The 56533-nt window shown below is 72.8% G+C and carries 48 protein-coding genes (2 of these 48 cut by a window edge); 24 read left to right on the top strand and 24 right to left on the bottom strand.

Annotated features, from left to right (window positions below; genetic code table 11):
* Nucleotides 1–805, bottom strand: the 5' portion of a protein-coding gene (locus IE311_RS21440; RefSeq protein WP_189833380.1) for a GNAT family N-acetyltransferase. It extends 137 nt beyond the left edge of the window; the window shows 805 of its 942 coding nt (coding positions 1–805); it begins with the start codon at nucleotides 803–805; the stop codon falls past the left edge of the window.
* 92 nt (nucleotides 806–897) lie between these two features.
* On the bottom strand, nucleotides 898–1947 hold the full coding sequence (locus tag IE311_RS21435; RefSeq protein ID WP_189833379.1) for an ABC-2 transporter permease: 1050 nt from the start codon (nucleotides 1945–1947) through the stop codon (nucleotides 898–900).
* Nucleotides 1948–2117: 170 nt separating this feature from the next.
* On the opposite strand from IE311_RS21435, the gene IE311_RS21430 reads away from it, so the two are divergent.
* From IE311_RS21430 to IE311_RS21420, 3 genes are all read left to right on the top strand, one after another.
* Complete coding sequence (locus IE311_RS21430) at nucleotides 2118–5660, top strand: DNA polymerase III subunit alpha (protein WP_189833378.1); 3543 nt, start codon at nucleotides 2118–2120, stop codon at nucleotides 5658–5660.
* The gene (locus IE311_RS21425) at nucleotides 5657–6703 is read left to right on the top strand and encodes a DNA polymerase Y family protein (RefSeq protein WP_229902060.1); all 1047 of its coding nucleotides are present in this window, start codon (nucleotides 5657–5659) and stop codon (nucleotides 6701–6703) included. Before IE311_RS21430 ends, IE311_RS21425 begins: the two co-directional genes overlap by 4 nt.
* Before the next feature lie 180 nt (nucleotides 6704–6883).
* Complete coding sequence (locus IE311_RS21420) at nucleotides 6884–7753, top strand: esterase/lipase family protein (RefSeq protein WP_189833377.1); 870 nt, start codon at nucleotides 6884–6886, stop codon at nucleotides 7751–7753.
* Between the two features lie 14 nt (nucleotides 7754–7767).
* On the opposite strand, the gene IE311_RS21415 is transcribed toward IE311_RS21420, so the two are convergent.
* Together IE311_RS21415 and IE311_RS21410 are read right to left on the bottom strand one after the other, a co-directional pair.
* On the bottom strand, nucleotides 7768–8784 hold the full coding sequence (locus IE311_RS21415) for a lytic polysaccharide monooxygenase (RefSeq protein WP_189833376.1): 1017 nt from the start codon (nucleotides 8782–8784) through the stop codon (nucleotides 7768–7770).
* A gap of 245 nt (nucleotides 8785–9029) precedes the next feature.
* Nucleotides 9030–9698, bottom strand: coding sequence for a response regulator (locus tag IE311_RS21410; RefSeq protein ID WP_189833375.1), 669 nt, complete (start codon nucleotides 9696–9698; stop codon nucleotides 9030–9032).
* Between the two features lie 135 nt (nucleotides 9699–9833).
* Between IE311_RS21410 and IE311_RS21405 the strand changes: the two genes are divergently transcribed.
* From IE311_RS21405 to IE311_RS21385, 5 genes are all read left to right on the top strand, one after another.
* Nucleotides 9834–10817, top strand: coding sequence for a Bug family tripartite tricarboxylate transporter substrate binding protein (locus tag IE311_RS21405; protein ID WP_189833374.1), 984 nt, complete (start codon nucleotides 9834–9836; stop codon nucleotides 10815–10817).
* Entirely contained in the window at nucleotides 10814–11344 is a 531-nt protein-coding gene (locus IE311_RS21400; RefSeq protein ID WP_189833373.1) for a tripartite tricarboxylate transporter TctB family protein, read from the top strand. Before IE311_RS21405 ends, IE311_RS21400 begins: the two co-directional genes overlap by 4 nt.
* 3 nt (nucleotides 11345–11347) lie before the next feature.
* Complete coding sequence (locus IE311_RS21395; protein WP_189833372.1) at nucleotides 11348–12844, top strand: tripartite tricarboxylate transporter permease; 1497 nt, start codon at nucleotides 11348–11350, stop codon at nucleotides 12842–12844.
* Nucleotides 12841–13302 (top strand): GNAT family N-acetyltransferase, encoded by a 462-nt coding sequence (locus IE311_RS21390; protein ID WP_189833371.1) that lies wholly within the window; start codon nucleotides 12841–12843, stop codon nucleotides 13300–13302. Before IE311_RS21395 ends, IE311_RS21390 begins: the two co-directional genes overlap by 4 nt.
* A 76-nt stretch (nucleotides 13303–13378) precedes the next feature.
* A complete protein-coding gene (locus IE311_RS21385) occupies nucleotides 13379–13789 on the top strand; it encodes a DUF6299 family protein (RefSeq protein ID WP_189833370.1) in 411 nt (136 codons plus the stop codon).
* A gap of 115 nt (nucleotides 13790–13904) precedes the next feature.
* Here the strand turns inward: IE311_RS21385 and IE311_RS21380 are convergent, their stop codons facing one another.
* Together IE311_RS21380 and IE311_RS21375 are read right to left on the bottom strand one after the other, a co-directional pair.
* A complete protein-coding gene (locus tag IE311_RS21380) occupies nucleotides 13905–14384 on the bottom strand; it encodes a DUF402 domain-containing protein (RefSeq protein ID WP_189833369.1) in 480 nt (159 codons plus the stop codon).
* Entirely contained in the window at nucleotides 14365–15288 is a 924-nt protein-coding gene (locus tag IE311_RS21375; RefSeq protein WP_189833368.1) for a GNAT family N-acetyltransferase, read from the bottom strand. The genes IE311_RS21380 and IE311_RS21375 overlap by 20 nt, the downstream gene beginning before the upstream one ends.
* A gap of 74 nt (nucleotides 15289–15362) precedes the next feature.
* On the opposite strand from IE311_RS21375, the gene IE311_RS21370 reads away from it, so the two are divergent.
* Entirely contained in the window at nucleotides 15363–15737 is a 375-nt protein-coding gene (locus IE311_RS21370) for a GntR family transcriptional regulator (RefSeq protein WP_189833367.1), read from the top strand.
* Nucleotides 15738–15837: 100 nt separating this feature from the next.
* On the opposite strand, the gene IE311_RS21365 is transcribed toward IE311_RS21370, so the two are convergent.
* The 4 genes from IE311_RS21365 to IE311_RS21350 all read right to left on the bottom strand — a co-directional run bounded on the left by IE311_RS21365 (nucleotide 15838) and on the right by IE311_RS21350 (nucleotide 19715).
* On the bottom strand, nucleotides 15838–16956 hold the full coding sequence (locus IE311_RS21365; protein ID WP_189833366.1) for a DUF5925 domain-containing protein: 1119 nt from the start codon (nucleotides 16954–16956) through the stop codon (nucleotides 15838–15840).
* Nucleotides 16957–17041: 85 nt separating this feature from the next.
* The gene (locus tag IE311_RS21360) at nucleotides 17042–17836 is read right to left on the bottom strand and encodes a polysaccharide deacetylase family protein (RefSeq protein WP_189833365.1); all 795 of its coding nucleotides are present in this window, start codon (nucleotides 17834–17836) and stop codon (nucleotides 17042–17044) included.
* The gene (locus tag IE311_RS21355) at nucleotides 17833–18888 is read right to left on the bottom strand and encodes a glycosyltransferase family 2 protein (protein WP_189833364.1); all 1056 of its coding nucleotides are present in this window, start codon (nucleotides 18886–18888) and stop codon (nucleotides 17833–17835) included. The genes IE311_RS21360 and IE311_RS21355 overlap by 4 nt, the downstream gene beginning before the upstream one ends.
* Nucleotides 18885–19715 (bottom strand): glycosyltransferase family 2 protein, encoded by an 831-nt coding sequence (locus IE311_RS21350; RefSeq protein WP_189833363.1) that lies wholly within the window; start codon nucleotides 19713–19715, stop codon nucleotides 18885–18887. Before IE311_RS21350 ends, IE311_RS21355 begins: the two co-directional genes overlap by 4 nt.
* 636 nt (nucleotides 19716–20351) lie before the next feature.
* On the opposite strand from IE311_RS21350, the gene IE311_RS21345 reads away from it, so the two are divergent.
* Nucleotides 20352–21158, top strand: a complete 807-nt coding sequence (locus IE311_RS21345; protein WP_189833362.1) for an SGNH/GDSL hydrolase family protein — start codon at nucleotides 20352–20354, stop codon at nucleotides 21156–21158.
* Here the strand turns inward: IE311_RS21345 and IE311_RS21340 are convergent.
* Nucleotides 21142–22197, bottom strand: coding sequence for a protein kinase domain-containing protein (locus IE311_RS21340; RefSeq protein WP_189833361.1), 1056 nt, complete (start codon nucleotides 22195–22197; stop codon nucleotides 21142–21144). The two genes, IE311_RS21345 and IE311_RS21340, sit on opposite strands and share 17 nt — an antisense overlap.
* Before the next feature lie 312 nt (nucleotides 22198–22509).
* On the opposite strand from IE311_RS21340, the gene IE311_RS21335 reads away from it, so the two are divergent.
* Nucleotides 22510–22782 (top strand): hypothetical protein, encoded by a 273-nt coding sequence (locus tag IE311_RS21335; protein ID WP_189833360.1) that lies wholly within the window; start codon nucleotides 22510–22512, stop codon nucleotides 22780–22782.
* Between the two features lie 144 nt (nucleotides 22783–22926).
* On the opposite strand, the gene IE311_RS21330 is transcribed toward IE311_RS21335, so the two are convergent.
* The 3 genes from IE311_RS21330 to IE311_RS21320 form a co-directional block, all read right to left on the bottom strand.
* Nucleotides 22927–24123, bottom strand: a complete 1197-nt coding sequence (locus tag IE311_RS21330; RefSeq protein WP_189833359.1) for a CaiB/BaiF CoA transferase family protein — start codon at nucleotides 24121–24123, stop codon at nucleotides 22927–22929.
* Between the two features lie 95 nt (nucleotides 24124–24218).
* Nucleotides 24219–25037: an ABC transporter permease gene (locus IE311_RS21325; RefSeq protein ID WP_189833358.1), complete on the bottom strand. Its 819-nt coding sequence runs from the start codon at nucleotides 25035–25037 to the stop codon at nucleotides 24219–24221.
* Nucleotides 25034–25972: an ATP-binding cassette domain-containing protein gene (locus tag IE311_RS21320; RefSeq protein ID WP_189833357.1), complete on the bottom strand. Its 939-nt coding sequence runs from the start codon at nucleotides 25970–25972 to the stop codon at nucleotides 25034–25036. The genes IE311_RS21325 and IE311_RS21320 overlap by 4 nt, the downstream gene beginning before the upstream one ends.
* Before the next feature lie 63 nt (nucleotides 25973–26035).
* Between IE311_RS21320 and IE311_RS21315 the strand changes: the two genes are divergently transcribed.
* Nucleotides 26036–26773 carry a TetR/AcrR family transcriptional regulator gene (locus IE311_RS21315; RefSeq protein ID WP_189833356.1) on the top strand — a complete coding sequence of 246 codons (738 nt, stop codon included), beginning with the start codon at nucleotides 26036–26038 and terminating at the stop codon, nucleotides 26771–26773.
* On the opposite strand, the gene IE311_RS21310 is transcribed toward IE311_RS21315, so the two are convergent.
* The 3 genes from IE311_RS21310 to hmgA form a co-directional block, all read right to left on the bottom strand.
* Nucleotides 26760–27995, bottom strand: a complete 1236-nt coding sequence (locus tag IE311_RS21310) for a type ISP restriction/modification enzyme (protein WP_189833355.1) — start codon at nucleotides 27993–27995, stop codon at nucleotides 26760–26762. The two genes, IE311_RS21315 and IE311_RS21310, sit on opposite strands and share 14 nt — an antisense overlap.
* Nucleotides 27996–28152: 157 nt before the next feature.
* A complete protein-coding gene (locus tag IE311_RS21305) occupies nucleotides 28153–28902 on the bottom strand; it encodes a GntR family transcriptional regulator (protein ID WP_189833354.1) in 750 nt (249 codons plus the stop codon).
* Nucleotides 28903–28943: 41 nt separating this feature from the next.
* Nucleotides 28944–30266 carry a homogentisate 1,2-dioxygenase gene (gene hmgA, locus IE311_RS21300; RefSeq protein WP_189833353.1) on the bottom strand — a complete coding sequence of 441 codons (1323 nt, stop codon included), beginning with the start codon at nucleotides 30264–30266 and terminating at the stop codon, nucleotides 28944–28946.
* Between the two features lie 175 nt (nucleotides 30267–30441).
* Between hmgA and IE311_RS21295 the strand changes: the two genes are divergently transcribed.
* From IE311_RS21295 to IE311_RS21240, 12 genes are all read left to right on the top strand, one after another.
* The gene (locus tag IE311_RS21295; RefSeq protein ID WP_189833352.1) at nucleotides 30442–32664 is read left to right on the top strand and encodes a right-handed parallel beta-helix repeat-containing protein; all 2223 of its coding nucleotides are present in this window, start codon (nucleotides 30442–30444) and stop codon (nucleotides 32662–32664) included.
* Between the two features lie 161 nt (nucleotides 32665–32825).
* Nucleotides 32826–33656, top strand: a complete 831-nt coding sequence (locus IE311_RS21290) for a cupredoxin domain-containing protein (protein ID WP_229902059.1) — start codon at nucleotides 32826–32828, stop codon at nucleotides 33654–33656.
* On the top strand, nucleotides 33653–34957 hold the full coding sequence (locus IE311_RS21285; protein WP_189833351.1) for a hypothetical protein: 1305 nt from the start codon (nucleotides 33653–33655) through the stop codon (nucleotides 34955–34957). Before IE311_RS21290 ends, IE311_RS21285 begins: the two co-directional genes overlap by 4 nt.
* 343 nt (nucleotides 34958–35300) lie before the next feature.
* Complete coding sequence (locus IE311_RS21280) at nucleotides 35301–40211, top strand: RICIN domain-containing protein (protein WP_189833350.1); 4911 nt, start codon at nucleotides 35301–35303, stop codon at nucleotides 40209–40211.
* A gap of 134 nt (nucleotides 40212–40345) precedes the next feature.
* Nucleotides 40346–41668 (top strand): hypothetical protein, encoded by a 1323-nt coding sequence (locus tag IE311_RS21275; protein ID WP_189833349.1) that lies wholly within the window; start codon nucleotides 40346–40348, stop codon nucleotides 41666–41668.
* Nucleotides 41669–41730: 62 nt separating this feature from the next.
* The gene (locus IE311_RS21270) at nucleotides 41731–42372 is read left to right on the top strand and encodes a TetR/AcrR family transcriptional regulator (protein WP_189833348.1); all 642 of its coding nucleotides are present in this window, start codon (nucleotides 41731–41733) and stop codon (nucleotides 42370–42372) included.
* A 113-nt stretch (nucleotides 42373–42485) separates the two neighbouring features.
* Nucleotides 42486–44684 (top strand): molybdopterin-dependent oxidoreductase, encoded by a 2199-nt coding sequence (locus tag IE311_RS21265; protein ID WP_189833347.1) that lies wholly within the window; start codon nucleotides 42486–42488, stop codon nucleotides 44682–44684.
* Nucleotides 44685–44873: 189 nt separating this feature from the next.
* Nucleotides 44874–46349, top strand: coding sequence for a CitMHS family transporter (locus IE311_RS21260; protein WP_189833346.1), 1476 nt, complete (start codon nucleotides 44874–44876; stop codon nucleotides 46347–46349).
* 141 nt (nucleotides 46350–46490) lie between these two features.
* Nucleotides 46491–47318, top strand: a complete 828-nt coding sequence (locus IE311_RS21255; RefSeq protein ID WP_189833450.1) for a hypothetical protein — start codon at nucleotides 46491–46493, stop codon at nucleotides 47316–47318.
* Nucleotides 47305–48129, top strand: coding sequence for a class F sortase (locus IE311_RS21250; protein ID WP_189833345.1), 825 nt, complete (start codon nucleotides 47305–47307; stop codon nucleotides 48127–48129). The genes IE311_RS21255 and IE311_RS21250 overlap by 14 nt, the downstream gene beginning before the upstream one ends.
* A gap of 342 nt (nucleotides 48130–48471) precedes the next feature.
* On the top strand, nucleotides 48472–49863 hold the full coding sequence (locus tag IE311_RS21245; protein WP_189833344.1) for an aldehyde dehydrogenase family protein: 1392 nt from the start codon (nucleotides 48472–48474) through the stop codon (nucleotides 49861–49863).
* Nucleotides 49864–49898: 35 nt separating this feature from the next.
* Nucleotides 49899–50981 (top strand): Zn-dependent alcohol dehydrogenase, encoded by a 1083-nt coding sequence (locus IE311_RS21240; protein ID WP_189833343.1) that lies wholly within the window; start codon nucleotides 49899–49901, stop codon nucleotides 50979–50981.
* A 70-nt stretch (nucleotides 50982–51051) separates the two neighbouring features.
* Here IE311_RS21240 and IE311_RS21235 read toward each other — a convergent pair whose 3' ends face one another.
* The 7 genes in view from IE311_RS21235 to IE311_RS21205 are tightly spaced (at most 25 nt apart) and all read right to left on the bottom strand, a layout consistent with a single transcriptional unit that may run on beyond the window.
* Entirely contained in the window at nucleotides 51052–51990 is a 939-nt protein-coding gene (locus IE311_RS21235; protein ID WP_189833342.1) for a PDR/VanB family oxidoreductase, read from the bottom strand.
* 2 nt (nucleotides 51991–51992) lie between these two features.
* Nucleotides 51993–53444, bottom strand: coding sequence for a purine-cytosine permease family protein (locus IE311_RS21230; protein ID WP_229902058.1), 1452 nt, complete (start codon nucleotides 53442–53444; stop codon nucleotides 51993–51995).
* Nucleotides 53441–53815: a Rieske (2Fe-2S) protein gene (locus IE311_RS21225; protein WP_189833341.1), complete on the bottom strand. Its 375-nt coding sequence runs from the start codon at nucleotides 53813–53815 to the stop codon at nucleotides 53441–53443. Before IE311_RS21225 ends, IE311_RS21230 begins: the two co-directional genes overlap by 4 nt.
* Nucleotides 53812–54663, bottom strand: coding sequence for an iron-containing redox enzyme family protein (locus IE311_RS21220; RefSeq protein WP_189833340.1), 852 nt, complete (start codon nucleotides 54661–54663; stop codon nucleotides 53812–53814). The genes IE311_RS21225 and IE311_RS21220 overlap by 4 nt, the downstream gene beginning before the upstream one ends.
* Entirely contained in the window at nucleotides 54660–55466 is an 807-nt protein-coding gene (locus tag IE311_RS21215; RefSeq protein WP_189833339.1) for a dihydrodipicolinate synthase family protein, read from the bottom strand. The genes IE311_RS21220 and IE311_RS21215 overlap by 4 nt, the downstream gene beginning before the upstream one ends.
* Nucleotides 55467–55491: 25 nt before the next feature.
* Nucleotides 55492–56043: a DUF6190 family protein gene (locus IE311_RS21210; RefSeq protein ID WP_189833338.1), complete on the bottom strand. Its 552-nt coding sequence runs from the start codon at nucleotides 56041–56043 to the stop codon at nucleotides 55492–55494.
* Nucleotides 56033–56533, bottom strand: the 3' end of a protein-coding gene (locus IE311_RS21205) for an aminotransferase class I/II-fold pyridoxal phosphate-dependent enzyme (RefSeq protein ID WP_189833337.1). Its footprint extends 678 nt past the window's final position; only the last 501 of its 1179 coding nucleotides appear in the window; its start codon lies beyond the right edge, outside the window; the stop codon is at nucleotides 56033–56035. Before IE311_RS21205 ends, IE311_RS21210 begins: the two co-directional genes overlap by 11 nt.

Here is a 56533-nt window from a genome sequence, read left to right as displayed (position 1 = left end):
TCCCCCGGACCACGACCGAGGTGGCGTACCCCTTGCCGCGGTGGGCGGGCGCGACGCCGACGAAACCGATCACCGGAACACTGGGGTTCTCGGCGGGCAGGCTGATCACGGCGACGGTGCCGTCCGCGTCGAAACCGAGCTCCCACCACTCGGGCTCGTGCTTCAGCTCGGCCGTCTCCTCGAAGAGCAGCTCGGCCGCGCGCCGCGCGCCGTGCTGCCGTACGTCGGCCGCGAGCCGGGCGTCGGCGGTGTCCGCGAGCAGCTCGGCGAGGACCGCGACGAAGGGCTCCGGACCGAGCTCGGCGAGCGAGCGGAAGGTCAGACGGGGGTCGTCGGCGGGCAGTCCGTCCGGTGTGCCGGGGGTCCGGAGGCTGAACCGGCGGCCGTCGCGGATCACCTCGTACCCCGATCCGCGCAGCAGCTCGCCCCGGCGCTCCGGGTTCCGCTGGAACTGCGGGGCCTGGGCGGGGGAGTCGACGACGTGCTCCAGCTCCGTCGCGCCCAGCTCCCGGGCCGTGGCGGCCGCCGCGTCGAGCAGCGCCGCCCCGGTCTCCGGGGAGTCCTCCGGTGCCTCGAACAGCACGAGGGCCAGTGGGACCTCGTGCCCCGGCATCGTCCACAGCACCACGCTGCCGGTGAGGCGCCCGTCGCCGTCCTCAGCGACCAGGCACCACTCGGGCCGGGTGCACCGGTTGTCGAGGAGCTGGGCGAGGTACGCGCGGGTGGCGGCGTTGCGCTCCGGGTCGTCGGGGTGTTCGACCAGGGCGGGGAGTTCGTCGGGACGGGCGGGGCGGACGAATGTCACGGAGAGCCTTGTCGCTCGGGGGCAGTGTGGTGGTGCCCCGCGAATGTAACGGTCCGTCGGCGGGTGGGCCAGGGCTTTTGGATCTTCGCTGCTCAGCGGAGGGGAGCGCCGCCCGGGGTGCCGAGTTCCTCGGCGATCGGCTCCGTCCCGGGCTTGCGCTTCAGCGAGGACATCACCAGGGTCACCACCGTGCCGACGACCGCCCAGGCCGAGAGGACCAGCATCGAGCCCGTCATGTCGTTGCCCTTGAAGTAGGCGATCGAGCGCGCCGCCCAGGTGCCCGCGCCGGGTGGCAGGGCGGGGCCGATCGCGTTCCAGAACGGGGGCAGCATCGGCAGCGGGAAGGCTCCGCCCGCGCTGGGGTTGCCCGCGATCACGATGAGCAGGATCGCCAGGCCGATGCCGACGATCCCGAAGACCGCCTGCAGGGCGAGGGTGGCGGCGCCGACGGCGAAGACGACCAGGGTGCCCAGGCCCCACAGGGCGGCGACGCTGCCGGGCAGGGCGCCCAGGATCGGGCCGACGATGACCGCGCCGCCGAGTCCGCCGAGGACCGAGTAGAGGGCGAGGACCCCGAGGCGGATGATCGCGCGCTGCGGGTTCGCGGGCCGGGAGCCCGCGCTGATCGCCAGGATCGCGGCGCAGATGTAGCCGCCGACGCACCAGCCGACGACGAGGTAGAAGGCCGAGAGCCCGTCGAAGTCCTCCGGTGACGCGGGTGCCACGTCGACCGTCCGGACGGTGCGCTGCTGGGTGGCCTCCACCCGGGTGAGGATCGTCTCCAGGGCCGAGGAGAGCACGGTGCCGCCGCCGGAGGCGACGAGCAGGGTGTCGGTGCGGCCGGTGGGGTCGACGATCAGTGCGCCGTCGATGTCCCGGTTCAGGATCTGGTCCCGTGCCGTGGCCTCGTCGGGGACCGTACGGGGGTCGAGCGGGTCACCGGGGAGCCGGTCCAGCTGCTCGACGAGCGAGGCGGAGACCCTCGGGGGCGCGACGACGCCGAAGGGGACGTCGCGGGGCTCGGGGTGGTGCAGGGCTCCGACGTACGAGGTGATGAAGAGGAGCTGGAGGGCGAGGACGCCGAGGACGAGGAGGGCGGCTCGGGGGGTGACGGCGCTTTTCAGTTCGTCGACGAGGCTCATGCCCTCACGCTCCGGGGAGGGGGGTGTTTCCGCAGGTGGGGTGCGCCCGAATGGCTGAGGGAGGGTCGACCCGTTCGGCTTATCGTACGGACGTTCGAAATGGGTTAGGGTGAAGAGCGAGGGGGTGGGAACATGTGTACGAATTCGATGCGGGAGCCGGGAGGTGCGCCATGCCGGGATTCACGCATCTGCACACCGCGTCGGGATACTCCCTGCGCTACGGCGCCTCCCACCCCGAACGATTGGCCGCGCGTGCCGCCGAGCGCGGCATGGACGCGCTCGCCCTGACCGACCGCGACACCCTCGCGGGCACCATCCGCTTCGCGAAGGCCTGCGCGAAGGCCGGGGTCCGGCCCCTGTTCGGCGTGGACCTCGCGTACGAGGCGACGACACCGGGGCCGGGGCGGGAGCCGGGACCGGGCTCGGGACGAGGGCAGGGGCGCGGGCCGGGGCCCGAGGGTACGCGGGACGTCCGGCGCGTGCCCGTCCGCGGCGGCGCCTTCGTCGACGAGTCCGCGCCCCGCGCCCTCTTCCTCGCCCGCTCCCGCACCGGCTGGGCCTCGCTCTGCGCGATGGTCACCGCCGCCCACGCCGGAGGCGGGGAGTACCCCCTGCTGCCCTGGTCCGCGCTGCGCGACGACGACGTCTTCGTCCTGCTCGGCCCCGCGTCCGACGTCGGCCGGGCCCTCGCCGCCGGCCGCCCCGACCGGGCCGTGCGGCTGCTCGCCCCCTGGCGCGAGCGGTACGGCGACGCGCTGAGCCTGACGGCCGTCGACCACGGCCGCTCCGGCACCGGGCCCGGCTCCCTGCGGCTCGCCGCCCGTACCGTCGGCTTCGCCGCCGAGCAGGGCGTCCGGCCCGTCATCGGCAACGCCGTCCGCTACGCCGACCCCGGCCAGGGCCCGGTGGCCGACGTCCTCGACTCCGCCCGCCGCCTGGTCCCCGTCGACCCCCGCAAGGAACTCGACAGCGGCGAGGCCTGGCTCAAGGGCGCCGACGCCATGCTGGCCGCCGCCGAGCGGATCGTCGAGGCCGCCGGCTTCCGCCGGGACACCGCCCACCGGCTCCTGGACCGGACCGGAGCGGTCGCCGCCGCCTGCCTGGTCGACCCCGAGGACGACCTCGGCATCGGCTCCGCGCACTTCCCCGAACCGCACCTCGTCGGCGCCGGGCACCGCACCGCCCAGCGCGTCCTCGCCTCCCGGGCCGCCGCGGGGATGGTCCTGAAGGGGTACGAGAAACGGGGCGCCTACTGGGACCGGATGCACCGCGAGCTGGACATCATCGCCCACCACCACTTCGCCACCTACTTCCTGACGGTCGCCCGGGTCGTCGACGACGTACGGGAGATGGGGATCCGGGTCGCCGCCCGCGGCTCCGGCGCCGGCTCCCTCGTCAACCACCTCCTCGGCATCGCCCACGCCGACCCGGTCGAGCACGGCCTGCTGATGGAGCGCTTCCTCTCCAAGCGCCGCACCGCCCTGCCCGACATCGACATCGACGTGGAGTCCGCCCGCCGCCTGGAGGTCTACCGGGCGATCATCGACCGCTTCGGCACCGCGCGCGTCGCCACCGTCTCCATGCCCGAGACCTACCGGGTCCGCCACGCGGTACGGGACGTGGGCGCGGCCCTCTCCATGGACCCCGCCGAGATCGACCGGATCGCCAAGGCCTTCCCGCACATCCGCGCCCGGGACGCCCTCGCCGCGCTCGACGAACTGCCCGAGCTGCGCGAACTCGCGGGGGAGCGGCAGAAGTTCGGAAGGCTCTGGGAGCTGGTCGAGGCGCTCGACGCGTTGCCGCGCGGCACCGCCATGCATCCCTGCGGGGTCCTGCTCTCGGACGCCTCGCTGCTCGCCCGCACTCCCGTGGTGCCCACCAGCGGAGAGGGGTTCCCCATGTCCCAGTTCGACAAGGAGGACGTGGAGGACCTCGGGCTGCTCAAGCTCGACGTCCTCGGGGTGCGGATGCAGTCCGCGATGGCCCACGCCGTCGCGGAGGTCGGACGGGTCACCGGCACCCGCCCGGACATCGACGCGATCCCGGAGGGCGACCCCGAGACGTACCGGCTCATCCGCTCCACCGAGACCCTCGGCTGCTTCCAGATCGAGTCGCCGGGGCAGCGCGACCTGGTCGGCCGACTCCAGCCCGCGACCTTCCACGACCTGGTCGTCGACATCTCGCTCTTCCGCCCGGGCCCGGTCGCCGCCGACATGGTCCGCCCCTTCATCGAGGCCCGGCACGGCCGCGCCCCCGTCCGCTACCCGCACCCCGACCTGGAGGAGGCGCTGAAGGAGACGTACGGCGTGGTCGTCTTCCACGAGCAGATCATCGAGATCGTACGGATCATGACCGGCTGCGGCCGTGACGAGGCCGACCAGGTGCGGCGTGGCCTCTCGGACCCCGAGGCGCAGGGCAGGATCGCGCTCCGGTTCGCCCGGCAGGCCTCGGCGCGCGGTTACGGGGACGAGGTCGTCGCCCGTGCCTGGGAGATCGTGGCGGCCTTCGGCTCGTACGGCTTCTGCAAGGCGCACGCGGTGGCCTTCGCCGTGCCGACGTACCAGTCGGCCTGGCTCAAGGCGCACCATCCGGCGGCCTTCTACGCCGGGCTGCTCACCCACGACCCCGGCATGTACCCCAAGCGGCTGCTGCTCGCGGACGCGCGGCGGCGCGGGGTGCCGGTGCTGCCGCTGGATGTGAACCGGTCGGCGGTCGCCCACCGTATCGAACTGGTGTCCGAATCAGTGGAGTCCGTGGCGCGCTGGGGGCTCCGGCTGGGACTCACCGACGTCCACGGCATCAGTGAGGCCGAGAGCGCCCGGATCGAGGCCGGACAGCCGTACACCTCCCTCCTCGACTTCTGGGAGCGGGCCCGCCCCCGCACCCCCGTCGCCGAACGCCTCGCCCAGGTCGGCGCGTTGGACGCCTTCGGCGCCAACCGCCGCGACCTCCTCCTCCACCTCACCGAACTCCGGCGCATCCAGCGGGGAGCCGCCTCCCACGGCGGCCAACTCCCGCTCGCCCAGGGCGGGAAGACCGCCCCCGTCGGCCTGCCCGACCTCGACGAGACGGAACGCCTCAGCGCCGAACTCGGCATCCTCGGCATGGACGCCTCCCGGCACCTCATGGGCGACCACCACGCCTTCCTCCGCGAACTCGGCGTCGTCTCCGCCCAGCGCCTCCGCGACACCCCGCACGGCCGGACCGTCCTCGTCGCGGGCGCCAAGGCCGCCACCCAGACCCCGCCGATCCGCTCCGGCAAACGGGTCATCTTCACCACCCTCGACGACGGCACCGGACTGGTCGATCTCGCCTTCTTCGACGACGCCCACGAGCGCTGCGCCCACACCGTCTTCCACTCCTGGCTGCTCCTGGTCCGGGGCGTGGTGCAACGGCGCGGCCCCCGCAGCGTCAGCGTGGTCGGCGCCGCCGCCTGGAACCTCGCCGAACTCGTCGAGCTGCGGGCGTCCGGAGGGCTGGACGCGGTGGGGGAGCGCCTCGCCGAACCCGCCCCGTCGTCCGACGGCGACGGCGACTCCGCGCCCACCGCGGGCGACGGCGACTCCGCGACCCCGGCCGGCGGCGACTCCGGCCGCCGCATCACCCTGTCCACCGGTTACGAGATGAACCCCTGGGCCGACCTCAAGCCGGCCGGCGAAGGGATCCCGAGCGGAAGGAAGCTGTGGCACAGCAGTCCGGGGAGCGCGGGATGATCCTCTGCGCACGGTTCCGGCTGGAGCCGATGTACGAAGCCCTGCTTCCCCAACTGGTCGACCTGCTAGGCGAGTTCACCCCCGTCGTCGAGGCGGCCCCGCCCGGCGAACTGCTCGCCGACGTGCGCGGCGCGCTGCGCTACTTCGACCGGAGCCCAGCCGAGCTCGCCTCGGTGATCCGGGTCAGGGCGCTCGCCCTGTACGGCGTCGACTGCGTCATCGGCGCCGGACCCAACCCGATGCTGGCCCGGATGGCGGCCGGCGGGGCGAGGCCCGGCGTCACCCTGGTCGTCGACGACCCCGCGGCCTTCCTGCGCGACCGGCCGGTCGTCACGCTCGACGGCGTCGGCCGCGCCACCGCCCGTACCCTCTGCGGCTACGGACTCGACTCCGTCGGCCGTGTCGCGGACGCGCCGCTCGCCGTGCTCCAGCGGCTCGTCGGCGCGAAGACCGGACGTGAGCTGTGGGAACGGGCCCGAGGCATCGACCGCACCCCCGTCGTCCCGCACGCGGCCTCCCGGTCGGTCGCGGCCGAGCGCGCCTTCCCGCGCGACGAGACCGACCGGACGGAACAGCGCCGGGCCCTCCTCTCGCTCGCCGAGGAGCTGGGCGCCCGGCTGCGGACGGAGGGGCAGGTGTGCCGGGGGCTCGCCGTCACCGTGCGGTACGCGGACCGGACCACGACCACCCGGAGCCGCACCCTGCCCGAACCCACCGCCCACTCGGCGGCGCTCACCACCCTCGCGTACACCGTCCACGACTCCTTCGGCCTCCAGCGGGCCCGGGTGCGGGGCATCGCCCTGCGCGCCGAGGGCCTCACGGGCGCGGAGGGGGCCGTATACCAGCTTTCCCTGGATCCGGCGGACGAGAAGGCCCGGCGGATCGAGGCGGTGGCCGACAAGGCGCGGGCGAAATTCGGCCCGAGGGCGGTCCTGCCGGGGTCGCTGGCGGCGTCGGCGCAAGGGGCGGGGGCGACGGCGGGTCCGGCGGCGGGGGTGCGGGCCGGGCGTTCGGGCGGAAAGCCCGGTTCGATCGCGGCGTAATCACCCGCGATCGGCACGATCATGACGACACATCACTTTTTACCGACGCGTAACTTCCCAGCCAAGGCTACCGGTGCGTAGCTTGGCTGAAGCGCATCCCCACCGCGCATCCCCACTTGTGGTCCGGACCGCAGGGCACAGCACCCCCACCATCCCCTTGAGCCGCAAGGAGATCGCCCGATGCTGTCCTGGAAGCATGCCGTCAGAGCGCTGTCGGTCCTGCTGCTGACCGCCGCCGCCACACTCGCCCCGACCACCGCCGCCTCGGCCCAGGCCGAGACCGTCACCGCAAGCCGGGGCTGGAACGACTTCTCCTGCAAGCCCTCCGCCGCGCACCCGCGGCCCGTCGTCCTCGTCCACGGGACCCTCGGGAACTCCGTCGACAACTGGCTCGTCCTCGCGCCGTACCTGGTCAACCGTGGCTACTGCGTCTTCTCGCTCGACTACGGCCAGCTGCCGAACGTGCCGTTCTTCCACGGACTCGGGCCGATCGCCGCGTCCGCCGGACAGCTCGACACGTACGTCGACCGGGTACTCGCCGCCACCGGCGCCCCCGAGGTGGACATCGTCGGACACTCGCAGGGCGGCATGATGCCCCGCTGGTACCTCAAGTTCCTCGGCGGGGCCGAGAAGGTGAACGCGCTCGTCGGCATCGCCCCCGACAACCACGGCACCACCCTGCTCGGCCTCACCAAGCTCCTGCCGTACTTCCCCGGCGCGGAGGACCTGATCAAGGCCAACACCCCGGGCCTCGCCGACCAGATCGCCGGCTCGCCGTTCATCACCAAGCTCAACGAGGGCGGCGACACCGTGCCCGGTGTCCGCTACCACGTCATCGCGACCCAGTACGACGAGGTCGTCACCCCGTACCGCTCGCAGTTCCTGACCGGCCCGAACGTCACCAACGTCCTCATCCAGGACAAGTGCGCGCTCGACCTCTCCGAGCACGTGGCGATCGGCACGGTGGACCGGGTCACCTTCCACGAGGTGGCCAACGCCCTCGACCCGGCCCGCGCGACCCCGACCACCTGTCTCTCGGTGATCGGCTAGCCCCTCCGGTCCCGCTAGACCCGGCTGCGCCGGCGCCGGGCCGAACCGAAGAGCACGGCCGCACCGAGCGCGAGCACGGCGGCGCCACCGACCGCGAGATACGGGGTCGTGGCGTCGCCACCGGTCTCGGCGAGCACCTCACCGGAGTCCGCGACGGCGGGAGCCGGCGCGTTCGGCGCGGCGGAGGACGCCTCGCCCGCCCCGGTCCCGGCCGACGGACCGGACGAAGCCTGCTCCGGCCGACCGCTCGGCTCGGGGGCGGCGGCCGTCTGCTCCGCTCCCGTGGTGTGGTCGCCGTCCCCGTGCCCGCCGTGCTCCACCGTGGACTCGTCCTGACCGTCCTCGATCTGCTCGTCGCTCGGCGCGGAGGCGGTCGGAGCCGGGGCCGTACCGCCGCCGCTGTCCTTTCCGAAGACCACGTCCGAGCAGGTGTAGAAGGCCTCGGGGGAGTCGGAGCGCTGCCAGACCGAGTAGATCAGGTGTCGGCCGGACTTCTTCGGCACCGTGCCCTGGAAGACGTAGTCACCGCTCTCCATCCGGGGGTCGGTCACCGTCGCGAACGGCTTCGCCTCCAGGTCCGACCACTTCAGCGGCTTCGACGGGTCGTACCCGTCCTTCGTCACGTACAGCGCGAACGAGCCCCGGTGCGGCGCGGTCCCCTTGTATCGGAAGGTGTGCGCCCCCGAGGACATCGGGCTCGCCGGCCAGTCGGCCCGCGCCAGATCGAGCCCCCGGTACTTGTCGTTCCCCGCGCTGCACAGCTTGCCGTCCGGGATCAGCTCACGGTGCTTCCCGGCGGCGTTGGCGATGTTCACCGCGTTCCAGTCGTAGAACGCCTGCGTCCCACTGGCCGCCACAGCCGCCTTGCACGCCGCCGACTTCGGCGACTCGGGCCCCTCCGCGTAACAGGCCGAGACCCGGCTCACCGGATCGGTCATCGACCCGTGCGCGAACGCGGGCGCCGAGGCGAGCCCGGAGAGGGCCAGAACCGCGGTGGCGGTGGCGACGGCGGCGGTACGGCGAGAAGTCATGGGGGGACAGCTCCTTCACGAGGGTGAGGTGGGGGTTGCCCAGCAAACTAGCCGCCGAGATCCACGAAAAAGCCGGTGGAGAGGGGGAGACGACGATCCTTAGGACCGCTTTAAGGCGCAGGAAAGCATGACCTCAGGGAGCACCCGCCCGGGAGCCGTCCGGCGATCGCCCCCGCTCCCCGACGTCCGCTCGGCACCGCCACCCGCACGGGGCAGCGGCGGGGCCGACGCCCCGGGCCGGGGCCTCAGCCCAGCCGTCGGTACCGCCGCTCCGGCCGCCCCGTCCCCCCGTACCGCAGCGTGATCTCCGCGCGGCCCGTCTCCGCGAAGTACTCCAGGTAGCGGCGGGCGCTCACCCGGGACAGCGAGCCGGCCTCGGCGCACTCCGTGGCCGAGAGGCCCTCCGGGTGGGCGCGGAGGACGGAGTCGACCAGGTCGGCCGTGTGGGCGGCGAGGCCCTTGGGGAGTTCCCGGGAGCCGCGGGGGCGGGTGCCGAAGATCTGGTCGACGTCCTCCTGGCGGGCCTCGTCCAGCTCGTCGAGGCGGCTGCGCAGCGAGGCCACGTGGCGGAGCTGTTCGTGCAGTGCCGCCTGGCTGAACGGTTTGATCAGATAGTGCAGCGCTCCCGCCCGCAGCGCCTCGCGGATCGTGCCCACGTCCCGCGCCGCCGTGATGAAGAGCGCGTCCATGCCCAGGCCCGCCGCGCGCAGCTCCCGCAGCACCTGGATGCCGTCCATGTCCGGCAGGAAGACGTCGAGCAGCACCAGGTCGGGCCGGAGCCGCTCGGCCGCCCGCAGCGCCTCGGCGCCGTTGTGCGCGACCCCGGACACCGTGAAGCCCGCCACCGCCGACACATAGCGGCAGTGCAGCTTGGCGACCATGAAGTCGTCGTCCACCACCAGCACGTTCGTCACGCCGACCCACGCTAGGTCCCGACCACAACGACCACAACGTCCGTTGGTTGCGGAAGAGAGACAGCTTCTTAACGCGCGGGCAACATGTGGGCCACCTCACATCCCCTTGTCCCTTCTGCCTGAGAGGCGGCACACGTGCGGTTGCGCACTCCCTTCGCCCTCCTCGGGGCCGCTCTGCTCGTCCTGGTGGGTCCCCCGCTGCTCAGTCCCGGCAGCGGCTCCGACACCGGCACGCAGATACCCGGCCTGCGTTTCATGGTCCCCAACACCCCCGGCGGCGGATACGACATCACCGCCCGCACCGCCGCCAAGAACGCCGAGGAGGCGGGTCTCACCGGCGACATCGAGGTCTTCAACCTGCCCGGCGCCGGCGGCACCGTCGGTCTCACCCGGCTCGTCGGCGAACGCGGCAACGGCCGTCTCGCCATGTCCATGGGCCTCGGCGTCGTCGGCGCCGTCCACACCAACGAGACCCCCAGAACCCTCGCCGACACCACCCCGATCGCCCGGCTCACCGAGGAGCAGGACATCGTCGTGGTCGGCAAGGACTCCCCGTACCGGACGATCGAGGAGCTGCTCACCGCCTGGAGGAAGAACCCCGGCAAGCTGCCCGTCGGCGGCGGCTCCTCGCCCGGCGGTCCCGACCACCTCGCCCCGATGCTGATGGCCCAGGCCGCCGGCATCGCACCCAAGGACGTCAACTACGTCCCCTTCGACGGCGGCGGCGAACTCCTCGCCTCCATCCTCGGCGACAAGGTCGCCTTCGGCGTCTCGGGTGTCGGCGAGTACCTCGACCAGATCAAGGCCGGCGAGCTGCGCCTGCTCGCCGTCACCGGACCGAAGCGCGTCCCCGGCCTCGACGCCCCCACTCTCCGCGAGGCAGGCCTCGACACTGAGTTCACCAACTGGCGCGGCATCGTCGCCCCGCCCGGTCTCTCCGACGCCGAGCGCGAGAAGCTCGTCGCCCTGGTGACCGAACTGCACGACTCCCCGCAGTGGCGCGAGTCGCTGAAGACCCATGGCTGGACCGACGCCTTCCTGCCCGGTGAGGAGTTCGGCTCCTTCCTCGCCGAACAGGACCGACGTGTCGCCTCCGTACTGAAGGAGCTCGGCCTGTGAGCGCCACATCCCCGGGCACCACGAAGAGGAACCTCGCCTCCTGGCTGCGCGAGCGGTCCGAACTCGGCGTCGGTGTGCTGCTGTTCGTCCTCGGTGTGCTCGTGCTCACCGACGCCCTCACCCTCGACGCCGACCTCGCGGGCCGCGGCCCCGTCGGTCCCGCCACCGTTCCCCTGGTCGTCGGCTGCGGACTGGTCGTCGTCGCCGTGCTCCTCTCCGTCGACGTCCTGCGCGGCGGCCGCGGCGAGGCCGAGGCCGGCGAGGACGTCGATCTGACCGAGCCGGCCGACTGGCGTACCGTGCTGCTCCTCGCCGGTGTCTTCCTCGGCTTCGCCGTCCTCATCGGCCCGGTCGGCTTCCCCGTCGCCGGAGCGCTTCTCTTCTGGGGCGCGGCCTACGCCCTCGGCAGCCGTCACCTCCACCGTGACCCGCTGATCGCGGCCGCCCTCTCGCTCCTCACCTACGTCGTCTTCGACATGCTGCTCGGCGTCCCGCTGCCCGGCGGTCCGCTGATGGGAGTGATCTGACCCATGGATTCCCTGAACTCCCTCATCGACGGCTTCGGGACCGCCCTCACCCCGATGAACCTGCTGTGGGCGGCCGTCGGGGTGCTCCTCGGCACCGCCATCGGCGTCCTGCCCGGTATCGGCCCCGCCATGGCCGTGGCCCTGCTGCTCCCGGTGACGTACGGCCTCGAACCGACCGGTGCGTTCATCATGTTCGCCGGCATCTACTACGGCGCGATGTTCGGCGGCTCCACCACCTCGATCCTCCTCAACACCCCCGGGGAGAGCGCCGCCGTCGTCGCCGCCATCGAGGGCAATCCGATGGCCAAGGCGGGCCGTGGGGCCCAGGCCCTCGCGGCGGCGGCCGTCGGTCACTTCGCCGGTGGCATGATCGGCACGATCCTGCTGGTGGTGCTCGCTCCGACGGTCGCCGCGCTCGCCGTCGACATCGGTGCCCCCGACTATCTCGCCCTGATGGTCCTCGCCTTCATCGCGGTGACCTCGGTCCTCGGCTCCTCCCGCATCCGGGGGCTCGCCTCGCTGCTCATCGGCCTCACGATCGGTCTGGTCGGCCTGGACCAGATGACCGGGCAGCAGCGCCTCACCTTCGGTTCGCTCCAGCTCGCCGACGGTGTCGACGTCGTCATCGTCGCGGTCGGCCTCTTCGCCATCGGGGAGGCCCTGTGGGTCGCGGCACATCTGCGCCGCACGGCGGGGAAGGCCATTCCGGTCGGGCGCCCCTGGCTGGGCAGGGACGATGTGAAGCGCACCTGGAAGTCCTGGCTGCGCGGTCCGTTCATCGGCTTCCCGTTCGGCGCGATCCCGGCCGGCGGCGCCGAGATCCCGACCTTCCTCTCGTACGTGACGGAGAAGCGTCTCTCGAAGCACAAGGAGGAGTTCGGCAAGGGCGCCATCGAAGGGGTGGCGGGGCCCGAGTCGGCGGCCTCGGCCTCGGCGGCCGGGACGCTCGTCGCCATGCTGACCCTGGGACTCCCGACGACGGCCGTCGCCGCCGTGATGCTGGCCGCGTTCCAGCAGTACGGCATCCAGCCCGGCCCGCTGTTGTTCGAGCGGGAGCCGGAGCTGGTGTGGGGGCTCATCGCCTCGCTGTTCGTCGGCATGGTGCTGCTGCTCGCGCTCAATCTGCCGCTCGCGCCCGTCTGGGCGAAGCTGCTGCGCATCCCGCGCCCGTACCTCTACGCCGGGATCCTCTTCTTCGCCGCCGTCGGCGCGTACGCGGTGGGCGGCGAGGCGCTCGACCTGGTCATCCTGCTGGTCATCGGTCTGATCGGGCTGGGCATGCGGCGGTACGGACTGCCGGTCCTGCCGGCCGTCATCGGGGTCATCCTCGGCCCGGCCGCCGAGCAGCAGCTGCGCCGCGCCCTGCAGATCAGCGACGGCTCGGTGACGGGCCTGGTGAACACCCCGTTCTCGATCACCGTGTACGCGGTCGTCGTGGTCCTGCTCGCCTGGCCGCTGCTGAGGAAGGTGATCGTCCGGCGTCGTAACGTGGCGGCATGACACAGGAGATCCGCCGTGCGACCGGCCTCGACGTCCCGAGGGTGAAGGCCGTGACCGACGCGGCCTACCACCACTACATCGAGCGCATCGGCCTCGTGCCGGCCCCGATGGAGGCGGACCACGCGGCGGACGTGGCCGCCGGGAGGGTGTTCGTCGCCGGCGACCCGGTGGTCGGCCTCGTGGTCCTCAGGACCGAGGCCGACCATCTCCACCTCGACAACATCGCCGTCCACCCGGCCGCCCAGGGCACAGGCCTGGGCGGCCGGCTGCTCGGATTCGTGGAGTCCCGGGCGCGCGAGCTCGGGCTCCCCGAGGTCAGGCTGCTGACCAACGCGATGATGTGGGAGAACCAGAAGATCTACGAGCGGCGAGGCTACGAGATCGTCGAGCGGCGGTTGGACGGACCGTATGACCGTATTCACTATCGAAAGGTCCTCAACTCGCCCCCGATAGGGTGAGTTTCGGCCATGGGGCGGCCGGATCCGATATGCCTGGCGGGCAGCACCATCCCCCCACCCCGAAAGGACCCCGCTCATGCGCGTCCGACTCGCCCTCGCCGCAGGCATCCTGCTGGCCGCCGCCGTCGCCCCCCTCGCCCACGCGGAAGGGACCGACGGCCTCTCCGTCTACGGATACGGCACCGTCACCGCCGACAGCACGGTCACCCTCTCCGGCACGTACCGCTGCCTCGACGACAGCGCGGGAGCCGTCTTCGTCAGCTCCACCCTTGTCCAGGGAGACCACTCCGCCGGCATCGGCGGCACCCGGGCCGTCTGCGACGGACACATCCACCAGTGGTTCAACACCGCCGTCGTGAAGGACCCCGCCTACCGCCCGGGCGCGGCCAGGGTGCAGGCCACCCTCATGCAGCTCACCCCCGGCGAGACGGGCCTGCCCGAGCCCGAGTTCCTCGCCGTAGAGGAATCGGACGTCGAACTGCGCTAGGTCCTGTCGTCACACTCCCGGCCGCCCCGCGGCGTCAGGGCCCAGGGAGCATCGGAGAGAGACGACCCGGGCGCGGAAGCCCGGTCGGGTCCCCACGGCCCGACGCCGCACCGCGTCAGCGCAGCAGCTCGATCAGGCCCGCACGGCCCAGGACCTCCAGCTCGTCGAGCGCGACCACGGCACTCGCCGCCGCCTCCGGATCGGAGGCGGCGAGCCCGCTCGCCGCGAACTCGTCCTCGTCGAGCCGCAGCACCTCGCTGCCGTCCGCCGACACCCACAGGTCCAGGTCCAGGTCCTCGATCACCACGCCGGAACCGTCGATCACGGCCGGCCGGGTGATGTCGCAGTACCAGCCCTTGAGGGCGCCCTCGGCGGACCACACCTCCTTGACCGTGAACCAGCGGTCGCTCCAGTAGTGCTCCACGAAGACGTCGCCCGGCTCGAACCGCACGAAGCCGAAGTCCCGTACCCCCTCGGCCGCCCACGGGGCACGCACCGAGAGCCGGGCGCCGTCCTCCGTGAGCACCTCCGCCGGGTAGCGGATCTTCGTCCGGCCCGCCTTCGTCAGCGTGACCTCAACCGATCGTCCGGACATGCCGTACCTCCCGCGCGCCGACCTCGTAACCGAACCACTTGTTGATGGCCAGCATCGGCTCGTTCCCGGTGTCGTTCCCGGTGAACGCCTCCGTGCAGCCCGCCGCCCGGGCCCGGTGCAGCGACGTGTTCTTGGCGAGCTTCGCGAGCCCGCGTCCCCGGAACGCCGGCGCGGTGCCGGTCATCCCCGAGTTGTACCGGCCCAGACCGTCCGTCTGCGCCGCGCTGAACGCCGCCGGCACGCCGTCCACCACCGCGACCGTCGTCAACGCCCGGTTGAAGAGCGGGTGCACCCAGGTGGTCGCCCGCCAGTGCGCGAAGTCGTCCAGCTCGGCCCCCACGTCACCCGGCTCGTCGGCCGTCGTCAGCGCGTCCAGCTCGAAGAGCGGCCGGGGATCGGCCGCGAAGTCCTCGGCCGTGAGCAGCTCGACACCGGCCGGCGGCGCCTGCAGCGGAGGCAGCTCGGCGGTGGTGAGGTCGAGCCGGAGGAAGTAGGCGGAACGGCTGGGGGAGTACCCCCGCCGCCCGGCCCAGGCGAGGTTCTCCGGCGCGTCCAGGGCCCAGCTGTACAGGGTGTGGGCCCCCCGCTCGGCCAGGTACTCCTCGGCGGCGCGCAGCAGCAGCGTCCCCGCACCGCGCCCGAGACGCGCCGGGTCCACATAGACGTTGGCGTAGCCGATCCCGGGCCTCGGCGCGTCGTGGGCGATGCCGACCTGGGCGGTCCCGATGATCTCGCCCGCCTCGGTCACGGCGACGAGCGGGCGGTAGTGGCTGTCGGGATGGGCACGGGCCCAGTCGAAGACGAGCTGCTCAGCGGTCGCGAGCATGTAGGGGAGGGCGGCCCGGCGCACCCGGGCGAAACCCTCGGCGTCCTCGGCCTGTACATCACGGACGATCACAGTCATGTGGCCGCACGCTACGGGCCGGAGGTGCACCGCCGCCTCCCATTTTCCGGTGCGGTGGGGGCAGAATCGGCGGGGTGACACTCACCATCGCCGTGGACCACGAATCCACCACCGCTCCGTACGAACAGCTGCGTGCCCAGATCTCGGAGCGGGCCCGGTCGGGCAGACTGCCGGTCGGATACAAGCTGCCGACGGTACGAGGGCTCGCGGAGCAGCTGGGCCTCGCCGCGAACACGGTCGCCAAGGCGTACAAGGCACTGGAGGCGGACGGGGTGATCGAGACGCGCGGGCGTCACGGCACCTTCGTCGCGGCCGCCGGGGACGCGGCCACCCGCCGGGCCGCCACCGCCGCCGCCCAGTACGCGGAGGAGGCCCGCCGGCTCGGCCTCAGCCGCGAGGCGGCGGAAGCGGCGCTGAACGAGGCCCTGCGCGCCGCCTACGACAGCTGACCCGGCCCGCGTACTCCCGGGCCGTCTCTCTCGGATCCTGCCGGGCGGCGCGGGCCGGGCAAGATCCGGAAGAGACGGCCCGGGGGCGTCCGGACACCTCCTAGAGGTACATGCCCGCCCCCGCCGTGCGGGGTTCGGGGAGTTCCGTGGGGGGCGCGCCGCGGCGCAGGGCGAACAGTTCCGCCAGTGTCGCGCCCTCGCGCGGCACGTCCTCCTCGCGCCCGAGCCACTCCACGGACTCGCTCCGGCTCAGCGGTCCCACCTCGATCCGGGCCAGGCAGCGGCCCGGCCGGACCACGGCCGGGTGGAGCCGCTCCAGGTCCTCGTTGGTGGTGACGCCGACCAGGACGTTCCGCCCCTGACCGAGCAGACCGTCCGTCAGATTGAGCAGCCGGGAGAGGGCCTGACCGGCCGTGTGCTTCGCCTCGCCCCGGATCAGCTCGTCGCAGTCCTCCAGGAGCAGCAACCGCCAGCGTCCCTTCGCCGTGCCCTCGTCCTCCCCGATGGCGATGTCCATCAGATAGCCGACGTCGTTGAAGAGCCGCTCAGGATCGAGCACGCAGTCCACCTGGCACCAGTCGCGCCAGGACCGCGCGAGGGTCCGCAGGGCCGAGGTCTTGCCCGTCCCCGGCGGGCCGTGCAGCAGCAGGAGCCGGCCGGAGATCGAGTCGGGCGTCACCTTCATCAGCCGGTCCATGGACTCGGCCACCGGCGCCGAGTAGTTGGGCCGCACCTCGTCCCAGGTCCCCGCGCTGATCTGCCGGGTCGTCCGGTGCGGGCCGCGCCGCGGGGACACGTACCAGAACCCCATCGTCACGTTCTCCGGCTGGGGCTCCGGCTCGTCCTTCGCCCCGTCGGTGGCCTCCTTCAGGACCCGCTCGGCGAGCTCCGCGTCGGCGGCCGTGACGGTGACGTCCGCGCCCCGGTTCCAGCGGGAGATCAGCAGCGTCCAGCCCTCGCCCTCGGCGAGCAGGGCGCTGCGGTCGTCGTCCTTCGCGGCCCGCAGCACCGTGGCCCCCGCCGGGAGCAGCGTCGCCTCGGGCCTGACCCGGTCCAGGGTGGTGCTGTGCGAGTGGGGCTGCTCCCCGGTCGCGAAGCGGCCGAGGAACAGCGCGTCCACGACATCCGCCGGTGAGTCGCTGTCGTCGAGGTTGAGCCGGATCGGAAGCGACCGCTGCGGCTCGGACGGTACCGATGAGGTGTCAGCCATGGCGCCCATGATCCGGCACCCGGCCATGGCGCGCACCGGGTTTTGAACGGCACGCCGCCGCGAACGGCCGTGCTCGGCGCCCGGACCAGGGCGCTCAGATCCAGTGGCCCCGCATCGCGCCCCGGGCGCGCCGCGCGAGCGCGTACCCCTTCGTCATGGCCCGGTCCGCCGCGAAGTTCCGTGCGATCGCCCGGCCCTCCACGAGCCGGGTGAACTCCTCGACGCCGGTGGAGCGGCGCACGGTGACCCGCTCCAGGGCGTACGGTCCCTGGCGGCGCCTGGCCAGCGCGTTCCCGACGGCGAGCGCCTGGGCGAAGCCGGCCTCCCGGACGGTGTCGCGGACCCGTCGGCTGGAGTACCCGTACGGGTAGGCGAAGGAGTCCGGCGCGGTCCCGAGCTCCTCGCCGACGATCTCCCGGCAGCGCAGCGTCTCGAACCGCAGCCGCCGTTCGTCGAGCTGGTCGAGCTGCGGGTGGGTGTGGCTGTGCCCGCCGATCTCCGTCCCCGCGTCGGCGAGTTCGCGCACCTGGGCCCAGTCGAGCATCGTGTCGAGGGCGCCGCCCGTCTCGTGCCTGCCGCGCAGCCAGCCGGTGGAGACGAAGACGGTGCTCGCGAAGGAGTGCTTGGCGAGCACCGGCAGCGCGTACCGGTGCACGCCCTCGTACCCGTCGTCGAAGGTGACGAGGAGCGGCCGGTCGGGCAGCGGACCGCCGGAGCGCCAGGCGGCGGCGAGTCCGGCGGTGGTCAGCGGGGTGAACCCCCGCTCGGCGACCACCTCCATCTGCGCGGCGAACGCCTCGGGGGTGACGGAGAGCCCCAGGGTCGCGGGGGCCGGGTCCGGGTCCACGGCGTGGTACATGAGGATGGGTACGGCGGTGGTCCCGGTCATGAGGCCGCCCCTTCGGGAGCGCCGGCGCCGGCCGGGGTCGTCTCTCCGGCCCCGTCCCGCTCGATCGGTCCCCAGGAGAACGTCGTCCCGTTCCGCCGGGCCCGCAGTTGGCCCAGGGCGTAGCCGCCGGCCGCGACCGTCACCCCGGTCACGATCGCCCCGGCCCGGCCCGCGCCGCCGGCGCGGCCGAGGACCGCGTCGCGCAGCCCGCGCAGGACACCGGTGGGCAGCACCCGGGTGGTGTAGCGCCGTTCGGACTCCAGGCCCTTCTGCGCACCGACGCTCCGCGCGACGAGGGCCTTGGAGAGCCCCTCGGCGTACACCCGGGTGCGGAAGTAGCCGAAGCGCTCGCGGACGGCGGGCACCTTGTGGTGGATGACGGCCCGGTCGTCGATGAGCAGGATCGCCTCGGGCAGCGCCTTGGAGAGACGGATGCAGAGCTCGGTCTCCTCGCCGCCGAGGGGCCGCCGGTCGCCGTCCCGGCCGATGCCGGTGGCGAAGCCGCCCGCGGCGTCGAAGGCCGTACGGCGGAAGGAGGCGTTGCCGCCGAGGACGTTGCGCACCGGGACGCGGCCCGGGGGCAGGCCCCGGTAGGTACAGCCGACGACCCAGTCGAACTCCTCGGGGAACCAGGCCGGGCGGTGGCCGGAGGCCCAGGCGGGCAGGGTCCGGCCGCCGACGGCCATGACGCGCGGGTCGTCGTAGGCGGCGGCGAAGTGGTGGAGCCAGTCCCGCTCGGCGACGGCGTCGTCGTCGAGGAAGGCCACGAACTCGCCGCGGGCGGCGGCGATTCCGGTGTTGCGGCCGGCGGAGAGGCCGCGGGGGCCCGCGTTGGCGAGCACCCGCACCTCCTCGTGGAGCCGCTGTTCCGCGTACTCCTCGGTGAGCCGGGAGAGAAGCCGCTCGTTGTGGTCGACCACGAGCAGCGTCTCCCGCGGCGGCAGTGACTGCTTCCGTACGGAGTCGACGGCGGCGAGGATGTCCTCCCACCGCTCCTCCGTGTAGACGCAGATCACCACCGAGAAGCCGTGCGGGGACGTGCGGTCGTTCAAGACACCTCTCCCCGGGGCACGTTGACCGAGAACGCGGCGGGCCGGCGGCGGGCGGCCCTGCTGACGGACTTCTCCTTGAGGATGACCTTCAGGACGCGGATGCCGTCGCGCACGGCGTTGAGGTTGCTGACGCCGTGGATGCGGTTGTACTCGTGGCTCGGGACTTCCTGCACCTTGAGGCCGGCCTTGACGACCCTGATGTTGATGAGGGTCTCGATCTCGAATCCGGTGCAGTCGAGGGTGATCTTGTCGAGGCAGTGGCGCCAGAAGGCGTTGTAGCCGTAGCAGAGGTCGGTGTAGCGGGCGCCGAACTTGCGGTTGACGAGCGAGCAGAGGGCCCAGTTGCCCAGTCTGCGAATGGTCGTCATGTCGTCCGTGCCGCCGCCGTTGGCGAAACGGGATCCCTTGGCGAAGTCGGCGCCGCCGACGAGGGCGGAGACATAGGAGACGATCTCCTGGCCGTCGGCCGAGCCGTCCGCGTCGACCATGACGATGATGTCGCCGGTGCAGGCGGCGAAGCCGCTGATCAACGCGTCGCCCTTGCCCTTGCCGACCTGCTTGACGACCTTGACGTCGGGCCAGAGCTCACGGGCGACGTCCACCGTGTTGTCCGTGGAATTTCCGTCGACGAGGACGACTTCGTGAATCCATTCCGGCAGTGTCTTGAACACGTACGGAAGATTTTCGGCTTCGTTCATCGCGGGAATGACAACACTCACCGGCGGAGTGATCGCCAGATGCGAGGTGATGGCCCGGTACTGGGCGGCTATTCGACTCGGCTCGGATATTTCGTGGCCCGTGATGGATGGGCGCAGGAACGAGCTCATGGGTCTGATTTCCCTCTCGTCCGGTGGGCCGCCCACCCCTTGGGCGGTCCGATGGTGTGTCCGGTTCGAAAGGGGGGTTCTCGTCCCGCCCGCACAGAAACGATCTCCTTGCGGGATCGGCGAGTTGGCATGTCTGGCCGCGCGGTACCCGCGACTCGGCACGTTCGAACACCGAGCACGGCACCCCCCTACCGCGCCCCGCTCCGGGACCATCAGCGACGCTAGAGCCCTCCCCTGAGCCGCTTTGCGTGATGGACCGGTGCGGGTGAGATGTACGACGGTATTGATGAATGGGACTGTATGGCAAGTCCCTGATCTGTGGCCCGCTTTTCCGTAGTTTGGCGAAGCTTCGCCGGTCAGATGTGCAACCGTCCCGGTCGGATTCGCTCAATCCGTTTGCATGCAGGGAACAGTGATACAGGATCACGCTTCTGTTGGTTGTTGTGTGAATGTGTCGTGATCCCGATCGGTCATTCAGCGGGACCGGAACCTCCGCTTCCCTGCGTGGCCGGATTTCGACGGTCACCGGCGGAGGATCGAGGGGTGTTCATCCTCAGTTTTGACATGAACACTTCCGGTCGGCCGGATCCGATGCTACTACCTGGTAGCGCAGAGATCCTGCTACAGGGAGGTTCCATGAGACTGTCCCGATTCACCGCCCTTTCGTCCTCGTTGCTCCTCGGTGTCGTCCTCGCCCTCACCGGGGCGGGCGCCGCCCAGGCAGCCGAGACCGCCGCTCTCGACTATGTGGCGCTGGGGGACTCGTACTCCTCCGGTGTCGGCGCCGGGAGTTACGACAGCGCCAGCGGCGACTGCAAGCGCTCCACGAAGGCCTACCCGGTGCTGTGGAAGAACGCGAACGCCCCCTCCTCCTTCGCCTTCACCGCCTGCTCCGGCGCCCGAACGGGTGATGTGACCGCCAATCAGCTCGGTCCGCTCTCGGCCGCCACCGACCTGGTCTCCATCACGATCGGGGGAAATGACGCCGGATTCGCCGACGTCATGACCACCTGTGTGCTTCAGTCCGAGGCCACGTGCATCAGCCGCGTGAATCAGGCCAAGAGCTACGTGGACTCGACGCTCCCCGGCAAGCTCGACTCCGTCTACACGGCGATCAGGAACAAGGCACCCGCCGCCCGCGTGGTCGTCCTCGGCTACCCGCGCTTCTACCAGCTGGGCGGCGGCTGCATCGCCGGCCTCAGCGAGAACGAGCGCAGGGCCATCAACGGAGCCTCCGACTACCTCAACGCGGCCGTCGCCAAGCGCGCGGCCGACCACGGCTACGCCTTCGCCGGCGTCGTCCCGGCCTTCACCGGACACGAGATCTGCTCCGGCTCCGCCTGGCTGCACAGCGTCAACTGGCTCAACATCGGGGAGTCCTACCACCCGACCGCCGCCGGACAGTCGGGCGGCTACCTGCCCACCTTCAGGAACGCGGTCTGACCGGACCGCCACCCGCGCCGTCCGTGGCGCCGGGGCCGGCCGGAACGGTGCTCGTGACACCGCCCGGCCCGGGCCCGGCGCCTCGTTCGTCACCCCGGACCAGGTGGTACGTCAACGCTCCCGCGATCAGCAGTGCGCCGATCAGCCCGGCGAGGAGGACAAGGATCCGGCGCGGCGGCCTCGCCCGGCGCGGCCTCCGGCCCGAACCGGGCTCCACGGAACCGGCGTTGCCGCCCCCGCTTCCTCTCCGCCCGGCGGGGTCGCCCTCGGGGGAGACGGAGGTCCCGCCCCGCGGGGCCGCCCCCGGATCTCCCGCCGTGGCCCCCGTCGTCCGGGCGTCGCCCGTCGCCACCCGCCGCAACTCCCGCTCGGCCCCGTCCGCCGTCAGGGCGCGGTCCGGACGGTCCGTGTCCCCGAGGTCCTCGCGCAGCAGGTCCTCGACCACGGCGCGGAGCACCCCGGCCCATGCGTCCGACCGCGGCAGGGACGCCGACGGCGCCGAAGCCGCCGCGTCGAGCAGCGCCCCCACGGACCTCAGGTCCGCCTCCGGCCCCGGATCGTCTCCCGGGGCCGTACCGAAGCCGGTCACCACGATCCGCCCGTCGTTGGCGAGGAGGACGTGCCGCGGCTCCACGCCCCGGTGCGGGGCGCCCGCCTCCCGCGCCGCCCGGAGCGCGCCGAGCACCTCGGCGCCGACCCGGGCCGCCTCGCGCGGCGGCAGCGGTCCGGCCGCCTCCAGCGTCTCGGCGAGGCTGAGGCCCCGGACGAGCTCCGTCACGACCCAGGGCCGGCCGTCCTCGGTGGCCACCCCGAGGATCCGTACGGCGGAGGGGTGGGAGACGCGGGCGGCGGCGCGTGCCTCGCGCTCGCGCCGCGCGTACAGCAGGGGCACCTCGTCCGCCGGGAGTCCGGTCGGGGCCCGGAACTCCTTGAGGGCCACCTCGTGGCGGTTCGTCTCGTCGAGGGCACGCCAGACGGTGCCCGTCGCCCCCTCGGCGAGGACGTCCAGAAGCCGGTAACGACCCGCGATCACCGTCATGGATCCACGGTAGCCGAGGGCCGTCCTCCTGGCTCCGGTCCGTCGGCGGAGGGGTTCGAACGATCTTGGTGGTGGAGATCACACCGCCCCGGATACCCGGCCGCGGCGGTCCGGAGGGCAGGATGGTTCGTGACGGTTCGGCAGGTGTTCGAATCCTGTCCAACTCGCCCTGGAATCAGACGGATTCGGACGGTGACCGTCAACCCCCGTACGAGTGCCGTCCATCCCTTCGCCGGGATACACGGGTGTCACCGCGGGGCGATAGGGTTAACCTGCCCTGGGTCGGGTGCCCTTGTACGGGTGGGGAGTGACATGGAACAGATAGCAATGCGCAGCAGGCCGCGAGTGCCTGCCATCACCTGCGGGAGCAGCGCGACGAGTTCGCGGCTCGACCGTCATCTCGCGGTGCTCGGCGGACCCGCCGTGCCCCAGCGTGAGGCGGCCGAGGCGACGCTGCTGATGCGGGAGCTGACGGCACGTACGCCCGAGGTTCCGGTGCACGGTCACCGCAGCCGCAGTGCGCGGGTCTCGCTCTTCGCCCCGCTCCGCCGACTCCGCCGCTCGCTCTTCGGCACGCGCCACTAGCGCGCACCGGGCCGAGCGACCCCGAGGTTCCCGCCCGCTTCCGCCCGGTAGCCCGTACGACTCCGACTGCGACACCGCCGGACGTGTCCCCGCCCGTCCGGCGCTCAGTCGTACCCGGAGCAGCACCCGTGACCTGCGGTGATCTCAGGCGATCACCCCCGCCTCCCGCAGCTCCTTCACCTCGCCCTCCGGCACCCCGAGCTCGGCGAGCACCTCGTCCGTGTCCTGCCCGAGGGCCGGGATCCGGTCCATGCGCGGTTCCGGCGCGTCCGGGAAGACGATCGGCGGCAGCAGCGAACGCAGCGGCCCGACCGGGGAGCCCACCTCCCGCCAGCGGTCACGGGCCGTCAGCTGGGGATGGTCCGCGAGCTCCGCGACCGAGTTGAGCCGGGCGCACGCGATGCCCGCCGCGTCCAGCCGGGCCAGCGCCTCGGCCGTCGTCAGCGGAGCCAGCGCCTCCGCGACCACGGCGTCCGTCGCCGCGCGCCCGGCCACCCGGGCCGTGTTCGTCGCGAAGGCCGCATCCACGGCCAGCTCCGGGCGGCCGACGACCTGCTCGGCGAGCCGCCGCCACTCCCGGTCGTTCTGTACGGAGAGCAGCACCAGGCCCCCGTCGGCCGTCGGATAGGCGTCGTACGGTGCGATCACCGCGTGCGCGAGCCCCGTGCGCGCCGGGGCCGTGCCCCCATGCACCCCATGGTGCAGAGGGTGCCCCATCCACTCGGCCAGCGAATCGAACAGGGAGACCTCCACCGGCCCTCCCCGGCCGGTCGTCCCGCGCCGCACGAGCGCGGCGAGCACGCCCGAGAAGGCGTACATCCCGGCCGCGATGTCCGCGGCCGGGATCCCCGACTTGACCGGCCGGTCCGGTGTGCCGGTCACCGACACCAGACCCGCCTCGCACTGGACGAGCATGTCGTACGCCCGCTTGTGCGCGTACGGTCCCTCCGCGCCGTATCCCGAGACGTCCACCGCGATCAGCCGCGGGTGCGCGGCGCACAGTGCGGCGGCGTCGAGTCCGAGCCGGGCCGCCGCACCCTGGGCCAGGTTCTGCACGAAGACGTCCGCGCCGGCCACCATCCGCCGGACGAGGGCGAGGCCCCGGGGGTCCTTGAGGTCGACCGCCACGGACTCCTTGCCGCGGTTGCACCACACGAAGTGGGAGGCGAGGCCCCGGGCGGCCGTGTCGTACCCCCGGGCGAAGTCCCCGCCGTCGGGGCGCTCGATCTTGACGACGCGGGCGCCGAGGTCGGCGAGTTGCCGGGTGGCGAAGGGGGCGGCGACGGCCTGCTCGACGGCGACGACCGTGATTCCGTCGAGGGGGAGTGGCTGGGTGCTCATGGAAGCCCTGCCTACCCTGCGGGGCCGGTCTTGTCATCAGGGGCTACGTCACCCCGGTGTCCCGCGGGTCGTCGGCGCGGTGGCTCGCGGGGTCGTCAGCCCCGGGTGTAGCGGCGGACGGCGAGCGGGGCGAAGAGGACGATCAGGCCCAGCGACCAGAGCAGCGCCCCGGCGACCGGATGCGCCACCGGCCAGGCCGCGTCCGCCGGTACGGGCGCGTTGCCGAAGAGGAGCCGTACCGCCGTCGTGACCGCCGAGATGGGGTTCCACTCGGCGATCGTCCGCAGCCAGTCCGGCATGTTGTCGGTCGGGATGTACGCGTTGGACAGCAGCGGCAGCATGAACGTGGCGCTGCCGAGCTGCCCCGCCGCCTCCTCGCTCTTCGAGGCGAGGCCGAGCAGGATGCCCACCCAGGTTGTCGCGAAGCGGAAGAGCAGCAGCAGGCCGAAGGCGCCCAGGGCCTCCGCCGCCGTTCCCTCGATGCGCCAGCCCATGGCGAGCCCCACCAGGAGCAGCGGGATCGTGCCGACCGCGCTCGCCACCAGATCGGCGAGGGCCTGCCCGAGCGGGACGGCGGAACGGCTCACGGGCATGGTCCGGAAGCGGTCCATGACACCGCGGTGGGAGTCCTGGGCGGCCTGGAACATGCCGGTCATCAGGCCCCCGGCCGCCGTCGCGACGAGCAGGCCCGGCACGAGGTGGGAGCGGTACTCCGCGCCCGGCATGGCGAGCGCGCTGCCGAACACGTACCCGAAGAACAGCAGGAACACGATCGGCATCGTCTGGGTCATCACGGTGATCGCCGGCGCGTGCCGGATGCGCAGGAGGTGACGGCCGAGGACGGCCGTCCCGTCGTGGAGGAGAGCGCTGCTCACCGGGCGCGTTCCCTGCTCCTGGACGAGAGCGGTGCTCATGCGACGAGCTCCTTCCGGTCGGTGAGGCGCAGGAACACCTCGTCGAGGGTGGGCGGACGCAGCGACGCGTCGACGATCAGGACCCCGGCCGCGTCGATCTCGCGGACGATCCGGGGGAGGGTGAGCGTGGTGTCCGTGGTGACCGCGCCGACCGTGCGGCGATCGGTGTCCAGGACCGGGGCCGAGCCGGTCAGCCGGTCGAGTACGGCCGCGGCCGCTTCGAGGGTGGAGGGGGCGGCGACCACGACCTCGGCGTAGCTGCCGACGAGCGCCTTGAGTTCGGCCGGGGTGCCGCGCTCGGCGGCGCGTCCCTCGTCGACCAGGACGATGTCGTCGGCGAGCTGGTCGGCCTCCTCCAGATACTGCGTGGTCAGCAGCACCGTAGTGCCCTGGGACGCCAACCCCCGTACGGCGTCCCGGATCCCGTTGCGGCTGTGAGGGTCGAGCCCGGTCGTCGGTTCGTCGAGGAAGAGGACCCGCGGCGGTACGAGCAGGCTCGCCGCCAGGTCGAGCCGGCGCCGCATGCCGCCCGAGTAGGTGCGGGCGGGGCGTCCGGCGGCCGCGGTGAGGCCGAACTGCTCCAGGAGTTCGTCGGCGCGGGCGCGCGGGGCGCGCAGCAGCCGGGCGAACAGCCGCAGGTTCTCGGCGCCGGTGAGGTCGCCGTCCACGGAGGCGTACTGCCCGGTGACCGCGATCCGCTTCCGCACCCCCGCCGGATCGCGCACCACGTCGTGGCCGGCGACCCGCGCGCTCCCCGCGTCGGGTGTGACGAGGGTGGTGAGGACGCGGACGGCGGTGGTCTTGCCTGCGCCGTTGGGGCCGAGGATGCCGCAGACGGAGCCCTCGGGGACGGCGAGATCGAGTCCGCGGAGTGCGTGGACCTCGCCGTAACGCTTCTGCAGCCCCTCACTAAGTACAGCGTACGTAGTCGTCATGGCGCGACCATACCGCACTACGTACGGTGTACGTAACTACGATGGGAGGCGAGGTGATGATCCATGGCGGGCCGAGCGGCCGAACCGGAAGTGATCTGGGCGCGCCCCGAGCGCGCGGGACGGGGCCCGAAACCGGCGTACAGCCGGCGGGACATCGTCGACGCCGCCGTGCGCATCGCCGACGCGGACGGCATCGACGCGGTCTCCATGCGCCGCGTCGCCGCCGAACTCGGCTGCGGCACCATGTCGCTGTACAACTACGTCCCCCGCAAGGAGGACCTGTACGAGCTGATGGTCGACGCCGTCAGCGGCGAGTACGCGTTCCCCGAGGAGCCCAGCGGCGACTGGCGCGCCGACATGACCGTGATCGCCCACCAGAGCCGCGCGATCATGTACCGGCACCCCTGGCTCGCCCGGGTGATGACCACCGCCTACGCGTTCAGCCCCAACGCCCTGCGGTTCCTGGAGTGGTGCCTGGGCTGCCTCGTCCCCCTGGACGTGCCCCCGGGGCTGAAGATGCAGCTGATCGCCATGGTCAACGGCACCGTGATGGCGACCGTGGCCAACGAACAGGCCATCGCCGAGCGGGCCCGCGGACTGCCCTGGTCCGAGGCGGAGGAGCAGGCGGTGCGCGGCGCCTACCTCATGGGGCAGGTGGCGGGCGGACGGTACCCGCACCTGGCCGGGCTGCTCGCCGAGGCCCCCGCCGCGCCCGTCGACGCGGACGAGATCTTCGACATGACCATCGCCCGCCTCCTCGACTCCTTCGCGCCGCCGGAAGACCCCCTCACAGCAGCATGAACTGGCCCTCCGGGCCCTCCTCCTGATGATCGAGCACGGACGCCGGGCGGCGGGCCCGGGCCGGCGGTGGCAGCACACCCGCCGCCCGAAGCTCCGCCGTCCCGCCGGCCCCGGCCGCTCCCGCAGCCGCCTCCGCGGCGAACGCGGTCCGCTCCCGCTCCCGCGCCCCGAGCAGCGCGAGCACCGTGACCAGGTCGAGCAGCTCCGAGGTCCACTCCTGCGGCCAGGCCGCCGGGCCGATCGCGTCCAGCGAGCCGGGCTCCGCCGGAGCGGTCCGGTGCGCGAACCACTGCTCCAGGATCCGCGCCCCTCCGACGCCGAACTCCCACGCCTCCACCGGCACGGGCGAGACGCGTCCCTCGTCGAGGCACAGGGCCTCGTCCCCCGCGTCGTACGTCATCGTCCCCGGCCGTGCCGGGACCGCGGCCCGCACATAGGGGCGCCGCCCGCCCGGCAGCCGGGGCTTCGTCCCGCTCCACGCCCCTCGTACCTGTACGTCGACGAGCTCCCGGCCGAGCGCCACGCCCGCCGCCCAGACCTCCGGGTCCGCCGGGATCGGCACCCGGCACCCGGCGGGGGAGGGCCGGGCCGCCGCCGTCGTCCACGCGAGCCACTCCGGGGCGTCGACCTCGTGCCCGTACCGCTCCCCGAGGAAGCGCAGGAGCCCGGGGGCGAGATTGGGCTCATGGCCCCCGGGGCGCCGGAACAGCGGCCGGATGCGGCCCGGCCGGCCCGCGGGGGAGCGGCCCTCGGGCAGTGCGGCCGTCACCAGGAGGGCCGGGCCCTCCGCCCCCGGCACGTACCCCTGCTCGACGGCGAAGAGCTGCGGCTCCCCGGCGACCCGCCACAGTTCCGGGCGAGCGGTGTCGATCAGCCGGTGGTCGGGCAGCAGCCACTGCTCGTCGAACGGCCCGCACGCGACCCGAACCGGCTCCGGGCAGGGGCCCGGCTCACGGGCCCAGCGCGCGGTCCCGGTCCGCTGCCCCGGCAGCGCGGCCACCGCGCTCGCCGGGGTCCGCGCCCGGCTGGGCCGGAACAGGGTGTCCCTCTCGGCGCCCTCGGCGGCGGCCAGCCGGTCCCAGCGCGACCGGAGGGTCCGCGGGTCGGGCGCCACGATCCACGAGCGGCCGAAGCGCAGCGGCGCGACGGACCACGGCATGAGGTCGTCGAGGAGGGGCAGGTCGGCGTCGTTCGCTCCGGGGGCTTCCGTCACGCCCCGCATGCTAACGACCGCCGTCCGTGGGCTTCCACAGTCCGCGGGCCGTCGGCGTCCGCGGCCTTCCGGGGTCCGGGGGTGCCGGGAGTCCCCGGGAGGCCCCACCGGCGTCTTCCGGGGAGGTGCCGGGGAGGGAGGTGTCGGGGCGTCGCGGGAGGTTCCTCTACTGGGCCTCGACCGTGACCGTGAAGGAGAAGCGGTCGCCGCGGTAGCGGATGCGTGCCACGTCGACGACCCTTCCCTCCCGGTCGTAGGTCACGCCCGTGTAGTGGAGGATCGGCGACAGCAGCGGGACCTGGAGGAGTGCGGCCGTCTCCGGGTCGGCGAGACGGGCCTCGACCGTGTCCGTGATGCGGCTGATCCGCACCCCGACGACGTCCCTCAGCACCTTCGTCATCGGCCAGCGCTCCAGGTCGGCCGGGTCGATCGAGGCGGCGAGCTCGGGAAGCACCGCGTTCTCCGCCCAGTTGCTCGGCTCACCGCTCTCCCCGTCGCGGCGCAGCCTCCGGTACGCCACGACCTCCGTCGTGTCCGGGAAGTACTCGGCGAGCTCACCCGGCACCGGCTCGGTGCCGTGCCCGAGGACCGTCGTCCGCTCGCCCGACTGCTGGGCCACGATCGCGTCGATCGAGCCCAGCAGCCGGCGAGGGGTGGAACGCCGGGCGCCCGGCTCGATGAACGTGCCGCGCCGCCGGTGCCGGCTGATCAGCCCCTCCTCCTCGAGTTCCTTGAGGGCCTGGCGCATCGTGAGCACGCTCACGCCGTAGTGCGCCGCGAGCTGCTCCTCGGTGGGCAGCCGCAGCGAGGCGTCGGGCGCGCGGCCCAGTATCGAGGCGCGCAGCGACTGCGAGACCTGATACCAGAGCGGCAGCTTGCGGTTCAGGACCAGGGAGTCGGGAGCGAAGGCGGTCACGGGTTCTCCGTACGAACGGCTACGGGCTTACGGCCGAGACACTACGGCCGAAAGTGGCGCTCAAGACCCTGCCATACGTCGTCGTACCCACTCTGCAGATGGTCGGCGTCCGCGGCCTGCGGGGTCGCCGTCACCGGCCAGCGGGTCTCGAACATGAAGGCAAGGCCGTCGTCGATCTTCTGCGGCCTGAGCTCGGCGGCGCTGGCCTTGTCGAAGGTCTCCCGGTCGGGGCCGTGCGCGGACATCATGTTGTGCAGCGAGCCGCCGCCCGGGACGAAGCCTCCCTTGCCGGCGGTCTTCGCGTCGTACGCGCCCTCGATGAGGCCCATGTACTCGCTCATCACGTTGCGGTGGAAGTACGGCGGCCGGAAGGTGTCCTCGCCGACCAGCCAGCGCGGGGCGAAGACCACGAAGTCCACGCTCGCGAGCCCCGGGGTGTCGGAGGGCGAGGTGAGGACCGTGAAGATCGACGGGTCGGGGTGGTCGTAGGAGATCGTCCCGATGACATTGAACCGGTGCAGGTCGTAGACGTACGGGGTGTGGTTGCCGTGCCAGGCGACGACGTCCAGCGGGGAGTGGCCGTAGGTCGCCGACCAGAGGTTGCCGCAGTACTTGTTGACCACCTCGACCGGACCCTCGACGTCCTCGTAGGCGGCGACGGGGGCCCGGAAGTCGCGCGCGTTGGCGAGGCCGTTGGCGCCGATCGGGCCGAGGTCGGGGAGCTGGAACGGAGCCCCGTAGTTCTCGCAGACGTATCCGCGCGCGGTCTCGTCGAGGAGCTCCACGCGGAAGCGGACCCCGCGCGGGATCAGCGCGACCTCGCCGGGGTGCGCGGCGAGCAGTCCCAGCTCGGTACGGAGGAGGAGGCCGCCGCGCTCCGGGACGATCAGCAGCTCGCCGTCGGCGTCGCCGAAGACCCGCTCCATGGAGGCGTTGGCGTGGTAGAGGTGCACGGCCATACCGGCGCGCTGGGTCGCGTCGCCGTTGCCGCCGAGGGTCCACAGGCCGGCCAGCCAGTCGGTGCCGGGCGCCGGGTCGGGCAGCGGGTTCCAGCGCAGCCGGTTGGGGTCGGGCACGGTCTCGGTGAAGGGCGCGCCGCGCAGGGCGCCGTTGTCGATCCGGGTGAACGGCGGGTGCGCCGCCGAGGGGCGGATCCGGTAGAGCCAGGAGCGGCGGTTGTGGGCCCTCGGCTCGGTGAAGGCGCTGCCGCTGAGCTGCTCGGCGTAGAGGCCGAGGGCTGCGCGCTGCGGCGAGTTACGGCCGTGCGGCAGAGCGCCGGGGATCGCCTCCGAGCTGTGCTCGTTGCCGAAACCGGTGCTGTATTCGAGCGCCTCGGCCGTCTTCCTGGCCTGCTCCGTGGTCATCGCCCGCTCCTGTCCTGAGCCCACAAGGGAAGCCCACAAGGGAATCCTATGGATGACCGTAGGATTCCGCGCGCCTCCCGTCAACGGGGCAACGGTCCCCGGTGGCGGGGCGCCCGCGAACCGGGTGCTGCGCGAGGGGGTCAAAAAAGATGAACAATGCTCTACTCTCACGCGCATGTCCTGGACCCGAAGGTTCGTCCTCGCGCTCACGGTCGTGCTCGCGGCACTCGCCGCGGCCCTGTTCACCGCACCCGGGGCCCAGGCCCACGAGGAGCGGCCCGTCACCTTCCCCGACGGCTCCGGCAGCGTGCCGAAGCTCCGCACCGGAGAACCCGACATCCTCGTCTGCAAGACCGACCGCGCCGACTTCGAGCGCCGGATCTCCGGCTTCCCGGCCACCCTCAAGGCCCGGAACCTCGCCCTCTACGAGCGCTGCGCCCGCACCGGCCACCGCCACCTCCAGCAGGCCGTCGACGCCGTCGACCGACCCGGCCTCACCATCGCGATCCTCCCCGGCCTCTACGAGGAAGAGCCCTCGCTGCCCCCGCCCACCGGAGCCTGCGCCACGCTCAAGGCCCCCAGGTCCGCGCTCGGCTACCAGATCCTCAGCTACGAACAGCAGCGGCAGTGCCCGCACAACCAGAACCTCGTCGCCATCCTCGGCAAGAAGAACCTCCAGATCGAAGGCACCGGCGCCTCACGCCTCGACGTCGTCATCGACGCCAAGTACCAGAAGCTCAACGCCCTGCGGGCCGACGGCACCGACGGCGTCTACTTCCGCAACTTCACCGCCCAGCGCACCACGTTCAACTCCCTGTACGTGCTCGCCGCCGACGGCTTCGTCATCGACGACGTCCTCACCCGCTGGAACGACGAGTACGGCTTCCTCACCTTCGCCTCCGACCACGGCCTCTACAAGAACTGCGAGTCCTACGGCAACGGGGACTCCGGCATCTACCCCGGCTCCGCCTCGGACATCAACGACGGCCGCGGCTACGACGTCCCCCGCTACTCCATCGAGATCACCGGCTGCCGCAGCCACCACAACATGGTCGGCTACTCCGGCACCGCGGGCGACTCCGTCCACGTCCACGACAACGAGTTCGACCACAACATGGGCGGCGCGTCCATGGACTCCGCCTTCCCCGGCCACCCCGGACTGCCGCAGAACCACGCCCGCTTCGAACGCAACCTGATCCACGACAACAACCAGAACTACTACCGGTACGTCGCCGACGGCACCTGCGCCAAACCGCCCGTCGAACGCGGCTACGAACAGGGCGTCGTCTGCCCCCAGATCTCCATGCCCCCCGGCACCGGCATCATCACCGCGGGCGGCAACTGGAACCTCTACGAGAACAACTGGGTCTACGGCCACCAGCGCGCCGCCTTCTACCTCAGCGCCGTCCCCGCCTTCATCCGCGGCGAGTCCGACTGGGGCAAACAGACCGACACCTCCCACCACAACCGCTACGCCGGCAACCGCCTCGGCGTCGACAGGGCGGGCAACGCCCGCCCCAACCGCAGCGACGTCTGGTGGGACGGCCAGGGCAGCGGCAACTGCTGGCAGACCGACACCGGCGCCTCCTCTCCCGGCGCCCTGCCCGGCTGCGGGGCGCGCCGAGGCGACGTCTCCGGGAACACCGACCGGCTCGTCGGCGAACCCGTGAAACTCGCCCAGCTCCTCGTCTGCGCCGACTACAACGTGCAGGCGCGCCGCCTCCCGGCAGGCTGCGACTGGTACGGCGCCCGCGGCCTCCAGCGCGTCGAGACCCAACTGGCCCTCGGCAGCTCCCTCGTCCTCGCCCTGGCGGGCTTCGCCCTCTGGTGGCGCCGACTGCGCGGCAGCCGGCTCGCGGGCGCCGCCACGCTCATCGGCTTCGCCGGTCTCGGCCTCGACGTGGCCGGCTCGACCCTCGCCCTCACCCCGACCGCCGTCCCGGCCCTCGCCCTGCTGCTCACCGGCCTGTGGTGGACCCTCCTAGGCCTCGCCCTGCGCCCCACCCGCCCCGTTCTCGCCCGGACCACGGTGGCCCTCGGAGCCCTCACCCTGCTCGACGCCTTCGACAAGGCGGTCCTGATGGTCCCGGGCATCCCCGTCGGCCCGGCCTGGCTCCGCCTCCTGCTCGGCATCGTCTGGGTCCTGTGGGCCGTGGTCGCGGCGGGCGCCCGCACCCCGCACACGGCGGAAGGAGAACGGCAGCGGGAACGGAATCCGGAGCCGGGCCCCGACCCCGATCCGGCCCCGGCCTCCGCCTCCACCCCGGCCTCCGCCTCCGCCTCGGCCCCGGCACCTGGACCGGCCTCGGGCTCGGCCTCCGTGCCGGAGCCCAGGCCGGGGCAGGAGTCCGGCTCCGGGCACACCGAGGCACGACCGCACGGAGAGGGACCGGCATGACGCAGCCCCATCCACAGCCGCACCCGCGCGTACACCAGCACCCACACCCACACCCACACCCGCACCCGAACTCGCACCCGAACCCACGCCCGCACCCGCGCGCGTCCGGGTCCAGGGCGGCGGTGCGGGCCCGTCGGTCGCCCGTAGCGACAGCACCCCTGGTGCTCGTCCTGGCCGCCGTACTGTCCCTCGCGGGCTGCGGCGGCCGGGCCACCACCCATCACAAGCCCGGTACCAGCCATCAGGAGGCCACCGGGACCAGCGGCACCCTGCTGGCGGCCCGGGACGAGGGCGGGCACCGGCTCAGGGAGCTTCCGACGGCGGACGCGCCCACCGTCAGGGCCGAGGCCCGCCCGGACAGCGAGGGCGGCTGGAACGTCCACCTCACCGTGGAGAGGTTCCGGTTCACCCCCGAGAGCACCGGCGGCGCGGCCCTCCCGGGCCGGGGCCATGCCCGCCTCCTGGTCGACGGCCGGGAGTTCACCCGGCTCTACGGGCCCTGGGGGTACGTACCGGCGGGCGCCCACACCCTGACCGTCCGGCTCCACGCGGACGACCACACGGTCTGGGCCGCCGCCGGCGCCCCCGTCCAGACCACCGTCCGCCTCAACGGCACCCCCACCGGGCCGACCCCCACCGGACCCACTCCCACCGGGTCCGCGCCCCCCGGCTCACCCCCCGCCTCGCCGCCCACCAGCCCCCGCCCGACCGCCTCCCGTACACCCGACCCCGGCCGGACCGTCACCCTCACCATCAGCGGAAAGACCGTCTCGCCACCCCCCTCCCGCATCGAGTTGAAGAAGGGCGAACGCCTCACCCTCCGGGTCACCGGCGACCGCGCCGACACCCTCCATGTCCACGGCTACGACCGCGAACTGCCCCTCTCTCCCGGCACGACCGCGACCCTCACCCTCGTCGCGGACCGCACCGGCCTCTTCGAGGTGGAGACCCACGGGTCCGGACTCCTCCTGACCCAACTCGTCGTCCGATGACCGGCCTCCCCACCCACGCCGCCCACGCCGCCGAGCTCGGCCTTCCGCTCGCCCACGGCGTGGGCTCCCGGCACGACCTCCCCCTCTCGCCCTTCTACGCCTACGCGGGCGCCTTCGCCGCGCTCCTCATCTCCTTCCTCGCCCTCGGACTGCTCTGGTCCACCTCACGCTTCCGCGGCGACCTGTCGGGACGCCCCCTTCCCGCCGCCCTCCAACGCCTCGCCGACGCCCCCGCCACCCGGACCGCCCTCCGGCTCCTCGGTGCCGCCGCCGGCCTCGTCCTCCTCCTCCACCTCCTTCTCGGCCCGGACGACCCGGACCGCAACCCCGCACCCGGCGCCGTCTACGTCCTGTTCTGGGTCGGACTCGTCCCCGCCTCCCTCCTCCTCGGCCCCGTCTGGCGCCTCGTCAACCCCCTGCGCGCCCTCCACGCCCTGCACCCGCCGCGGAACCCCCGCCCCCTGCCCGCCGCGGTCGGCATCCGGCCGGCCGCCGTCGGGCTCCTCCTCTTCACCTGGCTCGAACTCGTCGCCCCCGACAACACCTCCTCCGCCACCCTTCTGACCGCCCTGGCCCTCCACTGCGGCGTCCAGCTCGCCGGCGCGGCCCGCCACGGCGAGCGCTGGTTCGCCCACGCCGATCCCTTCGAGGTCTACTCCTCCCTGCTCGCCCGGCTCTCCCCGCTCGGCCGCCGCGCCGACGGCCGACTGGTCCTGCGCTCGCCCTTCCACGGCCTCGACGCCACCCCCGCGACCCCCGGTCTCGTCGCCACCGTCTGCGTCCTCCTCGGCTCCACCGCCTACGACGGCCTCTCCGACAACCCCCGCTGGATCACCACCCTCCAGACCTCCTCGCTCGGCCCCACCCCCACCGCCACACTCGGCCTCCTCGCCGCCGTCGCCCTCGCCGCCGCCTGCTACGGACTCTGCGCGGGCGCCCTGCGCCTGATGAACCGCTCCCTCACCACCCCGCTGACCTCCTTCGCCCACTCGCTCCTGCCCATCGCCCTCGGCTATCTCGTCGCCCACTACTTCTCACTCTTCGTCACCGAAGGGCCACGTACAGTCATCATGGCAGGGGGCACTGACAACGCCTCCGCACCCGCCCCGCTCCTGGGTCCCGCCGGCCTCGCGACGCTCCAGGTCGCCGCGATCGTCACCGGCCACGTCCTCGGTGTCGTCGCCGCCCACGACCGGTCCGTGCGCCTCTTCCCGCCCGCCCGCGCCGTCGCCGGTCAACTCCCGCTGTTCGCGCTGATGATCGCGTACACCCTCGGCGGCATCGGCCTGCTGATCGCCTGACGGCCCGCCCGCGTCGCCCTCGCGGAAATCGTTCCAAGTTTTCGCTTGATCAAGGGGGTTGGCCTGTGGCTATGGTGATCCCCGCGCGTCGAGCGGGGTCCGACCAGCCCCCACGACGGCGCGCACATCACCGGCGGCCGGGGGAACAGTGCCGCCACGGGGAGGGATGGACCACCATGCCGCGACCACGCTTCGCCATGCCCTGAGCGAGGCCGCCCGCGGCCGCTGCCCGGCTCCCGGGCGGCGCGTCCGCCCGACGCGTACCCGGAATTCCTTCTCCCGACGGGAGCCCCCACCGTCCTCGTTCCGTACGAAGGATGCAGTTTTGCGTTCCAGACCAAGGATGTTCGCATCCGGACCGCGGTTCTCCGCGATCCTCAGCCCACTGACCACCTCCGTGGTCGGCCTGGCCCTGCTCGGCGGCCTTGCCGTCCAGCCCGGCCTCCCCACCGCCCCGCGGATGGGAACGGTCGGCAACGACTACGACTGGTACACGGACACCGCCGCCGAGCAACTGCGGCAGGACCAGTGCCTCATGGCCGAGGTGCTGCGCGTGGGCGGACCCGCCATGGCGGCCGTCGCCAAGAGCGGGCTCGACCTGCCGCCCGAGGGCCTCCACACCGCGGCCGACCGCAAGTACTGGCAGGACACGCCGCTCGCCACGGCGTTCGAGAAGGACAAGGCCGCCGCCGACAAGGAGCTGGCGGACATCCACGCTCTCCGCGAGAGCTGGAAGAAGCCCGTGTACGGGCTCACCACCCCGGCGGGCATCAACGACGCCACCTTCCACTGGCCGCCCGGCATCAGCGAGGGCGAGGACTTCCACACCCAGACCGGCCTGACCAAGTGGATCGCCGACCGGTTCTGGAAGGACGAGGGCGACTTCTACGTCGATCCCACGCCGAAGGCCGACGAGAAGACCCGCAAGGCCGTCACCGACCTGGGCACCCCCCGCTACGGCACGCCCCCCGACCCGCAGACCAGCACCGACTGGTATCGCGACGGAGCCGAGCACGAGGGCTTCAAGTGGCTGAAGGAAGCCACCTTCGAGCCCACGGGCGCCGACAACGCCCGGCTCTTCCTCGCCGCCGGCGGCTTCCCCCGTACGGCCCCCGCCCCGGGGACGGCGGAGTTCCGCATCGCCGTCGAGGACATGAAGACGCGGTACTCGACCTGCGCCTGGCGCGACGCGATCGACCCGAACAAGGTCCTCGGACCCGTCGGCGGCACGGCCGCCGCCGAGTGGCAGCAGGAGATCGCCGCCCAGGCCGCCCAGCGGAACCGGATCGTCAACATGAGCGAGAGCGCCACCAAGGCGCTCGCGACCGGCTCGAGGGCGCTGGGCCAGATGCTCGGCCACTCCTGGGTCGCCGACCACCTCACCCGCTGGCAGGACCACTGGTCCGCGGGCGGCGTCGGCTGGATCGGTGACGCCGAGTCGACGATCGAGCTGAAGGCGGCACCGGGCAAGTGCCTGGAGTCCCAGGGCGGCGGAACCGCCAACGGCACCGCGGTCCAGGTCTACACCTGCCACGGCGGGGCCGGACAGAAGTGGCGCATGGAGGGTGACGACCACGGTCTGCACCTGCGCAACGTCAAGTCCATGACCTGCCTCGACGTCGCGGGCGGGGGCACGGCGGTCGGCACGAAGATCCAGCTCTACACGTGCAACAGCTCCGCGGCGCAGACCTGGGCGTACACCCCCCGCGCCACCACCGCGCTGAAGAACGTCGGCTCGGGCAAGTGCCTGAACTTCCCGACGTACGACCTCGGCAGGGACGCGCTGCTCGCCACCTGCAACAGCACCGGCCCGCAGCAGCTCACCATCAAGCCCTCCGGCAACACGGGCGAGGTGCAGCCCAAGGCCCACTTCGACCAGGCGGCGAAGGGCATCGCGGACGCCCGGGCGGGCGCGAAGGCGCAGCTGCTGATCATCAAGCAGCAGGCGGCCGCCGTCGTGGCGGCCGTGGCCGCCTCCGACGCCGCCGAGCAGGCCGCGTACGGCATCGCCGACTCCACGGGTGCTCCGCGAGGCCGCGGACTGCTGGTGGGTCTGCAGAAGGCCCAGGTCACCAAGGGTGTCTCCGCCGCGCTCACCGCGATGGTGAAGGCCGGCGAGACCGCCGAGGCCGCCACCCGGGCGGCCGCCGCGGACAGCGAGACGATCGCGCAGCGCGCGCTCGCCCAGGCCTCCCTGTCCAAGGCCGAGTTCCGCAAGGAGGCGGCCCGCGCCGCCGAGTTGCAGGCCAAGGCCGCCGCCGACGGGGCCAAGTTCCAGCGCGACACGGCCAAGCAGGAGAAGGAGACCGCCGAGGCCAAGCTCGCCGTCGCCGTGAAGGCGGAGGCGGACGCGAAGGCGGCTGCCGCCGAAGCCCGTGCCCGCCGGCTGTCCGCGGAGGCGGAGGAGAAGACCGCCGAGAAGGAGAAGCTGACCGCCGTCGCCAAGCAGGGCGAGGCGGCCCAGCACCGCAAGAGCGCCGAGGCGGAGGCGGTGAAGGCGCAGGACGCCAGGAAGCTCGCCGAATCCGCCGAGGGCACCGCGGTCGAGAAGAAGAACGCCGCGGTGAAGGCCAAGGACAAGGCCCGCGAGCTGCGGGACGACGCCTGGGCCGCCGAGCAGCGGGCCGACGCCGCCCGCGCCAAGGCGGACGCCAAGGAGGCCTTCGCCCAGGCGCACAAGGCGGACGAGCACGCCCAGTCGTCCCGGGAGGCCGCCGACGCCGCGGACACCCACGCGGACAACGCCGAGGCCGCCGCGGGCCGGGCCCGAGGCGAGGCCGACGCCGCGACGGAGGCCGCAGCCGAGGCGGACGCCGCCGCCACGCGCGCCGAGGCCGCCGCGGGACGGGCCCGTGCCGACTCGGACGCGGCCCAGGCAGCCAAGCTCAAGTCCGAGGCGGCGGTCAAGACCGCGACCAGCGCCGTGGCCGACGCCCTCAAGGCATCACAGCGCGCCGCCGACGCGGCGAAGGCCGCCGTGAAGCTCGCCGACGAGGCGGAAGCCAGGGCGAAGGAGGCCAAGACCCACGCGGACGAGGCGAACAAGGAGGCGGCGAAGGCCCTGGCCGCCGCGGCCGAGGCCGCGGGCTTCGCCCATGTCACGGCCCAGGCGGCCGTGGACGCGGGGAACTCGGCCTCCCAGGTCGCCCAGCCCGCCAACGACGCGATCCAGCTCGGCTCGCCGTATGTGACGACGGACTCCGCCGCCGGCCTGGTCGTGCTGACCGGTCAGGCGTCGAAGACCATCGCCGAACAGCAGAAGGCCGTCGCCGACGCCCACGCCGAGAACGCGAAGGACGAGGCGGCCGCCGCCAAGGCCATCGCGGACGCGGCCACCGGCGAGGCCAAGCAGGCGTACGTGCACGCCGCCAACGCCGCCGGACACGCGGCCGACGCACGCGGCTACGCCAAGGAGGCCCTCGGCTACGCGGCCGACGCCGCCCGTGCCGCGGCCAAGGCGGCCGAGTCCCTGACCCGTACGGTCGAGTGGGACCGTCAGGCCGGCGAGGACGCCGCCGCGGCCGACAAGGCTGCCGGACGCGCGGAGGGCCATGCCAGGGCCGCCCGCGACTCCGCCGACCAGGCGGCTCTGGACGCCGAGGGCGCCCGGTCCGCGGCTGCCGCCGCCGAGCAGGCCGCCAAGGACGCCCGCGCCGCGGCCGACCGCGCCGACGCCGCCGCGACCGAGGCGGAGGAAGCCGCCAAGGACGCGCTGAGGTACGCCAAGGAGGCGCAGCAGGCAGCCGACTCCGCGGCCCGGAAGCAGGCCAACCAGCAGATCGCGGACGGCGCGGGCACGGGCGGGGTCGGGGGCACGTTCTTCGTCGTCGACGAGAGCACCCTCAACGTCACCGACTCCAAGCAGCGGGCCCCCTGCGTCCTGGAGCCCGGCTGGATCGGTTGCACGGTCACGTTCGACGTCACCTTCGACGTCGAGGTGGACTTCTTCATGTGCACCAACCCGAACGTGCCGGCCACGGCCGCGGGTTGCCCGTCCGAGGACACGCTGCCGTTCCAGCGGCAGGCGTTCAAGGGGCTGAAGAAGGAGGTCACCCGCTACTTCAGCAAGTGGGACCTCATCGAGGAGACGATTGTCTACAAGGTCATCAAGGCCGCCCTGCTGCAGGACTTCATCGACTGCTGGAAGGGCAGCGCCGGCGGCTGTGCCTGGGCCGCGAGCAACTTCATCCCCGGCAAGGCGTTCGCCAAGGTCGGAGAGGCGATCACCGCGCTCCACGCCGCGCTGAACACCGGGATCGGCGTCCGGGACGCGTTCAAGACGCTCAAGGCGCTCGACGGGCTGGACCCGGCGACCCTCGCGCGGCTCGAGAACACGGTCAACCTCTACGAGGACCTGCTGACGTCCTGCGCGCGCAACAGCTTCCCGGGAACCACCCGGGTGCTGATGGCGGACGGCAGCCACAAGCCGATCGCCGACGTGCGCGTCGGCGACCGCGTCCTGGCGGCGGACCCGGACAGCGGTGAGCGTCGCTCCCAGACGGTGTCCGCGACCTACGCGCACGACACCGACCGGCTCGTCGACATCACCTTCGCCGACGGGTCCGTCCTGACGAGCACCGCCGGACACCGGGTGTACGTCGAGGGGCGCGACTGGACGCTCGTCTCCGCGCTGCGCACGGGCGACACCCTGCGTACCCCCGGCGGCTCGACGCTCGCCGTCACCGGGCTGCGGGACCGCGCGGGTCTCGTTCCGCGCGAGGTCCACGACCTGACGGTCGAGGGCCTGCACACGTTCTATGTGCGCGCCGAGGGGCAGCGGGCGAAGGACCTCCTGGTCCACAACTGCGCGAAGCTCACCGACGAGATCGACTTCCCCAACAGCGGGGCGCACACGCTCAGCCGCCACGTCAACGTGACGCCCGAGCAGGCCAAGGCCTTCGCGCTCCAGAACGAGCTCAAGGGTCTGGCGCCGATCAGCACCGTCTGGACCGACCAGGACGTCGCGCAGGACGCGGTCAACGCCGTCATCCAGTACTACTTCTTCCCGAACGGCAACAGGCGGGAGGCCAGCTTCACGGCCCTGGACAACTTCCTCAACAAGCGGGGCCAGTGGCGGAACAAGGACGAGTTCCCCATCAGCGGCAGGTACGACAAGCACGAGTCGCTCGGGAAGGTGTACGACACCGAAGGCAATTGGGTCGCAGCCGGGAACGAGGTCAGGCTGGTGCTCAAGAGGCTGCCGCGACAGACCGGACACGACGGGTTCATCGTCTACACGGCGTATCCGGTCTGACGGATCCCCTCGGTGTACGAAGGCCGAGGGCCGGAGGCCGGTGACCTGATCGCCGGCCGAGCATGACGACGGGCCCGCTCCTCCGACGGAGCGGGCCCGTACGGCGTGGGACGAAGAAGCGAGAGGAAGCGGGCATGGCAAGACAACGCGAGGCGTACGGAGCCTTCTACGAGGGGGACTTCGGTCTCAGCGCGCTCGCCGCGCGCGTCCACGCCTCCTCCGGACCCGTCGACCCGTCGACGGTGCTGGGCCTCGCCGCGGACGTGGCCGGGCTCGGCGAGGGGGAGGGCGCCGTCGAACTCGGAACGGACCTGGGGCTCCTGCTGGACTCGGCCGTGCCCGACGAGGCGCTGCGCACGGTGTGGCGGGCGGCCACGGGAGGGCGCTTCGACCCGGCCGGCCACGGCACGGACTTCCGCGGCCGGCTGCGCCGGCTCGCCGAGCTGTACCCGGCCCGCGCCCGGGAGAGGACACCTCGGCACTGGTCCCTCCTGCCCCCGCCCGTGATCGAGGAGGCGGACCTGCGCGAGGACGTCGTCGCCGAGATCCGGGCGTCGGCCGCCGAGGGGGGCGCCTTCGTGGCCCCGCCGTTCGCCGGCCTTCCGGGAGCGCTGGAGTCGATCGCCACGGAGGCCGACGCGGACCTGGCCCTGCGCCTGCTCCTCCGGGTCCTCAAGGTCCGTCGCATCACCGTGGGGAAGGCGCAGTACGACCGGCTGATGGCGCTCGACGAGCGCCTCGCGTACCCGGGTCCACTCGTCTACGACGACCTCGCCGTACGGTGGCCGCCCGTCGATCCCACCCGGCGTGACGCGGAGGGGGACTTCGGCCTCACCGCGCTCGCGTCCCGCTTCGCCGGACCCTGGCACGCGCACACGCCCCGCGAGATCCTGGCGCTTGCCGTGGCCGACGACGAGACCGGACAGACCCCGGGCTCCGCGGCGGCCGCGCTGCTCCAGGACGCCCTCCGGCTCCTGGAGTCCCCGCTGCCCACCGCCGTGATCGTCACCCTGTGGGGGGCCGCGTCGGAGCGGGGCTACGACATCGAGAGGGCGGGCGCGGACGGCAGGGAGTGGCTCCGGACGATCGCCGCGGCCTGCCGCGACCACCTCGCCGAAGTCGCCCCCGACCACCGGCCCGGCACACTCCCGGTCCGGACCGGACACAGCGGCGCCGTCCAGGACCTGCTCCGCGAACTGACGCCGGATCTCGCGCGCCGCACGGTGAGTCCGCACGCGCACCCCCTCCCGGGAGCGGTCGCGGCCGATGCCGTGGCGCATGTCGTCACCGAGGTCGACCCGGACCTCGGCCTCCGGCTGCTCGTACGCCTCCTCGCCGTCCTCGCCGTCCCCCTCACCGAGGAGCGGTACGTCCGCTTCCGCACGCTCGGCGAGCGCTTCGGTTACGGCGCGTGGCATGTGTCCGAGGCCCTGGAACCGCTCGTCCGGAGCGACTGAGCGCCGGTGTCCCGGCCGCTTCCCCGACCGGCCGGGTCCGCCCGGACGGCCGGAACGGCATCATGGACCCCGTGCCCCAGTCCCACGCCCGACCCCCGTCCGCATTCCGCCGCGCTCCCGTGCAGCAGCGGAGCGCCGAGCGGCTCGCCCGCATCCTCGACACCTGTGCCGAACTCCTCGACGAGACCGGTTACGAGCAGCTGAGCACCCGTGCCGTCGCCGCCCGCGCCGGTGTCCCCATCGGTTCCGTCTACCGCTTCTTCGACAACAAACGGGCGATGGTCGCCGCGCTCGCCCACCGCAATCTCGACCGGTACGCCGAGCGGATCGCCGCCCACCTCGCCGCCACCGCCGACCCCGACCCGCACGCGGCGATCGACGGTGTCCTCGACGAGTTCATCGCCATGAAGCGGACCGTCCCCGGCTTCGCCCTCGTCGACTTCGGCGTACCGGCCGCCGAGGAGACCGGAGAAGGGGCCGCCGAGGACCCCAACGCCCTGGTCGCAGAGCGGATCTGCGAACTGCTCGCCGCCCACCTCGGCCGTCCCGCCGACGAGGCGCTGCGCCGCAAGGTCCGGGTCGGCGTCGAGACCGCCGACACCCTCGTCAGGCTCGCCTTCCGCACCGTGCCCGAAGGCGACCCCGCCGTCATCGACGAGACCCGGCAACTCCTCCACGCCTATCTCGCGCCCTCCCTGTCCTGACCCGTCGCTCGTCCCAAGCCCCCTCGTCCCGACCCTCCCGGACGTGCCTACCGGTCGGTATGCTCGCGGCGGGCCGATGCCCCGGCCCGACCCGCCGCCCTCCGGGAGACGTCATGTCCACCGCCCTGCGCATCTGCCCCCTCTGCGAAGCGACCTGCGGACTCACCCTCACGCTCGACGGAACCCGGATCACCGGGGCCCGCGGCGACCGGGACGACGTCTTCAGCCAGGGCTTCATCTGCCCCAAGGGCGCCGCCTTCCCCGAGGTCGACGCCGACCCGGACCGGCTGCGCGGGCCACTGGTCCGGAAGGACGGCGAACTCCGGGAGGCGAGCTGGGAGGAGGCCTTCGACACGATCGCCGCCGCGATCCGGCCGCTGATCGAGGAGTACGGCCCGGACGCGGTGGGTATCGTCCTGGGCAACCCCAATGTGCACACCATGGCGGGCGCCCTCTACCCGCCGCTCCTCATCGGCGCGCTGCGCACGCGGAACCTCTTCACGGCGTCCACGCTCGACCAGATGCCCAAGCACGTCTCCAGCGGGCTGCTGTTCGGAGACCCCTTCGCCGTCCCCGTGCCGGACCTGGACCGCACCGATCACCTGCTGATCGTCGGAGCCAACCCGCTGGACTCCAACGGCAGCCTGTGCACCGCCCCCGACTTCCCCGGCAGGCTCAAGGCGCTGCGCCGCCGGGGCGGCACCCTCACCGTCGTCGACCCCCGGCGCACCCGCACCGCCCGTCTCGCCGACCGGCACGTCGCGATCCGCCCCGGCGCCGACGCGCTGCTCCTCGCCGCGCTCGTCCACACCCTCTTCGAGGAGGGGCTCACCGACCTCGGCCCGCTCGCCGCCCATGTGGAGGGGGTCGAGGAGGTACGGGCCGCGGTACGGGAGTTCACTCCCGAAGCGGTCGCCGACGCCTGCGACGTGGACGCGGACACCCTCCGCGCCCTCGCCGGGGAACTCGCCGCCGCGCCCACAGCCGCCGTCTACGGGCGGATGGGCAGCTCCACCGTGGAGTACGGCACCCTCGCCAACTGGCTCGTCGACGTCCTCAACATCCTCACCGGCAACCTCGACCGGCCCGGCGGGGCCCTCTTCCCGCTCTCCGCCACCGCGCCCGCCCCGCGCCCCGCCGGACCGGGCAGGGGCTTCGCCCTCGGCCGCCGGCACAGCCGGGTCTCGCACCACCCGGAGGTCAAGGGGGAGCTGCCGATGGTCGCACTCGCCGAGGAGATCGAGACCCCGGGGGAGGGCCGGATCCGCGCCGTGATCACCGTCGCCGCCAACCCCGTCCTCTCCGCCCCCGACGGCCACCGGCTCGACGCCGCCCTCGGCACGCTCGACCTGATGGTGGCCGTCGACCCGTACCTCAACGAGACCACCCGTCACGCCGACGTCGTCCTTCCCCCGCCGCCGCCGTCGCAGAGCGCCCACTTCGACTTCGCCTTCAACGGCTTCGCCGTCCGCAACCAGGCGCGATTCACCCCGGCCGCCGTCCCCCTCGACGAGGGCCGCATGGACGAGTGCGAGATCCACGCCCGGCTGATCCTCGCGGTCTCCGGCATGCACGGAGCGCCGCCGTCCGCCGTCGACGACCTCGCCGTCGACACCACCCTCGCCAAGGCGGTGACACAGGAGCACTCGCCCGTGTACGGAGCCGACCCCAAGGAGTACGCCGCCCTGCTCGACGGCGCGAGCGGGCCGGAGCGCCGGCTCGACCTGATGCTGCGCCTCGGCCCGTACGACCTGGTCCTGGAAGACCTCCGGAAGGCGCCCCACGGCATCGACCTCGGTCCGCTGAAGCCCCGCGTCCCCGGCCTGCTCAAGACCCGCAGCGGACGGATCGAGCTCCTCCCCGCCCCCGTCGCCGCCGATCTGCCCCGGCTGCGCGCCGCGCTGGAAGCGGCGGTCCCGGACGGACTCGTCCTCGTCGGAAGGCGGCATCTGCGCTCCAACAACAGCTGGCTGCACAACACCCCGGCGCTCGGCGGAGGCTCGAACCGCTGCACCCTCCAGGTCCACCCGGAGGACGCGGCCCGGCTGCGCCTGACCGGGGGCGGGCTGGCCCGGGTCACGGCCGAGGGCGGCGAGCTGGCGGTCGAGGTGGAGATCACCGACACCGTGCGGAACGGGGTGGTGAGCCTGCCGCACGGCTGGGGCCACGACCGTCCCGGCACCCGGCTGAACGTGGCCGCCGCACGCCCCGGGGTCAACGTCAACCAGCTGCTCGACGGCTCCCGGATCGACCCGCTCTCCGGCACCGCCGTCCTCAACGGTTTCCCCGTCACGGTGACGCCCCTGCCGTGATCCCGGCGGCGACCCGGGCCGCGCCCCCGGTGTGCCCACTGCCGTGAACGCTGCCGCGACCACTGCTTTGACCTGGGGTTTTGCTCGTATTGCTCACGCGTCAACGTCTTGTTAACGGCAGAAGAGGGCACCTACCGTCATCCGGACCGCCGCTCGGCGGAGTTCAACGGTGAACGTGAGGTGCCCTCCATGCTGACCGTCCTCGGCTTCGCCATGATCGCGACCTTCCTGGTCCTGATCATGATGAAAAAGATGTCGCCGATCGCGGCGCTCGTGCTGATCCCGGCGCTCTTCTGCGTCGCCGTCGGGCAGGGGGCCCAGCTCGGCGACTACGTCATCGAAGGCGTCGGCAAGCTGGCACCGACCGCCGCGATGCTGATGTTCGCGATCGTCTACTTCGGCGTCATGATCGACGTCGGCCTCTTCGACCCGATCGTCCGGGGCATCCTGCGGTTCTGCAAGGCCGACCCGGTGCGGATCGTCGTGGGTACGGCGGTGCTCGCCGCGATCGTCTCGCTGGACGGCGACGGCTCCACCACCTTCATGATCACCGTCTCGGCGATGTATCCGCTCTACAAGCGGCTCGGTATGAGCCTGGTGGTCATGACGGGTGTTGCCGCCACGGCGAACGGCGTCATGAACACCCTGCCCTGGGGCGGCCCCACGGCCCGCGCCGCGACCGCCCTCAAGCTGGACGCCGCCGACGTCTTCGTCCCGATGATCCCGGCGCTCGGCATGGGACTGCTCTTCGTCTTCGTCCTCGCGTACGTCCTCGGGCGCCGCGAGCGCAAGCGCATCGGCTACCTCACGCTCGACGAGGCCCTGGTGCCCGAGACCGACACGGTGCTGGTCGCGACGGGCGGCGGTGCGGGCGCGGGTACCGGTGCGAGTGCGGCCGACGGCTCCGGCGGTCGCGCCGGTGCCGGTACCGGCACGGGTCCGGACCTGGTCGAGCGGGCGACCGGCGGCCCCGGCGCGGACGGAGACGTGGACGGGGACACGGACGGAGCGGCGGGCGGGGGATTCCAGGGCCTCGACCCGCACCGCGCGACCCTCCGTCCCAAGCTGTACTGGTTCAACGCCGGTCTGACGGTCGCGCTGCTCGCCGCGATGATCCTCGAACTGATGCCGATCCCGGTGCTCTTCCTCCTCGGCGCCGCGCTCGCGCTCACCGTCAACTACCCGAACATGGCCGAGCAGAAGGCCCGTATCGCCGCCCACGCCGACAACGTCCTCAACGTCTCGGGCATGGTCTTCGCCGCCGCCGTCTTCACCGGTGTCCTCACCGGTACGGGCATGGTCAAGCACATGGCCGACTGGCTGGTCGGCGCCATTCCCGAGGGCATGGGCCCGCACATGGGCCTGGTCACGGGCGTCCTCAGCATCCCGCTCACCTACTTCATGTCGAACGACGGCTTCTACTTCGGCGTGGTGCCGGTCCTGGCGGAGGCGGGTGCCGCCCACGGTGTGTCGCCCCTGGAGATCGCGCGGGCCTCGCTGGTCGGTCAGGCGCTGCACATGTCGAGCCCGTTGGTGCCCGCCGTGTACGTCCTCGTCGGCATGGCGAAGGTGGAGTTCGGCGACCACACCAGGTTCACGGTGAAGTGGGCGGCGCTCACCTCGCTGGTGGTTCTCGCGGCCGGGATCCTCTTCGGGATCATCTGAGCCGTCGGCGGCGTGTCTGCGCCGGACGGGCGACTTCGGAGGGTGGCGTGCGCATGTCGCCACCCGCTGTGTCCATGTTGTGACAGATAGTCCGATTATCGGTTCAAACTGTCCGACAAGCTCCCTCGGGAGGAACCCCGCATGACCGCTCGTACCGTCCGCTCCCTCGCCGCCACCGCGGCCGCAACCCTCACCTTCGGCGGCCTCGCCCTCGCCGGGGCGCCCTCGGCCTTCGCCGCTCCCGGCGACAGCGGCGACATCAAGGTCCACAGTGCCGGCACGCCCTCCGGGTCCCAGAGGGACGAGGCGAGGGTTTGCAGGTTCTCCTTGGCGGCCTCCGGTTTCGAGACCGTCCAGCAGGTCAACTGGACGATCTCCCGCCTGCCGTCCGCCAACGGACCCGCCCTCTCCGGGCAGCTCGCCCTCGCGGCCGGTGCGGGTCACACGGATTCCCTCTCCCTGCCGAGCGGGCAGTACCGGCTCACCTGGACCTTCCAGGGCCAGACCGTCGTGGTCAGGCCGAAGGCCTTCCGGGTCGCGTGCCCCGGGGACACCCTCGCCAGTCCGCCACCCGCGGACGGGAACGGTGACGGAGGCAACGGCGCGGGCGGAAACAGGCCCGGCCCGAACGGTCAGAACCCGAACGGTCAGAACCCGAACGGTCAGAACCCGAACGGCCAGAACCCGAACGGCCAGGGTGCGGGCGGCTCGGGCGGGGATCGCGGCGACTGGGGCAGCGGCAGGGGAGAGAGCGGCGGCTGGAACGGCGGCGGCAACGGCTGGAACGGCGGACAGGCCGACGGTCCCCCGCGGGGCGCGGTCGGCGCGGGTGGCGGCGGCAGTGCCGTGGTCGCCGCCGAGGACTCCTCCGCCTTCGGCGTCGGAGCGGCCGTCGCGGCCGGCCTCGCCGGCACCGTCGGGCTGGTCCTGATCCGCCGTTCGCGCCGCCGCGGCAATGGCGCCGCGTAGGTCCGCGCGCCTCACGCGCCGTCAACGGCGCCTGTTCCGGCTCGCCAGGACCGCGACGATCGCCGTGGTCCTGGTGGTCGGCGGCGTCTGGTGGGCCGGTGACGAAGAACCGGCCGGCCCGGCGCTCGCCGCCGGCCGGGTCGCCGTCGGCGGGGCGGGCGGGGCGGTCGGAGAGACGACTGCCCTGGACCACAAGGCGGCGGTCGGGGCGAAGGCGGAGGTGAGGTCCGGGGCCAAGGCGGAGGTGAGGTCCGGGGCGAAGCCCACGGTGAAACCCGGGGCGAAACCCCGGGCGAGGGCGAAGGCCGTGCCGTCGCCCAGGCCGTCGCCCCCGCCCGCGCCGCTGGCCCGTTCGCGTCCGACCGTCGTCGCCGTACCGGCCATCACCATCGAGGCCCCCGTGATCGGACTCGGTCTCGACGGCGAAGGGCGGCTCGTCACGCCGCCCGTCGACAATCCGAGGGTTGTCGGCTGGTACGAGAAGGGGGTCACCCCCGGTGAGCGCGGGACCGCCGTCGTCGTCGGCCACCGCGACACCCGTACCGGGCCCGCCGTCTTCCTCAGTCTCGACTCGCTCAGCCCCGGCAACACCGTCCGGGTCGCCCGCGCCGACGGCAAGGTCGCCGTCTTCACGGTCGACCGCGTCCGGACGTACGCCAAGGCCGACTTCCCCGACAAGGAGGTGTACGGCGCCACCGGGCGGCCCGAACTGCGGCTGCTCACCTGTGGCGGCGCCTTCGACCGCAGTAAGGGCTACGACGCGAACATCGTCGTCTTCGCCCATCTCACGGACATCGCCCAGAAGATCTGAACGGAGGTTCCGCCACAGGTTCCAGCAGAGATTCCCCCAGGGTCCGACGGATCCCAGCCGCTCCGTCGGCCCCCTCCCCGCCGCGTCCGCCGGGCCGCGCCACCCGGCGTGCGCCCGCCGGACGCGGCGCCGTGCCGGGTCCCGGAACCCTGTCCAGGTGCCGAAGGCCAGTTCCGGCGCCGGGCGTCTGTCCGGTCCCGACGTGGACAGGAGACGCGGGACGGCGGCACGATCGGCCGGGTATTGAGACCGGGGGCACGTTCCGAAGCCCTGGCGCCCAAAAACTATCACCGCTAGTTTGGTGGGTGCGAAGAACCGGTCGGTAACGTGAGGAGACAGCGGATGCAGGCGCACGACGCGATGTACATCGGCGGGGAGTGGCGGCCCGCCGCGGGACCCGACACGATCGCCGTCATCAACCCGGCGGACGAGCAGGTCATCGGCCATGTCCCGGCCGGCACCGCCGAGGACGTCGACGCCGCCGTCCGGGCCGCCCGCGCCGCGCTGCCCGGCTGGTCCGCGACCCCGCCCGCCGAGCGCGGCGCCCGGATCGCCGCCCTGCGCGACGCGCTCGCCGCCCGCGCGGAGGAGATCGCCGCCACCGTCACCGCCGAACTCGGCTCCCCGCCGCAGCTCTCCGCCGTCGTCCACGCCGGACTGCCGATCGTCGTGGCCGGGACGTACGCCGAACTGGCCACGACCCACCCCTTCGAGGAGAAGGTCGGCAACTCGACCGTCTACGCCGAACCCGTCGGCGTCGTCGCCGCGATCACCCCCTGGAACTTCCCGCTCCACCAGGTCGTCGCCAAGATCGCCCCTGCCCTCGCCGCCGGCTGCACCACCGTCCTCAAGCCCGCCGAGGACACCCCGCTCACCGCCCAGCTCTTCGCCGAGGCCGTGCACGAGGCGGGTCTGCCCGCCGGTGTCTTCAACCTGGTCACCGGCCTCGGCCCGGTCGCGGGCCAGGCCCTCGCCGAGCACCCCGACGTGGACCTCGTCTCCTTCACCGGCTCCACCGCCGTCGGCCGCCGCATCGGCGCCCTCGCGGGCGGCGCCGTCAAGCGCGTCGCGCTCGAACTCGGCGGCAAGTCCGCCAACGTGATCCTGCCGAGCGCCGACCTCGCCCGGGCCGTGTCCGTCGGCATCGCCAACGTCATGTCCAACTCCGGTCAGAAGTGCAGCGCCTGGACGCGCATGCTGATCCCCGCGGACCGGTACGAGGAGGCGGTGGAGCTCGCCGTCGAGGCCGTCGCCAAGTACGTCCCCGGTGAGCGCCTCGGCCCGCTGGTCAACGCCAAGCAGCGGCAGCGCGTCCGCGGCTACATCGAGAAGGGCGTCGAGGAGGGTGCCCGGCTCGTCGCCGGCGGCCCCGAGGCCCCGCTCGAGACCGGCTACTACGTCTCGCCGACCGTCTTCGCCGATGTCACCCCGGAGATGACCATCGCCCAGGAGGAGATCTTCGGGCCCGTCGTCGCGCTCCTGAAGTACGAGGACGAGGCCGACGCCCTCGCCATCGCCAACGGCACCGTGTACGGACTCGCCGGAGCGGTCTGGGGCGAGCCCGAGGAGGCCGTCGCCTTCGCCCGCCGCATGGAGGCCGGCCAGATCGACATCAACGGCGGCCGGTTCAACCCGCTGGCCCCCTTCGGCGGCTACAAGCAGTCCGGCGTGGGCCGGGAACTCGGCACGCACGGTCTCTCCGAGTACCTCCAGACCAAGTCCCTCCAGTTCTGAGTCCTCCCGTCCCGAGCGCAGAAGGAGCAACGAGCGTGATCCGCGCCGCCGTCCTGCCCGCCGTCGGCTCTCCGCTGGAGATCACCGGCATCGAACTCCCCGAGCCCGGCCCCGGCCAGGTCCGGGTCCGGCTCGCCGCCGCCGGGGTCTGCCACTCGGACCTGTCCCTGTCCAACGGCACCATGCGCGTCCCGGTCCCCGCCGTCCTCGGCCACGAGGGCGCCGGCACCGTCGTCTCCGTCGGCGAGGGCGTCACCCATGTCGTCCCCGGCGACGCGGTCGTCCTCAACTGGGCGCCGTCCTGCGGCGCCTGCCACCCCTGCTCGCTCGGCGAGGTCTGGCTCTGCGCCGACGCCCTCACCGGCGCCGCGAACATCCACGCCCGCACCGAGGACGGCACGGAGCTCCACCCCGGGCTCAATGTCGCCGCCTTCGCCGAGGAGACGGTCGTCGCCGCGAACTGCGTCCTCCCGGCGCCCGACGGCGTGCCGCTCACCGACGCCGCCCTGCTCGGCTGCGCCGTCCTCACCGGCTGGGGCGCGGTCCACCACTCCGCCCGGGTCCGCGAGGGCGAGACGGTCGCGGTGTTCGGTGTCGGCGGCGTGGGCCTCGCCACCCTCCAGGCCGCCCGGATCGCGGGCGCGTCCACGATCGTCGCCGTCGACGTCTCCCCGGAGAAGGAGGCGCTCGCGCGGGCGGCCGGGGCGACCGAGTACGTCGTCGCCTCCGAGACCACGGCGAAGGAGATCCGGAAGCTCACGGGGGGCCGGGGCGTCGACGTGGCCGTCGAATGCGTCGGCCGTGCCGTCACCATCCGTACCGCCTGGGACTCCACCCGGCGCGGCGGGCGCACCACCGTCGTCGGCATCGGTGGCAAGGACCAGCAGGTCACCTTCAACGCCCTGGAGATCTTCCACTGGGGCCGCACCCTCGCGGGCTGTGTCTACGGCAACTCGAACCCGGCCGTGGACCTGCCGGTCCTCGCCGAGCACATCCGGGCCGGCCGGCTCGACCTCGGGGCGCTCGTCACCGAGCGGATCACCCTGGACGGCATCCCCGGCGCGTTCGAGAACATGCTGGCGGGCAAGGGCGGCCGGGCCCTGGTGGTCTTCCCCTGACCGCACGCGCGAACGCGGAAGCCCGTACCGGCGCACCGGTACGGGCTTCCGCGTTCCCGCGGTCCGGGCCTCACAGATCCAGGACGAGCCGGGCGCCGCGCGAACGCCCCACGCAGATCATCATGGTCGTACCCGAGGCCTTCTCGTCCTCGCCGAGGACGGAGTCGTGGTGCTCGGGAGTCCCCGCGACCACCTTCGTCTCACAGGTCCCGCAGTAGCCCTCCTCGCAGGAGTACGGGACCCCCGGCACCACCTCGCGCACGGCGTCGAGCAGGGTCCGGCCGGGCTCCACGCGAACGGTCCGGCCACTGCGCCGCAGCTCGACCTCGAAGGCCTCCGGCGCTTCCTCCCCCTCCGGCGGCACCGGCGCGGGAGCGGCGCCGAACCGCTCCGTGTGCAGCGGACCCGGCCACCGTTCCGCCACGGCCCGCAGCAGCCCCTCGGGGCCGCAGCAGTACACGGCCGTCCCCGCCGGAAGTCTGCCGAGGACGGCGTCCAGATCGGGCGGTCCCGCCGTGTCCCGCGGTACGAGGGTGACCCCGGAGAGGCCGGCGAGCTCCTCGCGGTACGCCATGGTGGCGAGGCTCCGGCCGCCGTACACCAGCGACCACGACCCCGGCGGCAGGGCGCGGACCATCGGCAGCAGGGGGGTGATGCCGATGCCTCCCGCGAGGAACAGATAGCGCTCGGCGGGCACCAGCGGGAAGCGGTTGAACGGGCCCCGCACCCCGAGGACCGTGCCCTCCCGCACGGAGGTGTGGATCTCCTCCGAACCACCCCGCCCGCCGGGCTCCCGCAGCACCCCGAGCCGGTACGTGCTCCGGTCCGCCGGGTCGCCGCAGAGCGAGTAGTGCCGGACGGTGCCGGACGGCAGCGTCACCTCCAGATGGGCGCCGGGCTCCCACGGGGCGAGCTCGGCGCCCGAGGGATCGACGAGCAGGAGCCCGAGGACACCCTCGGCCTCCCGGACGGCCGACCGGACCGTGAGCCGGGCCATGGGCATGGACATGGTCACCTCGCACCGTGGGTCGGGGGCAGCAGCGGCTCCGGCCACACCCGGCACAGCGCCCCGTACAGCACGGCGGCGACCGCGAAGGAGGCCGGCAGGCTCAGGTCGACGCCGCCCGTGAGGCCGGTCAACGGACCGGTGTACAGCGGGTTGTTCACCCAGAGGACCCCGACGGCCGAGCCGGCCGCGAAGGCCGTGGCGGCCCGCGGGTTGACCCCGCCCGCGTACCAGTACCGTCCGCCGCCGCCCGTGGTGAAGGTGCGCAGCGCCTCCGCGTCGTACCGGCCCCGGTGGAGGACGTAGCCGACGAAGAGCACGGCCGCCCACGGGGCGACGACCGTGAGGAGCAGCGTCACGAACGCCGACATCGCGTCCATGGCGTCGTACACCACCGCCCCGAGGTAGAGCACGGCCGCCGCGAGCAGCGCGACCACCGTGGTCACGGCGGCCCGTGAGGCACGCCAGAACACCGAGTTGGCGGAGAGCCCGGCCGCGTACAGACAGAGCCCGGCCTGCGGCAGGGTGCCCGCGAAGCCGAAGACCACGACCGCCACCGCGAACCAGCCGGGGACGGCGTCCGTCAGCCCCTGGAGCCACGGCTCGTCGGGCACGGGGAAGAGGGTCGTCACGTACGCGCCGGTGAGCAGCGCCGCGAGACTGCTGAGGAACATCGAGAGCCCGCTGGCCCGCACGACCCGGCCGGTGGGGGTGGAGGCCGGCATGAAGCGGGTGTAGTCGCCCTGGAAGGTGGCGTACGACAGGGGCACGGTGGCGGAGGCGGTCGCCGCGAGCAGCCAGGTGTGCAGGGGGCTGTCGAGCGCGAGCCTCCCGCCGGCGTAGCCCGCGTCGAAATCCGGGGCCAGGACGATCACGGTGCCGAGCAGGACCACGCCGCCCGTGACCGCGGTGACCCTGTATGTACGGACCAGGGTCTCGTGGCCGCGCACGGCGACCAGCGCGACCGCCGCCGCCGTCACGAACATCGCGGCCGTCAGCGCGCCCGGTCCCGTGGGGGTGGAGAGCAGCCGGTGCCCGGCGACCATGACGGCCGTGCCGCCCGTCCACACGGCGATGGCGAAGAAGCCGAGCGCGGTCACCACCGTGATGGTGTTGCCGACGACCCTGCCCCGCACCCCGAAGTGCGCGCCGCTCGCCACGGGGTCGTTGGTGCCGGTCCGGATGCCGAAGCGGGCGAGCGGCGCGAGCAGCGCCGTGCCGACGGCGACGCCCACGGCGACGGCGCTCGCCGAGGCCCACCAGCCGAGGCCGAAGACGACGGGCAGCGCGCCGAGGACGACCGTGCCGAAGGAGAACTGCGCGGAGGGCCAGATCCATCCGAAGTCGCCCGGTGTCGAGGTGCGTTCGGCCTCCGGAACCGGCGCGATGCCGTCGTGGTCGGCCGCCGCGCGGGGCGGCGCCACGGTGGACGCCGCCCCGGTCGGTGTCGTGGTCATGAGGCGCCCCCGGACGGCGCCGCCTCGTGCGGGGCCGCCCGGTCGGGGGCGGTGCGGATGTCGTGCGCGGGGACGCGCTGCTCGGGGACGGCGAGGTCCCCGGGCAGGACGTCCACCACCCGCAGCGCCGCGCACGCCGCTCCCGAAAGACGCTCCCCGCTGGTCAGGTCGAAGGTGGTGTGGTGCAGGGGGCACGTGATCCGCAGCCTGTCCCCGTCGACCCTGCCGTACTTGAGCCTGCCCCCGCGGTGGGGGCAGACGGCGGCCGCGAGGACCTTGCGGCCGCCGGCCTCGACCAGCACCAGCTCCTCGGTCACCTGACGGACGGTGGGCTCGTCGGAGGCCCGCCGCCCCGCCGGCACGGCCGTCATGCGACGGTCTCCCGCGCCCGCGCGACAGCCGCCTCCGTGGCCGTTCCGACGATGTCGGAGGCCAGCCGCACACCCGCCCAGATCTTCGCCAGGTCCGGCTCGTCGAGGGCGCGGATCGCCGTACGCATGTGGCTGCTGTGGTACGCGTCGATGTACAGGTGCTCGGTGTAGTAGGCGTCATGGACGATTCCGAGGCGCCGGGCCGCCCGCGCGAAGCTCTGGAAGGCGTAGAGCACGCTGGTCTCGAAGTAGGCGTACGCACCCAGGAAGTACTGGGGCGAGGGCGCCCGGCTCGCCAGCCAGTGGAACATGTTGACGTAGGCGAAGCACTCCGGGGTCGTCTCGTCGAGGTAGTCGTCGAGCCGGAGGCTCAGCCCGAGTTCGGTGAGCAGGTCGCGGTAGAGCTGGGAGTGCGCCTTCTCCTCGTTGCCGCAGCCGAGTTCGTCGATGAGGACGCGGAAGACCGCCATCGCCGAGCGGTACGGCAGCCGGGGGACCACCGGGAGCAGGGACTCGGACTCGGTGAGACCGTCGAGGGCGAACTGCCGCACCACGACCTCGAACTGCGCGCGCGTCGCGTGCTCGGCCAGGAAGGTCGCGCTCTCCGGCAGCGAGGCCTCCTCCTCGGCGAGGTACTCCTTGAGCGCCTGGAGCAGCTCGCCGGCCGAGCCGAACGAGGGGGCGGAGGCCTCGTACGCCCGCGCCTTGGGAAGGATCCACCGCTCCTCGATCGCGGTCATCGACCCGTAGTCGCCGAGGTTGGGGACCCGCCGGTAGAGGCTGTGCAGTTCGCGCTGCGCGGTCGCGGCGGGGGCCGTGATCGAGTGGGAGGCGGGGATGGTGCTCATACCGCCTTCGCCTCCTCGTGCACGGTGGGGGAGGCGATCACACCGCGCCGGTGCAGTTCCTTCTTGACCCAGCGGTACCAGTCGTCCTTGAAGACGCCGTACCGCTCGCAGACGGTGTTGATCTCCGCCTGCCGGTCCGGGGTCGGGTCGACCAGCATCGCGTTGCACAGGGAGGGCTCCAGGTTGGCCAGCGGGCCGATGAAGCCCTCGATGCCGCGGGCGTCGACGAGGAGGTTCTCCCAGCCCTCGAAGACCGGGATGCCGGTACCGGCCTCGGCCATCCTCCGGGTGAAGGCGGCATCGCCGCTGGACTCCTTGATGCCGACGATCCCGGGTATCTCCTTGCAGATCCGGATCAGGGTCTCGAACTCGATCCGATTGCCCGAGAGCGCCTCCTCGTTGTAGAGGAAGATCGGGATGTCGAGCGCCGCGCGGATGGCCTCGTAGTGCTCGACGATCCGGTCCTGGGTCACGTCCTTGCCGAACGGCGTGGTGACGACGACGGCGTCCGCGCCGATCGCGGCCGCCGTGCGGGCCCGCTCGATCACCGCGTCGGTGTCGGGAAGCTGGATGCCGGCGAGCACCGGCAGGCCGGCCGCGTGCCGGACGGTGTAGGTCACGACGTCCTGCCACTGCCGGGCGTCGAGCTTCCAGCCCTCACCGGAGGTCAGGGCCGGCATGAAGCCGGTGACCTCGGCACGGATGTGGTCCAGGAGACGGACGACGCTCTGCTCGTCGACGACGCCGTGCTCGTCGAGGGGGGTGATCAGCGGGACGACGGTCCCGGAGTAGGTGCCAGGCATGAGTGGGCTGCCCTTCGGAAAGTCTTCAGAGGTTTTCGGAGACGACCGTCAGCACCAGCGACTGCTGGTAGAGGTCCTCCAGGTACGCGGGGAACGAGGGCTCCGCGCCGGGAGCGGGAGCGTCGGCCGACGCGAGCGGGGCGAGCGGGGCGAGCGGTACGACCGGCAGGCCGGCCGTGGCGGTCAGCCGGGGGCTGGCCGTGTAGAGCGTGCCGCCGCGTCCGACGACCTGGGCGATCAGCAGGCGTTCGTGCGCGGGCAGACCGTCGAGCCCGGGTGTCGTGAAGGCCCGGCGGACGTCGTCCTCCTCGTAGCCGACCCGGTCGATGGCCAGGTCGGTGTGGAGGACGTCCATGAAGGGGTAGTAGGCGTCCTGCACCTCTCGCCCGTAGCCCCACACGAGGTCGTCGCAGCGGCCGACCTGCTCCCAGCTCATGACGACCCCGCCCGCGTCCCCGGCGGCCAGCCGGCCGGCGAAGAAGGCCTTGGCGGCCACCCGGACGGTCTCGTCCTTGCTGTGCATGCCCATGAAGGCCGTGGCGTCGATGAACGCCACCGGGTTCGCGTCAGCCGGCATAGCGCTCGAGCACCTTCCGCATCCGCTCCATCGCGCCGGCGAAGACCTCCGGCTCACGGGCCAGGGCCAGGCGCAGGAAGCGCTCGCCCTTCTCCTTGGTGTTCCAGTAGAAGAAGGTGCCGGGGAGGACGTACACCTCCTCGTCGAAGAGTTCGGCCTGCAGCCGGGTGGCCGTCAGGTGCTCCGGCTTGATGCGGAACCAGGCGACGCTGGTGCCGACGACCGGCTCCTGGAACTCGAGGATGGTGCCGCCGAGAGCGGTGCGGGCGGCCTCGCCGTTGGTGCTGATGATGTCGCGGACGGAGGCGAAACCGTCGGTGATGGAGTCCTCGACGTACTGGGTGACCATGTTGAGGACGAACGGGGAGACGTTCAGCAGGACGCTGGTGTGGAGGTTGTAGACCTCCTCCTGGATGTCCCGGCTGGCCGTGATCATGGCGCACTTGGCGTCCTGGATCGGCCAGGTCTTGCCGGTGTCCTCCATCACCAT

The sequence above is a fragment of the Streptomyces zaomyceticus genome (genome assembly GCF_014656215.1).
Lineage (GTDB): Bacteria > Actinomycetota > Actinomycetes > Streptomycetales > Streptomycetaceae > Streptomyces > Streptomyces zaomyceticus.
This window is presented reverse-complemented; position numbering and strand designations above follow the sequence as displayed.

What these genes read in the sequence shown, in the direction of transcription:
- IE311_RS21435 (WP_189833379.1), bottom strand. Translation starts at nt 1,947, where the DNA reads ATGAGCCTCGTCGACGAACTGAAAAGCGCCGTCACCCCCCGAGCCGCC.
- IE311_RS21430 (WP_189833378.1), top strand. Translation starts at nt 2,118, where the DNA reads ATGCCGGGATTCACGCATCTGCACACCGCGTCGGGATACTCCCTGCGC.
- IE311_RS21425 (WP_229902060.1), top strand. Translation starts at nt 5,657, where the DNA reads ATGATCCTCTGCGCACGGTTCCGGCTGGAGCCGATGTACGAAGCCCTG.
- IE311_RS21420 (WP_189833377.1), top strand. Translation starts at nt 6,884, where the DNA reads ATGCTGTCCTGGAAGCATGCCGTCAGAGCGCTGTCGGTCCTGCTGCTG.
- IE311_RS21415 (WP_189833376.1), bottom strand. Translation starts at nt 8,784, where the DNA reads ATGACTTCTCGCCGTACCGCCGCCGTCGCCACCGCCACCGCGGTTCTG.
- IE311_RS21395 (WP_189833372.1), top strand. Translation starts at nt 11,348, where the DNA reads ATGGATTCCCTGAACTCCCTCATCGACGGCTTCGGGACCGCCCTCACC.
- IE311_RS21390 (WP_189833371.1), top strand. Translation starts at nt 12,841, where the DNA reads ATGACACAGGAGATCCGCCGTGCGACCGGCCTCGACGTCCCGAGGGTG.
- IE311_RS21385 (WP_189833370.1), top strand. Translation starts at nt 13,379, where the DNA reads ATGCGCGTCCGACTCGCCCTCGCCGCAGGCATCCTGCTGGCCGCCGCC.
- IE311_RS21380 (WP_189833369.1), bottom strand. Translation starts at nt 14,384, where the DNA reads ATGTCCGGACGATCGGTTGAGGTCACGCTGACGAAGGCGGGCCGGACG.
- IE311_RS21375 (WP_189833368.1), bottom strand. Translation starts at nt 15,288, where the DNA reads ATGACTGTGATCGTCCGTGATGTACAGGCCGAGGACGCCGAGGGTTTC.
- IE311_RS21365 (WP_189833366.1), bottom strand. Translation starts at nt 16,956, where the DNA reads ATGGGCGCCATGGCTGACACCTCATCGGTACCGTCCGAGCCGCAGCGG.
- IE311_RS21360 (WP_189833365.1), bottom strand. Translation starts at nt 17,836, where the DNA reads ATGACCGGGACCACCGCCGTACCCATCCTCATGTACCACGCCGTGGAC.
- IE311_RS21350 (WP_189833363.1), bottom strand. Translation starts at nt 19,715, where the DNA reads ATGAGCTCGTTCCTGCGCCCATCCATCACGGGCCACGAAATATCCGAG.
- IE311_RS21345 (WP_189833362.1), top strand. Translation starts at nt 20,352, where the DNA reads ATGAGACTGTCCCGATTCACCGCCCTTTCGTCCTCGTTGCTCCTCGGT.
- IE311_RS21340 (WP_189833361.1), bottom strand. Translation starts at nt 22,197, where the DNA reads ATGACGGTGATCGCGGGTCGTTACCGGCTTCTGGACGTCCTCGCCGAG.
- IE311_RS21335 (WP_189833360.1), top strand. Translation starts at nt 22,510, where the DNA reads ATGGAACAGATAGCAATGCGCAGCAGGCCGCGAGTGCCTGCCATCACC.
- IE311_RS21330 (WP_189833359.1), bottom strand. Translation starts at nt 24,123, where the DNA reads ATGAGCACCCAGCCACTCCCCCTCGACGGAATCACGGTCGTCGCCGTC.
- IE311_RS21325 (WP_189833358.1), bottom strand. Translation starts at nt 25,037, where the DNA reads ATGAGCACCGCTCTCGTCCAGGAGCAGGGAACGCGCCCGGTGAGCAGC.
- IE311_RS21320 (WP_189833357.1), bottom strand. Translation starts at nt 25,972, where the DNA reads ATGACGACTACGTACGCTGTACTTAGTGAGGGGCTGCAGAAGCGTTAC.
- IE311_RS21315 (WP_189833356.1), top strand. Translation starts at nt 26,036, where the DNA reads ATGGCGGGCCGAGCGGCCGAACCGGAAGTGATCTGGGCGCGCCCCGAG.
- IE311_RS21310 (WP_189833355.1), bottom strand. Translation starts at nt 27,995, where the DNA reads ATGCGGGGCGTGACGGAAGCCCCCGGAGCGAACGACGCCGACCTGCCC.
- hmgA (WP_189833353.1), bottom strand. Translation starts at nt 30,266, where the DNA reads ATGACCACGGAGCAGGCCAGGAAGACGGCCGAGGCGCTCGAATACAGC.
- IE311_RS21295 (WP_189833352.1), top strand. Translation starts at nt 30,442, where the DNA reads ATGTCCTGGACCCGAAGGTTCGTCCTCGCGCTCACGGTCGTGCTCGCG.
- IE311_RS21285 (WP_189833351.1), top strand. Translation starts at nt 33,653, where the DNA reads ATGACCGGCCTCCCCACCCACGCCGCCCACGCCGCCGAGCTCGGCCTT.
- IE311_RS21280 (WP_189833350.1), top strand. Translation starts at nt 35,301, where the DNA reads ATGTTCGCATCCGGACCGCGGTTCTCCGCGATCCTCAGCCCACTGACC.
- IE311_RS21275 (WP_189833349.1), top strand. Translation starts at nt 40,346, where the DNA reads ATGGCAAGACAACGCGAGGCGTACGGAGCCTTCTACGAGGGGGACTTC.
- IE311_RS21270 (WP_189833348.1), top strand. Translation starts at nt 41,731, where the DNA reads ATGGACCCCGTGCCCCAGTCCCACGCCCGACCCCCGTCCGCATTCCGC.
- IE311_RS21265 (WP_189833347.1), top strand. Translation starts at nt 42,486, where the DNA reads ATGTCCACCGCCCTGCGCATCTGCCCCCTCTGCGAAGCGACCTGCGGA.
- IE311_RS21260 (WP_189833346.1), top strand. Translation starts at nt 44,874, where the DNA reads ATGCTGACCGTCCTCGGCTTCGCCATGATCGCGACCTTCCTGGTCCTG.
- IE311_RS21255 (WP_189833450.1), top strand. Translation starts at nt 46,491, where the DNA reads ATGACCGCTCGTACCGTCCGCTCCCTCGCCGCCACCGCGGCCGCAACC.
- IE311_RS21250 (WP_189833345.1), top strand. Translation starts at nt 47,305, where the DNA reads ATGGCGCCGCGTAGGTCCGCGCGCCTCACGCGCCGTCAACGGCGCCTG.
- IE311_RS21245 (WP_189833344.1), top strand. Translation starts at nt 48,472, where the DNA reads ATGCAGGCGCACGACGCGATGTACATCGGCGGGGAGTGGCGGCCCGCC.
- IE311_RS21235 (WP_189833342.1), bottom strand. Translation starts at nt 51,990, where the DNA reads ATGTCCATGCCCATGGCCCGGCTCACGGTCCGGTCGGCCGTCCGGGAG.
- IE311_RS21230 (WP_229902058.1), bottom strand. Translation starts at nt 53,444, where the DNA reads ATGACCACGACACCGACCGGGGCGGCGTCCACCGTGGCGCCGCCCCGC.
- IE311_RS21225 (WP_189833341.1), bottom strand. Translation starts at nt 53,815, where the DNA reads ATGACGGCCGTGCCGGCGGGGCGGCGGGCCTCCGACGAGCCCACCGTC.
- IE311_RS21220 (WP_189833340.1), bottom strand. Translation starts at nt 54,663, where the DNA reads ATGAGCACCATCCCCGCCTCCCACTCGATCACGGCCCCCGCCGCGACC.
- IE311_RS21215 (WP_189833339.1), bottom strand. Translation starts at nt 55,466, where the DNA reads ATGCCTGGCACCTACTCCGGGACCGTCGTCCCGCTGATCACCCCCCTC.
- IE311_RS21210 (WP_189833338.1), bottom strand. Translation starts at nt 56,043, where the DNA reads ATGCCGGCTGACGCGAACCCGGTGGCGTTCATCGACGCCACGGCCTTC.